The sequence below is a fragment of the Vibrio sp. 10N.247.310.24 genome (genome assembly GCF_041467175.1).
GTDB lineage: Bacteria > Pseudomonadota > Gammaproteobacteria > Enterobacterales > Vibrionaceae > Vibrio > Vibrio tasmaniensis_A.
In genome coordinates this window covers 1-57,671 of the sequence record NZ_JBFSUD010000019.1, presented here as the reverse complement: position 1 = coordinate 57,671, position 57,671 = coordinate 1, and the positions used below count along the sequence as shown (strand labels likewise).

Genomic DNA, 57,671 nt, shown 5'->3' with positions numbered 1-57,671 from the left:
CAAATTCGTTGGTCTTCACCAAGAATGGCATACGCGGGAGCAGGATCGGAGAAAGTATGCAGTTGACCGAGCGCGACCACTTCTTCACGAGTGTCGCGTGACTGCCAGTAGAACTTTGGAAAGAGCGGTTGAGCATGAAGCCATTCTATAAATGCAAACGATGGTTTTTGCGTTAGAACTTCAACACAACGAACTTCACTTGCTTGGGCATTTTGTACTCGCTCAATCAAAGCGGAGATAGTTTGCTGGAAATGTGACAAATCGACCTCGTTCACATCTAAATTATTATTATATTAGTTTGATACTTTATGGGCAGTACCCACTTAGATCAAGAATGTACTATATCTTTTGAACATTCCTGTGATTCTAAGCGATCCAACCTCTTTATTCATCTTAGCCAATAACAAAGAAAGCGATTAATTAAAATTTAGAAAAGAGTGACAACAAAAAGACCAAACGTGACACTGAAATTCGACATTCATCAGATTTTTATTCTATCAAACCCCGTTTTGCGGTACTTTAATAAAGTATTTAAATTAATTTCAGGAAATCGGCAATGCAAAATATCGGGATGTCGTCAAAACTCAACAGCGTATGCTACGAAATCAGGGGGCCTGTACTCAAACATGCTAAGCGCATGGAAGAAGAAGGGCATAAAATACTGAAGCTTAATATCGGTAACCCCGCCCCATTTGGTTTTGACGCCCCTGATGAAATCCTTGTTGATGTAATCCGTAACCTACCGACATCTCAAGGTTACTGCGACTCAAAAGGCATCTATTCAGCTCGTAAAGCGGTTGTTCAGCACTACCAGAAAAAAGGCCTCCGTAACCTTGATGTAGAAGACGTTTACATTGGTAACGGCGCATCAGAGCTTATCGTTATGTCTATGCAGGCGCTACTGGATAATGGTGATGAAATCTTAGTTCCCGCTCCGGACTACCCACTATGGACAGCGTCTGTTGCGCTTTCTGGTGGTACACCGGTTCACTACATGTGTGATGAAGATGCTGATTGGTATCCAGATCTAGACGACATGCGTGCGAAGATCTCACCAAAGACTCGCGGCATCGTTCTTATCAACCCGAACAACCCAACGGGCGCGGTATACAGCCGTGATTTCCTATTACAAGTTGTTGAGATTGCTCGTGAGCACGGTTTGATCATCTTCGCTGATGAAATCTACGACAAAGTACTTTACGACGGTGCCGTACATACTTCAGTCGCAACGCTTGCTGAAGACGTACTCATGGTGACATTCAACGGTCTGTCTAAGGCTTACCGTGTATGTGGTTTCCGTGGTGGCTGGATGTTCTTAACGGGCCCGAAACACATTGCGAAAGGCTATGTCGAAGGGCTAGAAATGCTCGCCTCGATGCGTTTGTGTGCCAACGTACCAATGCAGCACGCCATCCAAACGGCACTGGGTGGTTATCAGAGTATCAACGAACTGATTCTTCCTGGTGGTCGACTGCTTGAGCAACGTGACCGTGCATGGGAACTGATCAACAAGATCCCTGGCGTTTCTTGTGTGAAACCAAAAGGCGCGATGTACCTGTTCCCTAAGATCGACACCAACATGTACAACATCAAAGACGATCAGAAATTCGTGCTCGATTTCCTTAAGCAAGAGAAGGTGCTATTGGTTCAAGGTACTGGCTTCAACTGGCCAAAACCGGATCACTTCCGCATCGTGACTCTGCCGCACATCGAAGATCTAGAAATCGCGATTGGTCGCCTAGAACGCTTCTTACAGACTTACAGCCAAGATGAGCTCACAGGCGATTAATTAACACAAAAAGTTATGACTACAATTTGCTGTTTTAAAAGACTTTAACTTGTAATCAATCACTTCTATGCTTAAAAGGCTCCTGTTTGGGAGCCTTTTTTGTATCCGCTGTCTCGTGTCCCTGTGCAAACACAAGATACGAGTGGAGCATTGCTTATACCAATCACAGTAAGTAAGTGTTCAGAAATAGCGCAGGGAAAAAACTTGAGAACAAGGCAGAATTTTTTGGTAAGTAGTTATTCTACAATCAAAAATTCTAACAAAGTTATCGAGTTTTTTAACAAGCTAGGATGACCAGTTATTTACTACGATTGGTACTAAAAGGACTCTTATGAAACAAAGCCATTTCTTTGCCCATCTTGCCCGTATGAAGCTGATTCAACGCTGGCCCCTGATGCGTTCAATCTCAAGCGAGAACATTTCAGAGCATAGCCTACAGGTCGCTTTCGTCGCCCACGCCTTGGCGCTTATCAAAAACAAGAAGTTTGATGGCAAACTCAACCCAGAACACATTGCTCTGCTTGGCATGTACCACGATACCAGTGAAGTGCTAACAGGTGATTTGCCGACGCCAGTTAAATACTACAATCCAGACATCGCACAAGAGTATAAGAAGATAGAAGCGGCAGCAGAGCAAAGACTGCTTTCAATGCTGCCAGAAGAGTTCCGAGACGACTTCTCCCCGTTTTTGATATCTGGAACAGCAAACAAAGAAGAGCAAAGCATCGTTAAGCAAGCCGACACTATCTGCGCTTACCTCAAGTGTTTGGAGGAACTCAGTGCGGGCAACCATGAGTACGAACAAGCGAAACGCCGACTAGAAGAGACTCTCGAACAGCGTAAAAGCCCGGAAATGGACTACTTTCTCACCACATTTGCGCCGAGCTTTGAATTATCACTAGACGAGATAAGCTAGCTGGGTATAAGTTGAGTGTAATTAGCTAAATAAATCAATTTGATAGGTGCTATTTTGAATTCTCCACTCGAACCACCCTTTGAACTCGAACAAGAATGGCAACATCGAAATGACGATGAACATAAAATAAGGCGTGATGACCACCGTAGCCCGTATCAACGCGATCGTGCGCGGGTGCTTCACTCTGCCGCTTTTCGCCGTCTCCAAGCAAAAACCCAAGTTCATGGCACCACGGTAAACGATTTCCACCGAACTCGCCTGACTCATTCGCTAGAAGCCGCTCAGCTAGGTACCGGTATCGTTGCCCAGCTGAAAAAAAAGCAGCCCGAGTTTCGAGATTTGTTGCCTTCAGACAGTTTGATTGATTCATTGTGTCTTGCTCACGACATTGGCCACCCACCCTATGGGCACGGTGGCGAAGTCGCGTTGAACTATATGATGCGCGATCATGGTGGCTTTGAGGGCAATGCTCAAACATTTCGCATTGTCACGCAGCTAGAACCTTACACTGAACATCACGGGATGAACCTATCTCGACGCACTTTGTTAGGTCTGATTAAGTACCCTTCTCTGCTGAGTGAGGTTCAAGCTAAATTACAATCTGAGCCTGTTAAGCATCAACGACAGCTCCGAGCCAAAGATTGGATGCCAGCAAAAGGCATCTACGATCATGATGAAGAACTTTTTAACTGGGTACTGGAGCCGCTTTCAAGCAGCGACCAACAGCTTCTAAAACAGAAAAGAAAAAAACACACCGAACCTCTTGAACATAATAAGACAAAATATAAGTCACTTGATTGTTCGATTATGGAGCTTGCTGATGACATCGCGTATGGCGTCCACGATTTAGAAGATGCGATTGTGCTTGGCTCTGTCACCAAATCTCAATGGGTCGAGTCGGCTTACCCTCAACTTAAAGAGATGGCAGACCCTTGGGTTTGTGAACACCTAGATTCAATCACAGAGATGCTTTTCTCTGGTGAGCAATATCGTCGAAAGGATGCGATTGGTGGGATAGTCAACGCACTGTTGACCAGTATTTCGATTGAACGAGTAGATGCTAGATTTGAGAATGTACTGCTTGCTTACAATGCGGTGCTTGAACCGAGCATGGACGCCACACTCGACAAACTGAAACACTTTGTCAGCGAGTTCGTGATTCAAGTGCCACAGGTTCAAGTGATCGAATATAAAGGTCAGCAAATTATCATGGATATGTTTGAAGCATTCAGCGCAGATCCTGAACGCTTGCTGCCACTACCTATCAAGAAGCAATGGCTACAACATCAAGATGAGTCTCGAAAAATGCGCGTGATTGCGGATTACATTTCATCAATGACCGATGATCTTGCGCAGAAAATGCATCAGCAATTGTTCTCAGCTCATACCGAGTTTTAATTCCTGACTCACTTTACTGAAACAGCTTAATCTAAGTAGTTTTTCTCAAACACGCCCGGCGGCATTTGATTGATTTGAAACTGAATCATTTGGTCAAATGCCGTTAGCAAAGGGCTAAAGTCGCCATCACTCTCTAACAAGCTCAACAGATGATAACCCGCCTCTACTGTCGAAAGGCTGTTTTCACTTGGCGCTTTGCGAATTCGGTAATTACCCTTGAGATCTTTCGGCAAGTGAACCGTATTCAGCGCATGCAAGTTACTCGATACTTGCCACATTTTGAACGCCTTCTTCCACGTACCATCCAATAAAATCACACGCAGCTTCTTATTTGGAGATGTTGCCGGCTCAACTGAAACAGAGTTTTCACTTGGGTATAAAATCACATGTTGATACTGCCCATCAGCCAGCAACTCGTTAAGTTGTGTATTCTCTGAGAAGTCTTCACCCACAAGCGTCACACTGTTTTTTAGAGACAAAGAGAGAATACGCGCAGTTCCCATTGGGCGATGCTCTTCTGATGGATGCTGAAGAATGATAAGCTCAACGTTCGATTCTAGTGGCGTAACCCACTGACATATACAAGCTTTCAAAGCCTTGCTGCATTGGCGGCAATAACGAGACATGGATTTAATGTGTACCCTGTTTTAATTTTCACTTCACTTTTATGCGTCTTATTCCAACTAGAGCCTGTGCAGGCTTGGGTAGTTTGGGATAAAAATGCGATCGCCGATGGGCAATGGTGGCGGATCCTAACAGGAAACTTTTCACATACCAACTACTCGCACCTTCTGATGAATCTAGCCAGCTTATGGATCATCAGTTATCTGTTTCAACCGAGTAAAAAACAGCTTGCTCTTGCTCTGCTTGTGATTAGTTTAGTGACTGGGGTCGCTTTGTTGTTTTCGAGTATTCAGATCTATGTTGGCCTATCTGGCTCTTTACATGGGTTATTTGGCTTATTCGCGCTCAGTGAGGCTTTAAACGGTAGGAGATCAAGTTGGCTGTTAGTGTTGGGATTAATCGCTAAAATCGCTTGGGAGCAGCTTGTTGGCCCTTCTAGCACGACTGGCGAACTAATTAATGCTCGTGTCGCGATTGAAGCCCACCTAGCAGGTGCACTGGCCGGAGGCTTCATATCTATCGCTTCATTTCTAACAAGTAGACAAACGGATTAAAGTTGAATTCTTTCGCGGTTCTTTTTAACCGTGGCTTCACCTATCCCTTTCACACTCACCAAATCATCAGCAGTCGTAAACACTCCGTTTTGGTCTCTGTAATCGACGATCTCTTGAGCTTTCTTATCCCCAACACCAACCAATAGTGCTGATAGTTCTTCTGCTGTCGCGGTATTGATATTGACCGTAATCTCAATGCCATCGTAAAGCTCTGCCTTAGTTGGGCTGTCTGCATACGCTGCAGGGCTTAACAGAATCAGAAATGTAAGAAATAGTGTTGAATATATCGTGCGCATAAATCGTTCCTTTGTTCAAAAAACGTAACTTATGCATTTGCTGCGCTAGATAAAACACTCACCAGACAAAAATAAAGCGGGTCACCTAAGTGACCCGCTTCGTTATACATCTAATTTTCATCAACTTGTTAGCTGGCTCGCAAACCGAGTTGCTGCACTACTTTCAAGTTGCATTCTCAAGTTGCATTACTCGGCAGAAGACTACCGAGTAAATTCAAAGCTTATTGAGCTTGACCAACGATGTAGTATTCAACGTCTGCATTTTTACGCAGTACGTTTAGTACATTAGTAAGGTCTTGTTGATTACCAACGCGCTCTAACTGTGCACCAAGTTGTGTGCTGTAAGCAGGGTTGATTTCAGCCGTTACTTTAGAAAGCTCAACAACAACGATGTTACCGTCTTGATCTTTAGATTGACCGAACACAGCTTGGCCGGCTTCTGGTTTCACTAGAGCAAATACAGATGCAGCTAATGGAGAATTACGGTCAATGGTTTCAAGCTCAGTAAACTCAAGGCTGTTATCCGCCAGTACCGCTTCATTACCTTGCTTAAGTTCGTTCACTAGAGAAACACCTAGCTCTACCGCTTGTTGCTCTGCTTTTACAGCAGACAATGCAGCTACAACTTGATCTTTCACTTCTACTAAAGGAAGGACTGTTTCGTCACGAGTCTCTTCTACACGTACAACAATAACGTGCTCAGGAGCCACTTCGATAACTTCAGAGTTCAAACCGTCTTCTTTCACTTCAGGGCTCAAGATAGCTTGCATTACTGCAGGCGTCATCAGAACTTCTGGAGCGTCAGCTTGAGAGATGAAATCAGTCGTCGTGATCTTCGCGTTGATAGCTTCAGCAGAGTCGTCTAGAGAATCTGGGAATTCAAACGCTACTTTTTCAAGTTCAGTTTGTTGCTCGTAGAACTGATCAACTGCGTGTTGGTCTAGAAGCTCTGTCTTAATCTCTGCCGCTACTTCAGTGTAAGGCTGAGCTTGAGATGCTTTTACTTCGTCTAGCTTGATGATGTGGTAGCCAAAATCAGATTTAACTAAGCCAGTCGTATCGCCAATATTCTCAAGAGCGAAAGCCGCGTCTTCGAATGCTGGGTCCATAACATCACGTTCAATCCAACCTAGGTCACCGCCAACATCTGCACTACCGAAGTCGTCAGATTTCTCTTCTGCTAGCGTAGCAAAATCAGCACCTGCATTTAGCTCGTCTAAGATTGACTGTGCTTTCGCTTCGTCATCACCTTGAACTAGGATGTGGCTAACTTTACGTTGCTCTTCAGTAGAGTACTTGTCTAGATGCTCTTGGTAATATTTCTGTGCTTCCTCATCGCTAACTTCAAGTTGCGATTTAAGTGCTTCAGCAGAAAGTTCGATGTAAGACACCTTAGCCTGCTCTGGACGAGTGTAAGCCGCAGGGTTCTCTTGGTAATACTGTTCGATTTGCTCGTCAGTTAACTCGATGGTTTTCGCTAGGTCAGCAACAGACAGTGTCACTGTGCGAATGTCACGAGTTTGAGCAATAAGCTTGCTCTGAATATCAATTTCGCCTTGAAGAACAAATTCACTGCCTTGAAGCGCAGTGACAAGCTGGTTACGCATTAGGTCACGACGCATGTATTCTGCGAAGCTTTCTGCGCTGAAACCTGCACGACGTAATGCTGATTGGTAAACTTCTTGGTCGAATTGACCTGCAGTTTGGAACTGAGGCATTTCTAGAATCATGGTACGGATTTGAGAATCACTGATTCGTAGGCCTAGAGATTCTGCTTGCTGCTCAAGTAGAACATCGTTGATCATGCGATCAAGTACTGACTTACGGAAAGACTCCACGTATGCAGGGTCTGCAAGCATTTGAGCGAAGTAATCGCCAAGTTGAGATTGCATGCGATTACGTTCGTTTTGGTAAGCTTGTTCGAACTCACCACGAGCAATTTCTGTGTTGCCAACTTTAGCTGCTGCGTTGTTACCGCCACCGGTGATGTAGCTGCCTACACCTGCGAATACGAATGACAGGATAATCAACCCAAGGATAATTTTTACCGCGATGCTATTCACGCCTTCGCGTAATCGATCCATCATAATTTAAGTGCTCTCCGGATATGAAGCATTGGCTTCAAAATAAAAATCTATTCACGCGATATTATCAGAAAAAGAAATGCGCATCAGTAGGATGCGCATAATTTAAATAAGTTCAATGTGCTTTGCACATATACTGTTTGAAAATGAAACATCATTGTTCAAACAGTAAACGCATATTACTGCCTTCCCCTCACAAAAACTTGAGGTTTCAGCAACAAAAATTAGTTACATGCGTCTTTAAGTGCTTTACCCGCTTTGAAGCCAGGTACTTTAGCTTCTGCGATTTGGATCTCTTCACCAGTTTTTGGGTTACGACCTGTACGAGCAGCACGAGTACGAACACTGAAAGTACCAAAGCCAACAAGTGCAACTTGGTCGCCTGATTGTAGCGTTGTGCCAACTGCTTCGATGAAAGCGTCTAGAGCGCGACCAGCTGAAGCTTTAGAGATGTCTGCGTTTTCTGCGATTGATTCTACTAGTTGTGTTTTATTCACTGTTTTTCCCCTATGTGTCATCTGTGACTACTTCTCGATGACTGTACGTTCCATTTTGGTTTTAATTTAGCCGCAAGCCTTATTACAAAAGGGCTGCCGCTTTAGTCGAATAACTTAGCGTCCAAAAAAAACGCTGACAAGCCTTTTCGGGTCTATCAGCGTAATTCTTTACTTATTTTTGCTATGCATCACTATTTTTTCACGTCGAACTCGACCCCTGACGGATCTCGTTCTAGTGCGACTTTCAGTACTTCATCAATCCATTGAACCGGAATCACCTTCAAGTCAGCGATTACGTTGTCTGGAATCTCTTCCAAATCACGTTCATTGTCTTTTGGAATCAAGACTGTTTTAATGCCACCACGGTGCGCTGCAAGCAGCTTTTCTTTCAAGCCACCGATAGGTAAAACTTCACCACGAAGGGTAATTTCACCGGTCATACCAACCTCTGCTTTTACAGGGTTACCCGTTAAGCTAGAGACCAATGCAGTACACATTGCGATACCCGCACTCGGGCCATCTTTTGGCGTTGCACCTTCCGGTACGTGAACATGAATGTCACGTTTCTCGTAGAAATCGGTGTTAATACCCAGATTTTCTGCACGAGAACGAACCACTGTCATTGCCGCTTGAATCGACTCTTTCATCACATCGCCTAGTGAACCGGTTTGCGTTAGCTTACCTTTACCTGGCATTGATTCAGTTTCGATGGTCAGTAGATCGCCACCTACTTGCGTCCATGCTAAGCCAGTTACTTGGCCGATACGGTTGCTTTCATCCGCTTTACCGAAGTCATGACGTTGCACACCTAAGTACTCTTTCAGGTTATCAATGTTAACCGTTACAGATTTAAGGCTGCTGTCTAACAAGATATTCTTCACTGCTTTACGACAGATCTTAGAGATTTCACGCTCTAGGCTACGCACACCCGCTTCACGCGTGTAGTAACGAATGATGCCGATGATTGCAGAGTCTTCAATCTCAATCTCATTAGGCTTAAGACCGTTGCGTTGAACTTGCTTGTCCAATAGGTGGCTCTTAGCAATGTTCAGCTTCTCATCTTCTGTGTAACCCGACAGACGAATCACTTCCATACGGTCCAATAGTGGGCCCGGAATATCCATCGAGTTAGACGTTGCAACAAACATCACATCAGATAAATCGTAATCGACTTCTAGGTAGTGATCGTTAAATGCGTTGTTTTGCTCAGGGTCTAGTACTTCTAGAAGCGCAGAAGATGGGTCGCCACGCATATCAGAAGACATCTTATCGATTTCATCTAATAGGAACAGTGGGTTCTTAACACCAACTTTAGACATCTTCTGGATTAATTTACCCGGAAGTGAACCGATGTACGTACGACGGTGACCACGAATCTCAGCTTCATCACGAACGCCGCCTAGCGCCATACGTGTGTACTTACGACCCGTTGCCGCGGCAATCGAACGGCCTAGTGAAGTTTTACCAACACCAGGAGGACCAACAAGACAAAGGATTGGACCTTTTAGTTTGTTGATACGGTTTTGTACTGCCAAGTATTCGAGAATACGTTCTTTAACACGTTCTAAGCCGTAGTGATCTTCGTTTAAGATCTCTTCCGCTTTCGCTAAATTCTTTTTAACTTTTGAACGCTTAGCCCAAGGAACGCCTACCATCCAATCAATGTAACTACGTACTACTGTTGCTTCAGCAGACATTGGCGACATCATTTTCAGTTTTTGCAGTTCTTGCTCAGTTTTTTCACGAGCTTCTTGAGGCATCTTAGAATCTTCGATCTTCTTCTTCAGAGTTTCGAATTCATCAGGCGCGTCGTCCATCTCGCCCAGTTCTTTCTGAATCGCTTTCATTTGCTCATTCAGATAGTACTCACGCTGAGACTTTTCCATCTGTTTCTTAACGCGGCCACGGATGCGTTTTTCAACTTGCAGGATATCAATTTCTGACTCCATTTGGCCCATCAAGAATTCCAGGCGTTCCGTCACATCTGAAATTTCTAGAACGTGCTGCTTATCTACCAGTTTAAGTGGCATGTGCGCAGCAATCGTATCAGCAAGGCGAGCAGCCTCATCAATACCGTTCAGCGAGGTTAGAACCTCTGGTGGAATCTTTTTGTTCAGCTTAATAAAGCCTTCGAATTGATTGATCGCACTGCGAACAACCACTTCTTGTTCTTTTTCGTCAAGTTCTGAGGTTACAACGTATTCGGCATCCGCTAAGAAAAACTCACTCTCTTTGAACTGGTGAATTTTTGCACGCTGCTGACCTTCGACAAGTACTTTTACGGTACCATCTGGCAGCTTTAGCAACTGAAGAATAGTAGCGACTGTACCTACGTTAAATAGGTCGTCGATTGAAGGCTCATCAGTGTCCGCTTCTTTCTGCGCTACAAGTAGTACTTGTTTGTTAGCTTCCATTGCCGATTCAAGGCAAGTAATCGATTTTTCACGACCAACAAACAATGGAATAACCATGTGTGGGTAAACCACTACATCACGTAGAGGTAGCACGGGGATTTCGATACGCTCGGAACGTTCCAAGTTCATATATTTCTCTCTTCCGCTTTAACTTATAAAGCAGTATATGGGGCTTAAACGACTGGATTCAATGGAAGAATAAAAAAAAGGAGGTAATTGCTTACCTCCTTTTTCAATTTGAGTGTGTAGTCTTAAAAAGACCTACTCTGCAACAGCTGCTTGGTTATCTGAGTTACTGTAAATCACTAGTGGTTCTGACTCACCATTAATTACCGACTCATCAATCACAACCTTGCTTACATCAGTTGAAGATGGCAGTTCGTACATAGTTTCTAGTAGAACACCTTCCAAGATAGAGCGTAGACCACGAGCACCCGTTTTACGGTTCATTGCTTTCTTCGCAATTGCGCGTAGGGCGTCTTCACGGAATTCTAACTCTGTATCCTCAAGCTCAAATAATGCAGCGTACTGTTTTGTCAGTGCATTCTTTGGCTCACAAAGAATTTGGATTAGCGCTTCTTCATCAAGCTCTGTCAGTGTTGTTGTAACAGGTAGACGACCAATGAATTCTGGAATCAAACCATACTTCACTAGATCTTCAGGTTCTACTTGAGTGAACAGTTCACCGATAGTTTTGGTTTCGTCTTTTGAACGCACTTCTGCGCCAAAGCCGATACCTGAACCTGTTTCTACACGTTGCTCAATCACTTTATCTAGGCCGGCAAACGCACCACCACAGATAAATAGGATCTTAGACGTGTCCACTTGCAAGAACTCTTGCTGTGGATGCTTACGACCACCTTGAGGTGGAACTGAAGCCACTGTACCTTCAACAAGTTTTAATAGAGCTTGCTGTACACCTTCACCAGACACGTCACGCGTGATCGATGGGTTTTCAGCTTTACGAGAAATCTTATCGATTTCATCGATGTAAACAATGCCGCGTTCCGCTTTCGCTACGTCGTAATCACATTTCTGAAGCAACTTCTGGATGATGTTTTCAACATCTTCGCCCACATAACCCGCTTCGGTTAGTGTTGTTGCATCTGCCATTGTGAAAGGAACGTCTAGGAAACGAGCCAGTGTTTCAGCCAGTAGTGTTTTACCACTACCAGTAGGACCGATAAGAAGAATGTTACTCTTACCTAGCTCTACGCCTTCAGCCGTCGTATCACCATTACGTAAACGCTTGTAGTGGTTATATACTGCAACTGCTAGCACTTTTTTCGCGTATTCTTGACCGATTACATAGTCGTCAAGATGCTCACGAATCTCACGCGGCGTTGGCAGCGATTCCGATTCTTTCTTTGGAAGAACATCTTTAATTTCTTCACGAATAATGTCGTTACAAAGATCGACACATTCATCACAAATGTAAACAGAAGGACCTGCGATTAACTTGCGAACTTCGTGCTGGCTTTTGCCACAGAAAGAGCAGTAAAGCAATTTACCGCTACCACCCTCTTTGCTTTTATCTGTCATTCGCTAACCTCTTAGCCTTTACTCTCTATGTTTGAGTGTATATCAATTTGAATCACTTTGCGTTAAACAATTGCCCTGCAATTATTGACCGCGGTGATTAAGAACTGAATCCACCAAACCGTATTCTACAGCCTGATCAGCAGACATGAAATTGTCACGATCTGTATCACGCTCAACAACCTCTAGAGGCTGACCTGTGTGCTCTGCCAATAGTTTGTTTAGCTTTTGCTTGATCGTTAGGATCTCTTGCGCGTGAATTTGAATATCAGACGCTTGGCCTTGGAAGCCGCCAAGTGGCTGGTGAATCATTACACGTGAGTTTGGAAGCACGTGACGCTTACCCGGAGTACCACCCGCTAGTAAGAATGCACCCATAGAGCAAGCTTGACCCATACATACTGTGCTCACGTTTGGCTTGATGAACTGCATTGTGTCATAGATAGACATGCCCGCTGTTACGCTACCGCCAGGTGAGTTGATGTAAAGATAGATATCTTTGTCTGGGTTTTCTGATTCCAAGAAAAGCAGTTGAGCCACGACAAGATTTGCCATGTGGTCTTCCACTTGACCTGTTAAGAAAATGATACGTTCTTTTAATAGACGAGAATAAATATCGTAAGAACGTTCACCACGGGAAGTCTGTTCAACCACCATAGGAACTAGTGCGTCCATAATCGATGGCATTGTATTTTTTTCTTGGTAGCTCATATTCTTATGTCCCTAAAATAAATGGCCCGAATGATTAAATCATACGGACCATTGTTAGCAGAATTGTTGACCGTACGTCAACCTTCTACGTCAGATATTACTATATTAAGCAGGTTGCTGATTCATTAGCTCGTTGAAGCTAACTTCTTTATCAGAAACTTGAGCTTTAGCGATGATTGCATCAATAGCTTGCTCTTCTAGAGCAACATTGCGCATGTTGTTCATCATTTGCTCGTTTTGCTCGTAGTAAGCAATAACTTCTGTTGGATCTTCGTATGCTGTAGCCATCTCTTCGATGATAGCTTTAACTTTCTCGTCATCAGCTTTTAGCTCTTCAGTCTTGATTACTTCACCAAGAAGAAGACCTACAACTACGCGACGTTTAGCTTGCTCTTCGAACAGCTCACGTGGAAGTTGGTCAGCAGCTTCAGTGTTACCACCGAAACGTTGAGCAGCTTGTTGACGTAGAACACCGATCTCTTGATCGATTAGAGCAGAAGGTACGTCGATGTTGTTTTCGTTAACTAGACCGTCGATTGCTTGCTCTTTGATGCGGTTCTTAACTGCTTGCTTAAGCTCACGCTCCATGTTCTTACGAACTTCAGCTTTAAGGCCTTCAACACCTTCAGCTGCGCCGAACTTAGAAACGAATTCTTCGTTTAGTTCTGGAAGCTCACGAGCTTCAACTTTGTTCAGCTTGATAGAGAACTTAGCAGCTTTACCTTTTAGGTTTTCAGCGTGGTAATCTTCTGGGAAGTTTACTTCGATTTCGAATTCCATACCTGCTGTTTTACCAACGATACCGTCTTCAAAACCAGGGATCATGCGACCAGCGCCCATCTCTAGTGGGAAGTTCTCAGCTTTGCCGCCTTCAAACTCTTCACCGTCGATAGAACCAACGAAGTCGATAGTTGCACGAGAACCAGCGTCAGCAGCAGCTTCAACTTCAGTCCAAGTCGCTTGTTGCTTACGTAGAGTTTCGATCATCTCTTCAACGTCAGCTTCTTTAACTTCTACTGCTGGTTTCTCAACAGTGATGTTTTCTAGACCTTTCAGCTCAACTTCTGGGTAAACTTCAAAAGTTGCGTTGAATACTAGGTCAGCGCCTTCGTTGTTTTCAACTGGTGCGAAAGTAGGTGCGCCAGCTGGGTTGATTTTCTCTTTAACGATCGCTTCGATGAAGTGACGTTGCATTACTTCGCCCATCACGTCTTGACGTACTGCTTTGCCGTACATTTTAGCAACCATCTTCATTGGCACTTTGCCTTTACGGAAGCCATCGAAACGACGGTTTTTCGCGATGTTGCGTAGTTCAGCTGTAACTGCATCTTCGATGTTAGCAGCAGGAACAGTAATATTAAGACGGCGCTCTAGGCCTTCTAGCGTTTCAACAGTAACTTGCATTATATAAACCTCAAAACTGGCTCAGTAATCTGAGCATATGAGCCGTAACTTAGCTTTAATTCAAAAGCCGACGTTGTTGGCTGCATCCTTGTGTAGTGCTCTATCCGAACACCTAATTTAAAATCGAGCATTGATGTCTGAATTGATTATTCAACCAAACACCAGACTAATCAGCGATATCTTCGTTCTTCACGCGTCGATTAAAACGCAATAAAGCTTGTTTTCGAAAACAAGAAAGGTATCTCCGATTAGCCTCAGGACAGAAATTTTAGACGCGACATTCTAGCGATCTGTTTAATCTCTGTCGAGCCGTTCACCTCTGCATGATGATGAATGCTCTAAATTCGTCCAACTAAATGATACAAAAACGATCAAATCATCACTTAGCACAACAGAAATGGGGACAATAGCGACTTTTTCAAGGGAATCGAGGGCTTTTTTTGCTAAAAACCTTAAAAAGAGATCTTGCTCTTGTTTTACCCCTCAGAGTCGATAACTTTTTCAACAATCCCCGTTACAAACCCTTAACCTACATCCATCTGGCGACTGTCTACTTTCAGCAAACACTACCGCTATTTGCTACCATAAACGAGAGAAGACAGGCTTGATTATTTACCAAAGAAATGAGCGGAGAGCCTTCATGTTTCAAGCTTTGAGAATCCCAATACTATTAATGGCCACATACAGTTTACTAATGGTGTTCGGCGGTCATTGGGTGTGGAACACAAGCCATGAAAGTTTGTTAAATGATCATCAATCTAAGCTAGACCGATTTTCGATTCATATTTCAAGCCAACTCGACAAGTTCGCGCACATTCCCGAGCTGCTTTCAAAAGACAAAGAGTTGGTCGATGCTCTTCACTCTCCAAGTAACTCTGCGCAAATCGAACTCACCAATCGCTACCTAGAACACGTAAACTCGGTGATTCAAGCATCGGACACCTATCTGTTAGATAGCATTGGCACCACCATAGCAGCCAGTAACTGGAATCTACCGCGTTCTTTTATTCGGCGAAATTTCGCTTTCCGTCCCTACTTTCAAGAAGCGATTCTTGGCAATGAAAATCAATATTTTGCGCTAGGTTCAACCTCTGGGAAACGAGGCTATTATTATTCTTACCCCGTCGCCTATGCCGCCGAGATTATTGGCGTCATTGTCGTAAAGATGGATTTATCGCTGATTGAAGCAAGTTGGAAAGGCAAACAGAGTTTTTTTGTTGCTGACGATAAAGACCAGATCGTATTTATGTCGAGCAATCCTGAGTGGCTGTTCAAAAGCCTTCAACCATTAAGCGAAGAACAACACACTCGAATTCAAGAAAGCAGGCAGTATCTCGATACAAAAATAGAAAGCCTGCACTTCTCCGGTGACTTAGAGAGTGCTACTAGCAATATTGAGTCTCCCCACAAGCTCGTCCAAGAGCAGTTCTTTAACTCCTCACGCTTCCTAGCCGAGCCAAAACTCACCATACGAGTATTTTCTCCGACCCACTTAGTTTGGTGGGACTTGGTTGCTTACCTTGTGGTTTTGAGCCTTATTTTTGCGATTATTTATCTAACGATGCAACTCAATCACCATCGACAACAAAGACGAGCTCAGATAGACAGACTGCAATCCGAAGCCAAGCAAAAGCTAGAATTTCAAGTGCTTGAACGAACATCAGAGTTGCATGTCGAGATTAAGCACCGAATCGAAACTGAACATGTACTGAGGCAGACACAAGACGAACTCATCCAAGCCGCCAAACTGGCAGTGTTGGGGCAAATGTCAGCAAGCATCAGCCATGAACTGAATAACCCGCTTGCTGCGATTCGCAGTTATGCCGACAACGGCCGACTGTTTCTTGCCAAAGAAAAAACCGAGCGTGTCGATGACAACCTATCGCGAATCTCGGCGCTCACTGACCGTATGGCTAAGATAAGCCACCAGCTTCGTTCCTTTGCAAAGAAATCCACTGCGGAAGAGCTGCACACGTTACAGATACTGCCAGTATTGCACTCGTCAAAAGAACTGATGAAACCACAACTCAAGAGTGAACGAGTAAAGGTCAACGAACTTCCTGAAACCTTTGATGCTTGCGTGCTCGCCAACGCCATTCAATTGGAACAAGTGATCATTAATTTGCTGACTAACGCGATTCAGGCGATGGAACAACAAGACGACAAACAATTAGCTATTCTGTTAGAGATTAGGAAGCCCGACCATCAACAAGCCAAGACCTTGCTGATTCATGTCGATGACAATGGCCCAGGCTTCACCTCCCCTTCTAACGGAAATTTTTTTGAACCCTTCCATACCACCAAGAAAAATGGACTTGGACTTGGGCTATCGATTTCTCAACAAATAATCAGCGGAATAAATGGCAAGCTAGTTACCGATCACAGCCCACAAGGTGGTGCTCGATTTAGTATCGAGTTACCCATAGTTCCAACAAAAGAATCAGATTAGTCGCTAAGCAAACCAGTACACCTTCACCAACAATAAAAATAAAAAATTAAAGGAATAACTATGTGTCACGTCTATTTCATTGATGATGAATCCGATCTGAGAATGGCTATTGAACAGAGCTTTGAGCTCGCCGATATTGATGCCGAATTCTTTCCCGATGCGGAGTCTGCTCTGCTCGCGATTCAAGAAAACGGCTTACCTCACGTCATCATCACTGATATCTGTCTACCGGGCCTTTCCGGGCATGATCTGCTCAACACCGTGATGCACAAAGACAAAGAAATCCCCGTGATTATGATTACTGGTCACGGCGATATTTCGATGGCGGTACAAGCGATCCAAGATGGCGCCTATGACTTCATCGAAAAGCCGTTCGCCAATGAACGTCTAATCGAAACCACCAAACGAGCAATAGAAAAACGTCAACTCACACTCGAGAATCTTGAATTGAAGCGCTCTTTAAAGGCCAGTAAAGCGCTTGGGCCGAGAATCATTGGTGACACGCAATCAATGACCGACCTGCGTTCTATCATCACTCATGTGGCAGATACTAACGCTGATATTTTACTCTTTGGTGAAACTGGCACAGGCAAAGAGTTGGTCGCACGCTCTCTACATGAACAAAGCAGCCGGCGAGAACAAAACTTCGTCGCCGTCAATTGCGGTGCGGTACCTGAAAACCTGATAGAGAGTGAACTGTATGGTCATGAGAAAGGTGCGTTCACTGGCGCAGAAAGCAAGCGAGTGGGTAAATTTGAATTTGCTCAAGGCGGAACTCTATTCTTAGATGAAATTGAGTCCATGCCAATGCAGGCACAAATTCGCCTGTTGCGCGTCTTACAAGAGCGCGTTATTGAAAGGGTTGGCTCAAACGGTTTAGTGCCTCTCGATATTCGAGTAATCGCCGCAACCAAAGTCGACCTAAAGAAGGCGGCTGAAGAAGGCGTTTTCCGCCAAGACCTCTATTATCGACTCAACGTTGTGACCCTAGATTTACCGCCGTTAAGAAGCCGTCAAGAAGACATCCCTGCACTCTTCCACCACTTCTTACTGGTCGCTGCTGCACGTTATGGCAAGACAGCACCAGCACTTCCCCAAAAGGAGCTGCACGCGCTTTTAGCCCATGATTGGCCGGGAAATGTACGAGAATTGCGTAATACAGCTGAGCGGTTTGTACTTTTAGGTAAGCTTTCTCACTTATCAGACAACACCAATCAAGTCACTCAAGAACTGTCTTTGGCAGAAATGGTGTCTGACTTTGAGAAAAACACGTTAAAACAAGCGCTTATTGAATGTAATGGCAGTATTAAACAGACTATGGATAGACTGCAACTTCCACGTAAAACCCTCTACGATAAAATGCAAAAACACCAACTAGTTAAAGAGTCATACCGACAGAGCGAAAACTAAATTAAATTTGGGAGCAAGATCACCTATACTTATTTCACAACAGGATGTTATGCAACCAAGGTGGTAAGGAGGTCATTATGGGTGAGAAAACAAAAGTTCCCTCGATCACCGATACGTTTGAAATTGACGGTATTTTTTACACTGACAATCATGTCAACTTAGACACGCCAGAATTAGAGGCAAAAAGAGCGCTGTATGAGCCGATTGATTCTGGCTCTCGATATGGAAAAATCATTGATGAGGAGGTTTAGCCCTCCCCATCACTTCGCTATGATTTCACTCTCTATTTCGTGATGATCTCCGGCCCCATCAAGGTAGTCGGTAACCATGTTGATACCCAAGGTACGTAGGTTACGATAATCAGGAATAAGAACATCACGCCAACCCATGGCAGTGCGGCTTTTACTACGTTCATCATCGACATCTTCGCGACCCCTGCGGTCACAAACAAGTTGAGCCCCACAGGCGGTGTTATCATCCCTATCTCCATGTTCACCACCATCATAATACCTAGGTGAATTGGGTCGATGCCCAGTGCAATTGCAATTGGGAATACCAACGGAGCAACGATGATCAGCAAACCTGATGGCTCCATGAACTGCCCACCAATCAAGAGTAGAACGTTCACCACAATCAAGAAGGTGATTGGACCTAAACCTGCAGACAACATAGATTCCGTGATCATCTGAGGAATACGTTCTTCTGTCAGTACATGCTTAAGAATCAGAGCATTGGCAATGATAAACAACAACATGATGGTCAGCTTACCCGCATCATAGAGCGTGTCTTTGGTGTCTTTATGGAAAAACGTTTGGAACACTTTCACCAAAGCAGGCTTTGTATTTTTCTTGTCCGCAAACGGCCCCATATCTTTATAGATAAAGTTGGCAATGAAGAACGCATAAACCGCTGCAACAGCAGCCGCTTCTGTCGGAGTAAAGATACCGCCGTAGATACCACCTAAAATGATAACAATCAGCAACAAGCCCCAGCTCGCATCCTTCGCGGCTGCGAACATCTCACCCCAGCCCACAAATGGCTGTGCAGGAATTTTCTTGATACGTGCTGCAATGTAGATCGCTATCATCAACATCACACCCGCCAACAGGCCAGGAATCACGCCGCCTAAGAACATACGACCGACAGATACATCCGTCGCCGCAGCGTAAACCACCATAACGATGGATGGTGGAATCAAGATACCCAAAGTACCCGCGTTACAGATAACCCCTGCCGCGAACTCTTTTGTGTAGCCGTTTTTGATCATACCCGCGATAACAATACTACCGATTGCCACTACCGTTGCTGGAGACGACCCAGATAACGCTGCGAACATCATACACGCCACAACCGATGCCATTGCTAAACCGCCGCGGAACCAACCCACCATTGCAATAGCAAAACGGATAATACGTTTCGCCACACCACCAGTAGACATAAAACTAGAGGCCAAAATAAAGAAAGGAATCGCTAAGAGTGTGTAGTGACCTGCAAATGCATTAAACAGCGTTTGTGCAACGGATGCCAAAGAAGCATCTGAATGCATCAATAAGAATATGACGCTTGATAAACCGAGGGAAATCGCAATTGGCACACCGACCAACATGAAAGCAATTACCATCAAAAATAGAAATAACATTGCCATGATTAGTCTTCCTTACCGTTAGATTTTGTACCCGACTCGTTCGCCTTGTTTTGCTTAGTCGAATCCAATACCGCTGTCGCGTCTTCATCAGAACCCGCTAACACATCAGCTTTCAATGCATCCAGCTCTTCTTCGGCTTCATGCCCCGCTATCATGCGGTCAAGCTTGCCTGTGACTACTTGGTAAGCAACTTGGGCAAAACGGAACGTCAGCATTGCCATACCAATAGGCAGTGCCATGTAAGGAATAAAACGTGGCAGTTTCTCGTATCGCTCGCCTTCATTCATCCAGTCGGCAAGGAACTGAAGCATCTCTGGCATTGGAATATCATCGGTCTCGTACCAAGCGCGCTCAGTCGCGAACGGGTACCAGTAATTCCAAGAACCTATAAGAAGTAAGATTGAGAATGCTAGGCAGCTTGTGACGGCGATTAACGCATACACTTTGCGTAGCTTTTCTGGGGCAAGGTTGATGATCACATCAACACCAATGTGGAAGTGTTTTTTAACGCCATAAGATGCGCCCACTAACACCATCCAAGCGAACATGAACACCGTCAGTTCTAGTGCCCATAAGATATTGCCATTGAATGCGTATCGAAATACCACATTGGCAAAAGTAAGTAGCGTCATTGCGCCAAGGAAAAATGCGATTAATGACTCTTCAATCACATCCGTAACTCTTCCGACTTTGGAAAAAAAAGAGGTTTCCAGTGCTGATTCGCTAGAATTTGGCTGTTCCATTTGAGGATTATCCATAATTGACTCCGCTTATAGTTATTTTAATGAGGAGTGGCGAAATTCACGCCACTCCCTTAGCGGTGTTATTGGTTTGAAGCTAACGCTGCATCGATAAGATCTGAACCGATGTCTTTTTCAAACTTCTTCCATACTGGTTGAAGCGCAGTTACCCATGCTTCACGCTGTTCAGGCGTAAGCGTACGAACTTCACCACCCGCTTCGATGATGTTGTTTTTGTTCGCTAGGTTAACTTTTGAAGATTCTGCGTTACGAGTCTCAGACACTTCTTGAACGATTGTGCCAAGTTGCGTACGTACATCTTCAGGTAGGTCTTTCCAGAAGTCGTTCGACGTTACTACGAGGTAATCAAGAATACCGTGGTTAGTTTCTGTCACGCCGTCTTGTACTTCAAAGAACTTCTTACCGTAGATGTTTGACCATGTGTTCTCTTGGCCATCGATAACCTTAGTCTGTAGGCCACCGTATACTTCTTTGAAAGACATCTTCTGTGGGTTAGCACCTAGCTGTTCAAACTGAGCAACCAATACGTCTGATGCTTGAACACGGAATTTCAAGCCTTCCGCGTCTTCAGGATTGATAAGAGGTTTGTTTGCTGACATCTGTTTCATGCCATTGTGCCAAAACGCTAGGCCTTGAAGGCCACGACGCTTCATCGCGTTCTTCAGCTTTTCGCCAGACTCTGAGTTTTGGAAACGGTCAACAGCTTCTACGTCTTCAAATAGGAAAGGAAGGTCAAAAATGCGGTATTTCTTAGTGAACTTCTCAAATTTAGACAGCGAAGGAGCCGCCATTTGAACATCACCATTTAACAGGGCTTCCAGTACTTTATTATCATCGTAGAGTGTTGAGTTAGGGAAAACTTGCATACAAGCTTTGCCATTCATTTCCGTGTTTACTCGCTCTTCCAGTAAAGAAGCGGCAATGCCTTTCGGGTGCTTATCGGTATTGGTTACATGACTGAATTTAATCACGATTTCACCTGGGTCACAGTTTGCAGCAGCATTAAAACTTGTGAGCGCCAGAGCAGATACAGACAGCAGGGTAAGAGGCTTAAACATTATTATTCTCCTTAGTAAACAAAGCAGCCCTTCAATGGGAACTGCGTGCTTTCACTAAAGCAATTAGCGTGCCACATTAACACAAATCATTAACAACCCTTTAACCGTAAGGCTTCATGATATCTGCCTGCAGCAGTCACTAACTCGCTGCAAAAATCAATGGGTGGAAAGTGACACATAGAATATTTGTAAATGGGTGGAAGCTGACCAAAGCATCAGTGATAAATGAGGTCTGACCAAAAGCTCGATTGCCGATGATACCTTGAAGTAATTTCGACCTATCCTGTAGAGTGCTGCACAACTTAGTCAGATTTACTACAACGCTACTTAATAAGAGTTGATATCAATGAGCCAGATCTACCATCACCCAGTACAAATTTACTATGAAGATACCGATCACTCAGGTGTGGTTTATCACCCTAACTTTCTAAAGTACTTTGAGCGTGCACGCGAACATGTATTGGGTAGCGATAAACTGGCAACATTGTGGAATGAACATGGGTTAGGTTTTGCGGTATATAAAGCCAACATGACTTTCCAAGATGGGGTTGAGTTCGCTGAGATCTGCGACATCCGAACCTCTTTTGAACTTGATGGCAAATACAAAACGCTATGGCGACAAGAAGTGTGGCGTAAAGATGCAACCAAACCTGCGGTGATTGGTGATATCGAAATGGTTTGCCTAGACAAAGACAAGCAACTACAGCCCGTGCCAGCTGAAGTATTAAAAGCGATGCTTGGCGAAACGAGCTAACTTCACCTCACCAAACTCGCTTAAAAGAGATGAGACGATGAAAAGGTTCTCATCTCTATCTGCATCGGTAACAAATTACCACCAAGAGTCACGGCGAAACGATACTGGTCATCTAATCGACCCAAGCAACATTGCCAATCTGTAGAACTCTCGGTTTTCTCAGTAACATCCAACCCAACTCCACTGTATATGCTGATTTCACCATGCAATCTAATTTCATCCTGCAAGTTTGGTTGAAAATCCGAAGCGTGAAGTGGCAATGTTTGCTCCGTCAGATTGGAGAAATCGAACGAAAAGCTTCGCAACGATGTGGCTAGCCCCTTGCCCGTCGCTTTGATATACGACTCCTTCAGCGCCCACAGATCGAAAAAGCGCTCTCTTTGTTCTTCTTTGCTGAGCTCAAGTAAATCCGTCAATTCCGTATCTGAAAAGTAGTGCTTCATGATCGAGTCGATATTGGTCGAGCTTCTGGCATGTTCGATATCGACGCCTAATTGAAGTGACTTCCCTTCTCTATGACAAACTGCGATTAACAAATGTTCTTTGCTATGACTGATATTGAAATTCAGGCCGGTTTCTATTTGTTGTTTCTCAATTAATCTCGGCTTCCCTTTCTCACCATATTCAAAGCGCCACGCTTCAGGCATCAAATCAGAATAGCTAGACAGCACCTTTCTCAGATAATTTCGTACATACAAAGCTTGAATCTGAGATGAGGGCATTCGATAACGCTCAACTTTGGCAATCTCATCGGCTGTCAGTCTCTTTTTGAGCTGCGATACATTGTTTGGCTGGTCATTTAAATTACTCAGAGAACATAGCCACAAATCAACAACGGGAGTTTTCATTTAACTCGAACTCACTTCTATAAATCACTCTTCAAAACACGATTGGAACAACCCAATCGAACAAATTTAACTCACCTATAAATTAAGTGGAACCTAGAGAATACGGGAGGGAAACCCCCTTCACATGAGGACTTAAAACTAATTTTTCAAATAATAACAAATTAAAACACAGATCACACTTAGCCTTACACAAGAGGCATCCATTAAATGTTACTTGCAAAAATATGACATAGATCTCACCAAGTCAACATATAGAGTAAAAACACTAGAAAACAACACATAACCGTTAATTATCAATAAGTTAATTAAATTAAAAATACAAAAATTAAAACCATGCCAAATTCATCTGGTCTGAACAGATCATAGTGGCCTCTGGGAGCATTGTATCGACCACTCACCTCGGGTAGCCTGCTCAACCATTAAACAAATTCACACGTTTTCTTTGCGGATACCGACTTGTCGTTTAGTCAGACTTTGAACAGGATTTTAATGGACATCGCCTCAACATTTGAATGCCACCGTCGCGCATGAAACACCTCCCCCACACTCGTAAGTCAACGCACTTCGAAAAACTAATTTCTATCTGGTTGCCGCCACTCAGCAACCTGAATTTTCAGCTGCGCTTCCCTAAGTCTGTTTCAGATTTTCTTTCTATAGCTTTAAAAGCGCAGCCTCAAAACACGACATCACTTTCTGTGATTTCTAGTGGAGACTCATAATGAGCCAACCCGAGACAAATACACCGGAATCAGTCGACGATTCTCGACTGAATAAACGCCTTAAAGATATGCCTGTCGCTATCGTTGGTATGGCGAGCATGTTTGCAAACTCTCGCTACCTGAATAAATTTTGGGATCTTATCAGCGAAAAGATCGATGCGATTACTGAAGTACCAGATACGCACTGGCGTCCAGAAGATTACTACGATTCAGATCGTACTACGCCAGACAAGTCTTACTGTAAGCGCGGTGGTTTCATCCCAGAAGTAGACTTCAACCCTATGGAGTTCGGTCTTCCGCCAAATATCCTAGAACTGACTGATACTTCACAGCTGCTTTCTTTGATCGTTGCAAAAGAAGTACTTGAAGATGCCAAGCTGCCTGAAGGCTACGATCGCGATAAGATCGGTATCACGCTCGGTGTTGGTGGTGGTCAAAAGATCGCTCAAAGCCTAAATGCTCGTCTTCAATACCCTGTTTTGAAAAAAGTCTTCAAGAGCAGTGGTATCAGCGACGACGACAGCGAAATGCTGATCAAAAAATTCCAAGACCAATACATCCACTGGGAAGAGAACTCATTCCCTGGTTCATTGGGTAACGTAATTTCAGGTCGTATTGCTAACCGCTTTGACCTTGGTGGCATCAACTGTGTAGTAGATGCTGCGTGTGCAGGCTCTCTAGCCGCAATGCGTATGGCTCTAAGTGAGCTGGTTGAAGGCCGCAGTGAAATGATGATCACAGGTGGTGTGTGTACTGATAACTCACCAACCATGTACATGAGCTTCTCTAAAACACCTGCGTTTACCACCAATGAAACCATTCAACCTTTCGACATCGACTCAAAAGGCATGATGATTGGTGAAGGCATCGGTATGGTTGCTCTTAAGCGTCTTGAAGATGCAGAGCGCGACGGCGACAGAATCTACTCTGTGATTAAAGGTGTCGGTTCTTCTTCGGACGGTAAGTTCAAGAGTATTTACGCACCTCGCCCTGAAGGACAAGCAAAAGCTCTAAAACGTGCTTACGATGATGCTGGTTTCGCACCGCACACGCTTGGCCTTTTAGAAGCGCACGGCACAGGTACTGCAGCGGGCGATGTGGCTGAATTTGGTGGCTTAAACTCGGTATTCAGTGAGAACAATGAAGAGAAGCAACACATTGCGTTAGGCTCGGTGAAATCTCAAATTGGTCACACTAAATCAACTGCGGGTACTGCTGGCTTAATCAAAGCTGCATTAGCACTGCACCACAAAGTACTGCCGCCAACGATCAACGTGTCGGCTCCGAATCCTAAGTTGGATATCGAAAACTCACCGTTCTACCTAAACACACAAACGCGTCCTTGGATGAAACGTGTCGACGGCACACCACGCCGTGCAGGTATCAGCTCATTCGGTTTTGGTGGCACTAACTTCCACGTTGTATTGGAAGAGTACACACCAGAGCACGCTCGCGGTGATAAATACCGTCAGCGCCAAGTGCCGCAAACTCTGTTATTCAGCGCGGAATCTCGTCAAGCATTGATCAATGAGCTCAAGCAGGTTTCAACTCAAGCTGCAGACGCTGCGTTCAAACTGGAAGCGCTTGCTGAACAACACGCTCTGCGCAAAATTGACGCTAAGCACGCTCGTCTTGGTTTAGTTGTAACTGACCAAGCAGACCTTCAAGCGCAACTGACTCAAGCGGTTTCTATGCTTGAGAGCCAAACCAAAACACATTGGCAGATGCCAAACGGTACTAGCTACCGTGAGTCGGCACTGATTGCTGAAAACGGTGCTGGTAAAGTGGCTGCATTATTTGCTGGTCAAGGTTCGCAATACCTAAACATGGGTCGCGAGCTTGCTTGTCATTACCCTGAAATGCGCCAACAGCTTGCTCAAGCGGATCAGGTATTTGGTCAACACAAGAAAACGGCTCTGTCGCAAATTCTGTTCCCAATTCCAACTTTCACACCAGAAGCAACCAAAGCTCAAGAAGCGGTGTTAACCAACACGGCCAATGCGCAAAGTGCGATTGGTACTGTGTCTATGGGTCAGTTCGACATCATGACTCAAGCTGGCTTCAAAGCAGACATGGTCGCAGGCCACAGCTTTGGTGAGCTAAGCGCACTATGTGCATCGGGTGTTATCTCGCAAGACGATTACTACCAGCTAGCTTTCGCTCGTGGCGATGCGATGGCTGCAACACCAGAACAAGGTGACAGCGGTACGATGTTTGCGGTCATCCTAGACGCAGACAAACTTCCAGCCGTTGAAAGCTGCATCAGCCAATTCGAAGGCGTGAGCATTGCCAACTACAACGCTCCGACTCAACTGGTTATTGCAGGTCCAACTGCAACGGTTCAACAAGCAGCACAAGCGCTAACAGAACAAGGCTTCAAAGCGATTGCTCTGCCAGTGTCTGGTGCTTTCCACACACCGCTTGTTGCTCACGCTCAAAAACCATTTGCTTCTGCAATTGATAAAGCTTCATTCAGCGCTCCAACGCTGCCGCTTTACTCGAACGCAACGGGCAAACTGCACAGCAAAGACGCTAAAGCGATCAAGAAAGCGTTCAAGCAACACATGCTGCAATCGGTTCGTTTCAGCGAGCAAATTGAAGCGATGTATGAAGCAGGCGCGCGCGTATTCGTTGAGTTCGGTCCGAAAAACATTCTTCAAAAGCTGGTTGAGAAAACATTGGCTGATAAGAACGAAGAGCTTTACGCAATCAGCATCAACCCAAGCCCTAAAGGCGACAGTGACCAACAGCTTCGCTTAGCTGCGGTTCAACTGTGCGTGGCAGGTATTTCATTAGACAACATTGACCCTTACCAAGCTGACATTGCTGAACCTGCGAAGGCATCACCAATGAACATCAAGCTGAATGCAACCAACTACATCAGCCCTGCTACTCGTAAGAAAATGGATCAATCATTGGCTTCGGGCAACGTCACCGAAAAGACTGAGATTGTTGAAGTGAAAGTTGAAGTCGAGAAAATCGTGGAAAAAGAAGTGATTAAAACAGAAATCGTTGAAGTACCTGTGGCTGCTCCTCAAGCTTCAAATGTACAACAGTCAGCTGCTCCAGCACCAAGCGCACAAGTAGCAACAACAGCTCAGCAGCCTCAAGTGGTTCAAACAGCCCCGTCTAACGTAACGGTTGATGAATCTTCACTGCAGTCGTTCTTCAATGCTCAACAACAAGCAGCAGAAGTCCATCAGCAGTTCCTTGCGATTCCTCAGCAATACGGTGACACGTTCAACACCTTAATGTCTGAGCAAGCGAAAATGGCAACAGCAGGCGTAGCAATTCCTGAGAACCTGCAACGTTCTATGGAAATGTTCCACCAGCACCAAGCTGAAACGCTAAAAGCACACGCTCATTACCTAGAAATGCAAGCGCACAGCAACAACTCAGCACTTAATATGCTAACGCAAGGTTCAGCACAAACGGCACAACAAACCTTCGTTGCGCCAGTAAATGTTCAGCCAGTGATTCAAGCTACAGCTACTCCAACGACTCCAGCAGCTACCGTCCAACAGCCTGTAGCTCAAGTACAAGCGACTCCTGTACAAGCCGCGCCAGTTCAAGCTCAGTCTGTTCAAGTTACGCCAGTACAGAAAGCCGTTCCTGCACCACAAGTAGCGGCTCAAGCGGCAGCGCCTGTTGCAGCTCAACCTGTGCCAGTTAAAGCGCAACCGGCTCCTGTGGCTACACCAGTAGCAGTACAAACAGCCGATGCTGAAAAAGTGATGCTAGAAGTCGTTGCCGAGAAAACGGGCTACCCAACGGAAATGCTTGATCTAGAAATGGACATGGAAGCAGACCTTGGCATCGACTCAATCAAGCGCGTAGAGATCCTTGGTACCGTTCAAGACGAAATGCCAAACCTACCTGAGCTGAACCCTGAAGATTTGGCTGAGTGTCGTACTCTTGGTGAAATCGTTACTTACATGAACAGCAAGATGCCAGCATCAGCGCCTGTGGCAGCACAGCCAAGCGCAACCGCTCCTGTTCAAGCCGCTAACGGTCTTGATGCAAAAGTCGTTCAACAAACCATGCTAGAAGTGGTTGCTGAGAAGACAGGTTACCCAACGGAAATGCTTGATCTAGAAATGGATATGGAAGCAGACCTTGGCATCGACTCAATCAAGCGTGTTGAGATTCTTGGTACGGTTCAAGATGAACTGCCTACTCTTCCAGAGCTAAACCCTGAAGACTTAGCTGAGTGTCGTACTCTTGGCGAAATCGTTGCTTACATGAACAGTAAACTTCCGGCTTCTGCACCAGTTGCAGCACAAACGGAAGTAGTTGCTCCAGTAGCAGCTAACAATGGACTAGATGCAGCTGTTGTTCAGAATACGATGTTAGAAGTTGTAGCAGAGAAAACGGGCTACCCGACTGAAATGCTAGACCTAGCAATGGATATGGAAGCTGACCTTGGTATCGACTCAATCAAGCGTGTTGAAATCCTAGGTACGGTTCAAGACGAACTACCGACTCTTCCAGAGCTAAACCCTGAAGATCTCGCTGAGTGTCGTACTCTAGGCGAGATCGTCGACTATATGAACAGTAAGCTTCCGGTGTCTGCTCCAGTAGCAACTCAAGCATCTGCACCAGTACAAGCAGTATCAAACGGTTTAAACGCAGAACAAGTTCAAAGCACAATGTTGAGCGTAGTCGCGGATAAAACGGGCTACCCAACAGAGATGCTAGACCTAGCAATGGACATGGAAGCAGACCTTGGCATCGACTCAATCAAACGTGTTGAGATCCTTGGAACGGTTCAAGATCAACTACCAACATTGCCAGAGCTGACCCCTGAAGACCTAGCTGAGTGTCGTACTCTAGGTGAAATCGTTGACTACATGAACAGCAAGTTAGCTCCTAGTTCGGAAGCAGCGACAGTAGCTCCTGCTACAGAAAGCACGAGCAACGACCTAAATCCTGCTCACGTTCAATCAACCATGATGGAAGTGGTTGCCGACAAAACAGGTTACCCAGCAGAAATGCTCGACCTAGCGATGGATATGGAAGCTGACCTTGGCATCGACTCTATCAAACGCGTTGAAATTCTAGGTACAGTTCAAGACCAGCTACCAACGCTGCCAGAACTAAACCCTGAAGACCTAGCTGAGTGTCGTACGCTTGGTGAAATCGTTACCTACATGCAAAGCAAGCTATCCGCAGCTGCTCCCGTAGCGACTCCAAAAGCTGAATCAGTAACGCCTATCGCAGAAACAGCGACAGCGGAACTTCCTCCACACAATGAGGTAGCGCTAAAAAAGCTACCAGCGGCAGATAAACTCGTCGATTGTTTCTCAAAAAACGCTTGTGTTGTGATCACCGATGATGGTCACAACGCCGGTGTTCTAGCAGAAAAGTTGACCGCTAACGGCATTCAAGTTGCTGTAGTGCGTAGTGCTCTTTCTGCCGCGTCACCTTTAAACAGTGAAATCGCAAACTACACACTCAACAGCGTCGATGATGCTGGTGTGACTGCAGTTATTAACGACATCGAAGCAGACCTTAAAACGTCGAACAAAGTGATTGCTGGCTTCATTCACCTACAAGCTATCGTTGATGCAAAACAAAGCAACGAGCAAGCGGTTAACTTGAATGCAGACTCAAGAGCTTCGCTAACCACAGCGTTCTTGTTCGCGAAGCACCTAAATGGCCAACTGAATGCCGTTTCTGGTCGTAGTGTGTTCTTCACACTAAGCCGTATCGATGGTGGCTTTGGTTACCTAGATACTAAGCAATTAGTGAATGCAGAACTTAACCAAGCGGCTCTATCTGGTCTAACTAAGACACTGAGCCATGAATGGTCAAACGTATTCTGCCGTGCATTGGATGCTGACGCTTCGATTGATGCTCGTCACCTAGCTGAAGCTATCACAGGCGAACTGTTCGATATCGATACCAACACGGTTGAAATCGGCCTTAGCCATGCGGAAAACGGGGAATCTGGTCGTGCAACATTGATTGCGACAACACCAGGTGATGCGCAAACCAAAAACGCAGGTGCTCAGCTCACCAAGAGCGACAAAGTTCTGGTGACGGGTGGCGCTAAAGGCGTGACGTTTGAATGTGCACTGACACTTGCTAAGCAATGTAAGTCTCACTTCATTCTTGCAGGTCGTAGTAAGCATATTACTTCAGCTGAGCTACCTCAGTGGGCACAAGGCAAGCAAGAGAAAGAGCTAAAACCAGCGGCTATCGCTCACCTACAAGCTACAGGTGACAAACCAACGCCGAAGAAAGTTGATACCTTGCTAAAACCGGTATTGAGCAGCCTTGAAATCAACGCAGCACTTGCCGCTTTCAACGAGATTGGCGCGAGCGCTGAATACCTAAGCTTAGATGTGTCGAACCATGAGTCAGTAGCGAAAACACTGGCGAATTTCGAAGGCATCACGGGTCTCATCCACGGTGCAGGCGGACTGGCTGACAAGCACATTCAAGATAAAACGCTTGATGAACTGAACATGGTTTACGGTACGAAAGTGGGCGGACTAGAAGCAGTTCTTAGTGGTCTTGATAGCAGTAAGCTAAAACTGATTGCGATGTTCTCTTCGGCGGCGGGTTTCTACGGAAACACAGGCCAAAGTGACTACTCGATGTCTAACGAAATCCTAAACAAAGCGGCTCTGCAGTTGTCTGCGCGTAACCCTCAAGCAAAAGTGATGAGCTTCAACTGGGGACCGTGGGACGGCGGCATGGTAAACGCAGCACTGAAACGTATGTTTACAGAGCGTGGTGTGTACGTAATTCCTCTTCAGGCAGGTGCAGAACTGTTTAGCTCTCAACTACTGAACGAAACTGGCATTCAACTGCTGGTTGGTACGAGCATGCAAGGTTCTGACAACAAGGAAGCTGCTGTAAAAAAGCTTAATGCGGAGTCTGTGCATCTTGCAGAGAGTCCGCTGAATACAAGCATCACTGTGACACGTCATCTTGATCCTAAGGCATTGCCTTTCATTCAAGATCACTGCATTGCCGGTAACCCAGTGTTACCGACAGTGTGTGCCATCCAATGGATGCGTGAAGTGGCTGAGCAACTGTTAGGGGTGAACGTTAGCGTTCACAACTACAAACTGCTTAAGGGTGTGATTTTTGATACTGATGAAGTGCAAGAGCTGAAGCTGGTTCTTTCCTCTGATGCTAAATCAAAAGATCAGCTAAAAGCGGTGATCAGTTGCCAAGGGCGACCACAGTATCAAGCTCAGTTGCAAGTTGCCTCTGTGCAAGTGTCTGAAGATGTTCAACAAGCGTCGACAAAACGCTTTGAAGCTAACTCTTCAACACCAGTAACAACGGCGCAAGCTCTATACAGTGATGGCACTCTGTTTCACGGACCAAGATTGCAAGGTATTACTTCAGTCGAGCGCTTTGACGACTTAGGCTTATTGGCTCAATGCCAATTGCCTCAGATTGAAAACAGCGACTGCGGATCATTTATTCCAAAGCAAGGTTTTGGTGATAGCCAGCCATTCGCGGAAGATTATTTGCTGCAAGCCATGCTGGTATGGGCTCGATTGAAATACGGCGCAGCAAGCCTACCGTCTGCAATTGGTGAGTTTATTTGTTACGCACCGATGCACAATGGTGACCAAGGTTGGCTAGAACTGAGCGTGATAAAAAGCACGGCTCGTTCACTGCAAGCTGATATCTCGCTTTACCATCAAGATGGTCGTTTAAGCGCAGTAATGAAAGGTGCCAAAGTCACCATCAGCAAGAGTTTAAATGACGCATTTTTGCCGAAGTCTAGCTCAACAGTATCGAAGAAAGAGTCTAATAAGAACGCAGAAAAGGAGCAATTGTCATAGTGACTGTTCCTACTAATAAAGCGATGCCATTGCGCATCGCTCTTTTAGCTCAGCCAGCAAACGCGGCTGAGCTTTCTGCCGACTTATCATCTTCGCTTCCAGAAATGATGACTGTTGTGGTTGATGGCAATTTTAATCAAGCACTTACTCAAGCGATTGAGGCAGTCAATCAAGGCAGTGCTGTTAAGCTTTGTTTGGATTCTCACTCACCATCATTGTTGATGTTGAGTGCGTTGACGGCTGCTCAAAACAAGATTCATCCACACGCTTATCTAGCGGGTTTTGTAGATACAACTACCGGAGATAGCGTTCAGCTTGCTCTGGATATTGCTCGCCGCCCCGCTACAGATCTAAGCCATCAACAGCAATACTCTTCACTATCTGTTTCGCAGCAGTTTGGTCAATTGTTGAATATGGTTAATGCGATATCGAGCCGTTCATTACCTAACCATTACTGGTTCACTGAGCCAAACAAAGCTCGTATTGCGTCATTGACCTTCAATGACGATAGCCAACAATCCACTAGCCTGATATTGACTCAAGCGACCGGTTTGCAAGAGCCAAAGCCCCTGCTATCCAGCGAGCGTTTGATGTTTGTGCTTTCTGGCAATGACCAAGCTGAATTGGTTTCTCAGCTAACCTCATTAAGAGAAGAGCTTAAATGCATTAGCGATTCAGCGGACAGCGAAATTGCTATCGCCACCTTAATGCATTCAAACCTAAGTCACTTCCAAAGTGTTCAGCACAATGTTGGCGCTGGTGCGAACATCGTGATTCAAGCGGCTTCAATTGATGCTGCGATACAAGAGATCACAGCGCTAGAAAATGCGTTGCCAAAAGTAATGGCTGACAGTAGCCAATACAAAACCCCAGCGGGAAGTTGTTTCTCACCGATTCCTCAAAGCAAAGGTGGCGTTGCATTTGTTTACCCTGGTGTTGGCACGGTTTATCCCGGCATGTTGCGCGAATTTCACCACCATTTCCCACAGTTATTTGCTCGGTTAGAGCGCGAAGGTAACTTGAAAGAGATGCTGCAGGCTGAGAAAACCTACGCTGACGACTCGCAAGAAATGTCGCTTAGTGAATTGGCCATTGCTGGTGTAGGCAGTAGTTATCTGTTAACACAACTGCTATGTGATGAATTCAAAGTGCAGCCAGATTTCGCCTTGGGTTACTCCAAGGGTGAAGCCTCGATGTGGGCCAGCTTAAATGTTTGGAAAAATCCGCATGCGTTGATTGAGATGACTCAAACCAGTCCTATCTTCACCACGGCTATTTCGGGTGAACTCACCGCAGTGCGTCAAGATTGGCAGTTAAACAGCGACGAAAGCATCCAATGGAATAGCTTTGTGGTTCGCAGTGATGCACAAGCGATTGAGGCTCTATTACCTGAGTTCCCACGCGCTTATCTCGCTATCATCCAAGGTGATACTTGCGTGCTAGCAGGTTGTGAAAGCACATGTCGTGCACTACTCAAAAAACTAGGTAAACGTGGCATTGCCGCTAACCGCGTGACTGCCATGCACACCACGCCAGCGTTGAGCCAACACAGCCAAGTGCAAGAGTTTTACACGCAACCACTGTTCAACGAGTTACCACAGCATATCCGCTTTATCAGCGCAGCTGGCTTGCCAACTGGCGCCCCAATCAATATCGACAGCGACAGTATCGCTCTTTCGATTGCCGACACCTTCTGTTCAACGCTGGATTTCACCGCGTTGATCCAGAGTGCACGTCAGCAAGGTGCGCGTCTGTTTGTTGAAGTGGGTGCCGATCGTCAAACCAGCACATTGATCGACAAGATCAATCGTAGCGACAACGTAGCAGACCAATACTGCACAATCGCTTCCAATGCCAAAGGCGGTGACGATATTGTCACGCTCATCAAATGCATTGGTCAGCTCATTACTCATCAAATTCCACTGTCTGTCGAGCCCCTTATTCAAGGGCTAGAACAACAGATCACCACCGCTAAGCAATTAAGTGGTGTGTCTCAAGACAACACAGTGAATCATCAAGGAGAGCTAGTATGAGTTCTCAATCGAAGCCATCTCAATATCAAGCTCAAGCTCAAACTAAGAATAAGCAGCAAGTAAAGTGCAATAAGATCGCGATTGTCGGTATTGCTAACCAATACCCAGAAGCTGATACGCCAAAAGACTTTTGGCAAAACTTGCTGGATAAAAAAGATTCTCGAACCACATTAAGCGCTGAAAAATTAGGTGCTGAACCTGAAAGCTATCAGGGCGTGCAAGGTGAGTCAGACCGCTTTTACTGTGATAAAGGCGGCTACATCGAAAATTTCAATTTCGATAGCAATGGCTACCGCTTAACAGCAGAATCGTTCAACGGTGTTGACCAAAGTTTCCTATGGGCTTTGGATACCAGCCGCAAGGCGCTAGTCGACGCCGGCATTGATTTAAATGCAGATGTTTTAGAGCGCACAGGCGTGATCATGGGTGCCCTTTCGTTCCCAACAACACGCTCAAACGACTTGTTTCTGCCGATGTATCACTCGGTCGTCGAAAAGGCACTACAAGCTAAATTGGCTAATGACCAGTTTTCACTGCTACCAACCAATGAAACCGCGCAAGACCTTAATCCGATCAATGGTGCTGCAGCACACAACGCCTCGAAGTTAGTGGCTGATGCGCTAGGTTTAGGCAACGTGCAACTTAGCCTAGATGCGGCATGTGCAAGCTCAGTGTATTCATTGAAGTTAGCGTGTGATTACTTGAACACGGGCAAAGCCGACATGATGTTGGCAGGCGCGGTATCCGGTGCTGACCCATTCTTTATCAACATGGGTTTCTCCATCTTCCACGCTTACCCTGACCACGGTGTTTCGGTTCCGTTTGATAGCAATAGTAAAGGTCTGTTTGCTGGCGAAGGTGCGGGGGTTTTAGTCCTAAAACGCTTAGCTGATGCAGAGCGTGATGGCGACAATATTTACGCAGTCGTCAGCGGTATTGGCTTGTCGAACGATGGCCGAGGCCAGTTCGTATTAAGCCCAAACAGCAAAGGACAAGTCCAAGCCTTTGAACGCGCTTACGAGGCTTCGAACTTATCACCAGACAGCATTGAAGTGATTGAGTGTCACGCAACCGGTACACCATTAGGTGACAAGGTTGAGTTAACCTCAATGGAGCGTTTCTTTGCTGACAAATTGAATGGTTCGAACCCGCCATTGATTGGCTCTGCTAAGTCCAACCTCGGTCACTTGCTGACTGCGGCGGGTATGCCAGGGATCATGAAAATGATCTTTGCGATGAAAGAAGGTGTGCTTCCGCCAAGTATTAACTTGGATAAGCCACTATCGTCGCCAGAAGGTTTATTTGGCTCACAGACTCTGCCAACGCAGGTTCAATCTTGGCCAAGTAAAGCGGGCAACTCAGAGCGCTGTGCGGGTGTTTCTGTCTTTGGTTTCGGTGGCTGTAACGCTCACTTACTGCTTGAAGCGTATTCAGACACCAGTCATGTAAACCCGACGTCTCCAAGCCTACAACCATCTAATTTAAGCATTACTGGTCTAGCGTCTCACTTTGGTTCTCTGCAGAGCATCAACGCGCTAAGCACTGCGATTGAGACCAACAACGATGCTTTCATTGCCTTGCCTAAGAAGCGCTGGAAAGGCTTAGACCAACATCCAGAACTACTGAATCAGTTTGGTTTACACGGTATTCCAAATGGCGCGTACATCGATCAATTCGATCTCGATTTCCTGCGCTTCAAAGTGCCGCCAAATGAAGATGACCGTTTGATCTCTCAGCAGTTGCTACTGATGAAAGTTGCAGACGAAGCCATCAAAGATGCCAAGCTTGTTGCAGGCCAAAAGGTTGCGGTTTTAGTTGCGATGGAAACAGAGCTTGAGATGCACCAATTCCGTGGACGCGTAAACCTGCATAGCCAATTGGCTGACAGCTTTGCCAACATGGGTATCGAACTAACTCAAGACGAATACCAAGCGCTAGAAACCATCGCGATGGACAGTGTGATGGACGCAGCCAAGCTGAACCAATACACCAGTTTCATCGGCAATATCATGGCTTCGCGTATCTCTTCATTGTGGGACTTTAATGGCCCTGCCTTTACGATTTCAGCTGCTGAACAGTCGGTTGCTCGTTGTATTGATGTTGCACAAAACTTGATGTCACAAGAATCGATGGATGCCGTTGTGATTGCAGCCGTCGACCTAAGCGGCAGTGCAGAACATGTGATTCTGAAGAACAGCGTGAGCCCAGTGACGCTAGCTCCAAAATTCGGACAGCTGCAAGATGGCAGTTGGAATGTCGGTGAAGGTGCAGGTGCGATTGTTCTTGTTGAAGAAAACCAAGTAGCGAGCAACCAAGATGCGGCTTACGGCAGCATCAACGCCTTAGCTTTTGGTTCAAGCGAGAATAACAACGCCGTTGTTGATGAGTTACTGACTCAAGTCGGTATGAGCTCGAACGATGTTTCTCTGCTTGAGCTTAACCATGCACCAGAATCTTCATCTCATCAGTTTTCGTCTCTCAGTTTAGGGAACACAAAGACTACTCAAGCAAGTCAACGTGTGGGTCATTGCTCTGCTGCTTCTGGTATGGCAAGCCTGCTACACGGTCTGCTCAACCTGAACCTTGCACCTCTGAATCCGAATGTCAGTTCTAAGAGCGCGATTGTTGCCAACATCAGCGAAGGACAATGTTCACAGCTGCTACTAAGCCAATCGAGTGTTGAATCTCAATCACTTTCCGTTCGTTTAAGCAATGAACTGGCGAGCGATGCTAAACGTCAATTAGTTAAGCAAGTGACTCTTGGTGGTCGTGATATCTATCAACATATTGCCCAAACCCCAGTGACCAACTTGGCAACGATTCAACAGAAAGCTTCTGGTAAACAAGCAGCAAGAGTGGCGTCGGTTCCAACGACAGCAAGCATTCAAGCAGCCCTTGCACAAAAAGAGTTAGAGAAGAATGCATTAGCGCAAAACGCGATAGAGCCAGTCATCGAAATTCCTACATCAGTATCCCCTACTCTGGCGCCAACGCGCCACAGTCAGCTAACAGGTAACCACAGCAATATGACTCATGTCCTATCCGCTAAAAATGGCGCGTCTCAAATCGACGCAGCTTCACAGCAGCCGCAAAATCTAAGCCAAAACCAAGCTTTTGCTCAAAACCAGCAAGCGGCTCAACAGGTACACAAAGCATTCCTGCACACACGTGCCCAAGGCATGCAGATGGCTGATGCGTTATTAAAAGCACAGCTAAACGCAGTGACATCTGGTTTAGATAGCAATGCCCTGATTCAACAAACGACCAGCCAACAAACAAATAGTCAACAAACGACTGGTCAGCAAACATCAGCTCAGCCTGTGCAAGCTCAACCGGTTCAGGTTCAGTCAGTGCCAGTAAACGTACTTGCGACGCCAGCACCAGTAAAACCTATCCGTAAGCCATGTATCTGGGATTATGATGATCTGGTTGAATACGCAGAAGGCGATATCGCCAATGTATTTGGCCCTGACTACGCGATCATCGATAGCTACTCGCGCCGCGTTCGTTTGCCAACTACCGATTACCTATTGGTATCTCGTGTGACTAAGCTCAACGCGACAGTCAACGAGTACAAGCCAAGCACCATGACCACCGAATACGACATCCCAGTTGATGCGCCGTATCTTGTTGATGGTCAGATCCCTTGGGCAGTGGCGGTAGAATCTGGTCAATGCGACCTAATGCTGATCAGCTACTTAGGTATCGATTTTGAAAACAAAGGCGAGCGAGTTTATCGCCTGCTTGATTGTACGCTGACTTTCCTTGGTGACTTGCCTCGTGGTGGCGATACGCTGCGTTACGATATCTCAATCAACAGCTTTGCTCGTAATGGCGACACGCTGCTGTTCTTCTTCTCGTACGAATGTTTCGTTGGCGACAAGATGATCCTGAAAATGGATAACGGTTGTGCAGGCTTCTTCACTGATGAAGAGCTAGCAGACGGCAAAGGTGTGATTCACACTGAAGATGAAATCAAGGCTCGTAAGCTTGCAACTAAGCAACGCTTCGACCCTATGTTGCACTGCCCTAAAACGCAGTTTAACCACCAAGAATTGCGTCATCTACTGACTGCCAACATTGCAGAGTGTTTTGGCCCAACTCACCAATCCAATAGCCACCAGCCTTCTCTATGCTTCAGCTCAGAGAAGTTCATGATGATCGAAAAGGTTAGCCGTGTTGAACCGCAAGGCGGCACATGGGGACTTGGTCTGATTGAAGGTCATAAACAACTAGAGCCTGAACACTGGTACTTCCCTTGTCACTTCAAAGATGACTCAGTAATGGCTGGTTCTTTGATGGCAGAGGGTTGTGGTCAACTGCTGCAATTCTTTATGATGCACCTTGGCATGCATACGCTTGTTCAAAATGGTCGTTTCCAACCGCTTGAAAATGCGCCTCAACAAGTACGTTGTCGTGGACAAGTGCTACCACAATCGGCAGAGCTGACTTACCGCATGGAAGTGACTGAGATTGGTCTAAGCCCTCGCCCATACGCGAAAGCTAACATCGATATTTTACTGAACGGCAAAGTGATTGTTGATTTCCAAAACTTGGGTGTGATGATCAAAGAAGACGACGAATGTACTCGTTATCTGCCTTCTTTAGAAACAGCTGTCGCGACCCCTGCTATCGAAAACTTGGGCCATACGCCAGCAGTGAACCAACAAGCTTCAGCAAATGCGCCATTGATGGCTCAAATTGAAGACCTAGAAACTGCACCAAACAAAGGTGTGGTTCCTCTTCAACACGTTGAAGCGCCGGTGACTCCTGATTACCCGAACCGCACACCCGATACGGTTCCATTCACGCCTTATCACATGTTCGAATTCGCGACTGGCGATATCGAGAAATGTTTCGGTCCTGATTTCTCTATCTACCGTGGCATGATTCCACCACGTACTCCGTGTGGCGACCTACAGCTCACTACTCGTGTTGTTGAGATCGACGGTAAGCGTGGCGACTTCAAGAAGCCTTCATCGTGTATCGCTGAATACGAAGTGCCAGAAAATGCATGGTACTTTGATGAAAACAGCCACCACACCTTAATGCCTTACTCGGTGTTGATGGAGATTTCACTGCAGCCAAACGGCTTTATCTCTGGCTACATGGGCACAACACTGGGCTTCCCAGGTGAAGAACTGTTTTTCCGCAACCTAGATGGCAGCGGCAAAATGCTGCGTAACGTCGACTTGCGTGGCAAAACAATTACCAACGATTCTCGTCTGCTTTCAACAGTAATGATGGGCACCAACATCGTACAGAGCTTCAGCTTTGAACTGAGCACCGACGGCGTGCCGTTCTACCAAGGTACAGCGGTATTTGGTTACTTCAAGGGCGCAGCACTGAAAGATCAGCTTGGTTTGGACAACGGTAAAGTAACTCACCCTTGGCACGTTGATAACAACCGCACGCCGGATGTAAACATCAACCTACTAGACAAAACGGCGCGTTACTTCAATGCACCCGTTTCAGCTACTGGTGAAGTGCAAGAGCATTACCAACTGGCTGGCGGTCGCTTGAACTTTATCGATACGGTGCAGATCACCAGCGATGGTGGTAAAGACGGTCTGGGTTACCTATACGCTGAGCGTACGATTGACCCAAGCGATTGGTTCTTCCAGTTCCACTTCCATCAAGATCCGGTAATGCCAGGTTCTCTGGGTGTCGAAGCGATCATCGAGCTGATGCAAACCTACGCGCTAAACAAAGATCTTGGTGCTGGCTTCCGCAATCCGAAGTTTGGTCAAATCCAATCTGAAGTGAAGTGGAAATACCGTGGTCAGATTAACCCTCTAAACAAACAGATGTCTCTGGATGTACATATCACTGCGATTAAAGACGAAGACGGTAAACGTATCATCGTTGGCGACGCAAACCTGAGCAAAGATGGTCTGCGTATTTACGAAGTGAAAGACATCGCAATTTGTATCGAAGAAGCATAAGCCTGACACGGGACTAGGAAAGAAATAATTATGACAACTCAAACCACTATCAATAACGAAAAGCTATCTCCGTGGCCTTGGCAGATTAAAGAGAGCACAACTCACTTTGATAACGCAGCAATGTCGACAATTTTGAAAGATTTAAGCCTTGCTTGTTACGTAGTGAACCACCCAGAAAAAGGCTTAGGCGTTAGCCAACAAGCAGAGATTACATCGGGCGATTCAGCAAGTTCAGCGAACAACCAACCTGTTAGCGCATTTGCTCCTGCTCTTGGTACACAAAGCCTAGGCGACGAAGATTTTCGTCGCTGCCACGGCGTGAAATACGCTTACTATGCAGGCGCAATGGCAAACGGCATTTCATCTGAAGAGTTGGTGATTGCGCTTGGTCAAGCAGGCATTCTTTGTTCATTTGGCGCAGCGGGCTTAATCCCGTCTCGCGTTGAACAAGCGATCAACCGTATTCAAGCAGCACTGCCAAACGGCCCTTATGCGTTTAACCTGATTCACAGTCCAAGCGAACCCGCACTAGAGCGCGGCAGTGTTGAACTATTTTTGAAGCACAAAGTGAAAACCGTTGAGGCTTCAGCATTCTTAGGTTTAACACCGCAAATCGTTCACTACCGTGCCGCTGGCCTTAGCCGCGATGCACAAGGTGAGATTCAGATTGGCAACAAGGTTATTGCTAAGGTAAGCCGTACTGAAGTCGCGAGTAAGTTCATGCAACCAGCTCCAGCTAAAATGCTGCAAGCTTTGGTTGATGAAGGTCGAATCACAGCAGAACAGATGGAACTAGCACAGCTAGTTCCTATGGCTGATGACATTACTGCAGAAGCTGACTCTGGTGGTCACACGGATAACCGTCCGCTAGTAACACTGCTACCAACGATTCTAGCGCTGAAAGAGCAAATCCAAGCACAGTACCAATTCAAAACTCCGCTACGTGTCGGTTGTGGTGGTGGCGTAGGTACGCCTGACGCTGCTCTAGCGACGTTTAACATGGGTGCGGCATACATTGTTACCGGCTCTATCAACCAAGCGTGTGTTGAGGCTGGCGCGAGCGAACACACTCGTAAGCTGCTTTCGACAACCGAAATGGCTGACGTGACTATGGCTCCCGCGGCAGACATGTTCGAAATGGGCGTGAAACTGCAAGTGGTTAAGCGCGGCACTTTATTCCCAATGCGTGCGAACAAGTTGTATGAACTTTACACTCGCTACGACTCAATTGAAGCGATTCCAGTAGAAGAGCGTCTGAAGCTTGAGAAGCAAGTATTCCGTTCAACACTGGATGACATTTGGGCGGGGACTGTGGCGCACTTTAACGAGCGCGATCCTAAACAGATCGAGCGTGCTGAAGGTAACCCGAAACGTAAAATGGCGTTGATTTTCCGTTGGTACTTGGGTCTTTCAAGTCGTTGGTCAAACACAGGTGAACAAGGCCGTGAGATGGATTACCAAGTATGGGCAGGTCCTGCACTTGGCGCATTCAACGCATGGGCAAAAGACAGCTATCTAGATGATTACCAGCAGCGTAATGCCGTTGATCTTGCTAAGCATCTGATGCACGGTGCAGCTTACTTAGCTCGTGTTAACCTGCTGACCTCACAAGGTATCAAGCTTGATCCGGAACTAGCACGCTGGAAGCCGACGCAAAGAATGGCTTAAGTGCCGAGTAGCTAGCTAAATTTTACCAAATAAAAAAGCGACCTTAATTAGGTCGCTTTTCTTTGAATCATCGAAATGTCATTGCAGTCGTTGGTTATTTGATCGCTTTATTTAGCTTCTCGCCAACCACATCTAAACGCCAACCTTGCATAACATCTGGCAGTTTTTCAGGATTACGATCGTGCTTCCATATCCAGCTTAACACTTGGTTAAGTTGCTTCTTCGACGCCAAAAATTCAGTCGCTAAACCACTGTGTTGCGAAGCTGTTTTCACTTCATCTTTCAACACTTTGAAGAGTTGTTTGTAACCTGGGTAGTCCATTAGACGTTCTACTGGCGCTGGGTATTCTTCTTCTGGCGTATGCTCAGCTAACTTAACGATTGAACTGATTTTAGCGCCATGGCGACGTACAGAGCGGTAATCAAAACCTTCTTGCTCCATATGTTTAGGATCTTTCATCGCGAAACGCGCTACTGCCCATAAGTCTTGCTCTTTAAAGACAAAGTTCAGCGCTAAATCGCGCTTGATTGCTTCTTTTAGACGCCAAGTTGCTAAAGGTCGTAAGATCGCTAACTGTTGAGGCTTTAGCTGCCACGCGCCTTTAATATCAAGGTAAGCGTTATCTGGGTTTGCTTTACGGATGCGCTTAGCCACTTGTAAATCAGACTCTTGCTGCGCCGCTTCCCACCAGCCCGCTTCCATCACTTTTTCTAGAAGCTTGTTGTACATTGGCATCAAGTAGTGAACGTCTGCTGCTGCGTAGTCGAGTTGCTTTTGAGAAAGCGGACGCGCTAGCCAGTCGGTGCGAGATTCACTCTTATCTAGGTCAACGCCTACAAACTCTGAAACGAGAGCTGCAAAGCCAGTTGAAAGACCATGACCTAAGAAGGCTGCCATGATCTGCGTATCAACCATTGGCGTTGGCGTACAGCCAAATGCGTTCTGGAACACTTCTAGATCTTCGCCACACGCGTGCAAAACTTTCAGTACTGAAGTGTCTTTCAATAACCCAACAAACGGGGTCATTTCATCAAGAGCAATAGGATCAATCAGTGACAGCGTTTCACCATCAAATAACTGAATTAAGCCTAATTGAGGGTAATAGGTTCTTGTACGAACGAACTCTGTATCAAGCATAACAACATCGGCTTCACGTGCTTGTTGGCAAACTCGCTCAAGGTCTTTCACTTGGGTAATGATTTGATAATCCACAAAAACTCTCACTGATTTTACTTTGATCGCCGGATACAAAAATGCCGACATTAACTGTCGGCATTCTAACACCATTTTTCAGCGCTCGCTTAGATTAAGCGCTGCTATGGCTTATGGTGCATCATCTTCTCGTAAATGAGCTCGTTACTCGCTTGCGCGTTTAGCAAGCTCAGCATCGTTCTCTTCACGAAGCACTCGGCGCAAGATTTTACCTACATTGGTTTTTGGTAGTTCTTCACGGAACTCAATCAATTTAGGGATCTTGTAGCCAGTTAGGTGTTCACGGCAGTGCGCGATAATGTCTTCTTTGGTTAGGCTAGGGTCACGTTTCACCACGTAAATCTTAACCAGCTCACCAGACACCTCATGAGGTTGGCCGATAGCCGCAACTTCTAACACTTTGCCGTGTAGAGCCACTACATCTTCAATCTCGTTCGGGTAAACGTTGAAGCCCGACACTAGAATCATGTCTTTCTTACGGTCAACGATGTACAACAAGCCTTCGTCATCAAACTTAACGATGTCACCTGTCGATAGCCAACCGTCTTGATCGATCACTTCTTTGGTCGCTTCTGGACGCTGCCAGTAACCTTGCATCACTTGAGGACCACGGACCTGCAATTCACCCACTTGGTCATTGCCCACCACTTTACCTTCATCATCAACAATACGAACTTCTGTTGATGGTACTGGTAGGCCGATTGCACCTGTGTAGTCTTTCAGATCGTATGGGTTACCTGTGACCAAAGGAGCACATTCAGTTAAACCATAGCCTTCAAGTAGGTGGACACCTGTCGCTTTCTTCCATTGCTCAGCAACAGCGCGCTGAACCGCCATACCACCGCCAACAGACAGACGCATGTTACTGAAATCCAACTCGTGGAAATCTTCGTTATTCACTAGCGCATTGAACAAGGTGTTTACGCCAGTAATCGCGGTAAACGGAACTTTTTGTAGTTCTTTAATAAAGCCAGGAATGTCACGAGGGTTAGTAATCAAAAGGTTACGACCACCCATCTCAACAAACAGTAAGCAGTTCACTGTCAATGCAAATACATGGTAAAGCGGCAATGCCGTTACCACCAATTCACGGCCTTCTTGTAGCACAGGGCTGTATGCCCCTTTAGCTTGAAGTACGTTCGCAATCATATTGCGGTGCGTTAGAATTGCGCCCTTCGCTACACCCGTTGTACCACCTGTGTACTGTAGGAATGCGATGTCATCACCCGCCATAAACGGCTTCACATATTGAAGACGACGGCCTTTGTAAAGTGCCTTTCTGAATGAAATGGCACCCGGTAGATCGTACTTAGGCACCATACCTTTTACGTATTTCACTACGAAGTCGACAATCGTACCTTTCGCTCGTGGCAACATTTGCCCAAGGCTAGTGAGTACAACGTGTTTAACCGGAGTTTTATCAACGACTTTCTCTAGTGTGCTCGCAAAGTTAGAAACGATAACAATCGCCTTTGCGCCAGAGTCATTCAGTTGGTGTTCAAGTTCGCGAGGCGTGTACAGTGGGTTGACGTTCACAGCAATCATACCTGCACGCAGTACACCAAACAGTGCAATTGGGTATTGCAGCAAGTTTGGCATCATCAGCGCGACACGATCGCCTTTCTTCAGTTTTAGATCATTCTGCAAGTAAGCAGCAAAAGCACGACTGCGCTCTTCAAGCTTACGGAATGTCATAATCGATCCCATGTTCTCGAATGCAGGTTGGTCGGCGAACTTCTGTACCGACTGTTCAAACATTTCAATGAGAGATTGGTACTGATCTGGGTTGATCGTTTCTGGTACGTCACTTGGATAACGTGAAAGCCAAGGTTTATCCACGATGTTACTCCTCGTTTATCAGCTGACGACTGCTTCGCCGCTTTTTATCATTGCGGTATTACAGCACAGCTTTAGTGCATGAGCACTAAAAGGCTCAAACACTTGTTTAAATTTTGTTAACTACACCAAGAATTAGCTCTGAAACTAGCTCTGGGCTCTCTAAATGACAATGATGTCCGCCAGGAATCGTCTCTATATTCAGAGGACTATGCGCTGATTTGTAGCGATTATGCTGCAAATGTCGGTATCCATCATCCCCTAGGATTATTAATTGAGGGCATTCAATAGCCGCCATAATCGCTTCAGCGTGCGCCTGTGACATTCGATATAACGAGTCACATTTTAGATTAGGGTCGTATCGCCATTGCCAAGAGTTCTCAAACTCGACAATACCTCGCTCAACAATAGGAGCGATTAATTCAGCATTAATTTGGTTGGCGTGAGCTCTCAGCTTAATAGCATCCTCAAGGCTTGCCAGAGGACGTGAAGGCTTTCTTCGCTGTCGAAGACGACTAAGTACCCCATCCCTCAAGCGAGAGACTGTTTCGTGGGGAGCTTCAGAAAGAGGTCCGTGACCTTCAATTTGAATTAATCCTGACACCTTTTCAGGAAAGGCGGCACTATAGCAACTTGCTATCAATGCACCAAGTGAATGTCCTACCAGTACCAGTCCGTTTGGCGATAATTTGGTCACTAGCTGGTGTAAATCATCAATATAGTCGTGAAATGGGTAGTAACTCCCCGACTTATGCGACGAGTAACCGTGCCCAAAAAGATCGATCGCAACTAAGTGAGTATCTGAAGAAAGCTTAGAGACTTGCTGCATGACCTGAGTAAAACTTGCGGAATTGTCTAGCCAGCCATGAATAAAAACGACCGTCGTTACGGTCGTTTGTGGGTTGCCAATCTGTTGTGTTGCAAGTGTCCCGCTCGCAAGGGAATATGACTGTTCAATCATTGATAGTATGGTGTCCCTGTCATTGGGTATGTCGAGTTAAGGTTCGACTATTGCACATCTTGAATCACACGCCCTGACTTAGGCATGGTTTGAAAACTGCGACAATGTAAACTGCGGCAAGAGTAGTAAGTTGGCGCAAAGTCATTAATAACCACTCTTTCAGTGATCTGCCATAAACGTTGATTGTAGACATTCATGACTGGGAAAGTGTAAGGGTATTCACCAACCATACCGTCTTCAGTGCTATTTGATGTGCCAACTAAAGTAACTAAACGACCCTCAGCAAAGCTCAATGGTTCAACATAGCCGTCAATGTAACCAACAAAACGTCCTTTTGGTTCGGCATCAATATCAGGCTTACCACTACTAGAGATAGGTAAGTTCACCACTTCAACACGCGTTTTATCTTTCAGATTAGTGACTTTAGCAATCACGCCACCCAAACGAACATCACCGGCATCCGGTAGTGTGTTTACCCACTCTTGGTAGTCAGTTACCACCTGTTCTGAGTTTGCATTAAGTTCTTTAGGTAAAGAGGAGCACCCCATCACCATCGTAGAGAAAGCGACAAGGAAAAATAAGCGAGATTTAGATATGAGAGAATACATAATGCAGCTCCTTAGAGCAGGATAAATGAAAACACAAAGCTAGATATAAATATCGACCCCAATTAGCTTTGCAAGTTCCTCTTTTTTAGCTTGATTCATCACATCCATATACTCCTCCATCGCACGTCGTCCGCGCCCTTCTGGAAGATCATATTGAATCTGAGCCTTGTGAATCTCAGACTCTTTGACCTGGCGAATAGAATGCGAGACAGCATTCGCAACCTTAGTTGGCTGACCAACAGAGGTCTTTGCATCGCCTTTTTTTACCTCATTCTTTTTGTTGGTTCGATTGGTTTTAGATGTATTGCCTATCGAAGAAGGAGGTAAGCCGTTGATTGAAACCATGCTTAAAGAGTTTATTACCTGACTTTAATGATTGTGTATCTAATTTTAATAACGGCTCTACAAAATAAACTGCAGAGCCAAAGTAATACGTATTTACTCGCGACCAGGCAGTTTTTTCCAAGTCACTTTATCACGTAGGTAAACCGGCTCAGACTCTTCAGCAGCAACCGCTTTGCCTTCAGCATAAGCAAATTGAGCAAGGAACGCCATGTCTTGAGCTTCTGGGAATAGCACTTCACACGCTTTGGTGTTGATCGCTAGTGTGTCCATGTGCTCTGCATATGCTTCCCAACCTGTGCCTACTTTCGCCCATGTGTTGGAGTCCGCTTCAAGCTGTTCAGCCAATTCGCTTGGAGGCGTTACACATTCCGCATCGACCGCAGTCCAACGACCATCATCTTCACGGCTGTAACGAGCCCAGTAAACTTCACTCATGCGAGCATCAATTGCTGTTGCAACATGAGTTTCGCCAAATTTACGGTAGCTGCCTTGCGCCATCGCTGCCAGTGTAGACACACCGATCATCGGCAAATCAGCACCAAAAGCTAAGCCTTGAGCAATACCAATGCCAATACGTACACCCGTGAAACTGCCCGGGCCTTGGCCAAACGCGATCGCGTCGATATCGGTTAAAGCAACATTCGCTTCTTTCAGTACTTCATCAACCATAGGTAGAATTTTTTTCGTATGGTCTCGAGGTGCCTCTTCGCTACGTGCGAACACCTGGTCACCAATTACTAGTGCAACTGAACAGTTTTCAGTTGCGGTATCTACTGCAAGAATTTTCGCGCTCATTTGTGTCTCAAATATTCGTTATCTAATCTAAAAATAATGGCTAAGCTCAACAATGCTAATTACTCAGCAGCGGTTGAATGGTCTTTAGCTAAGAATTCTTTAATGACCCCTAAGTCACGAGTACGTGGGATAGGCGGTAAACTCGCCAAAAATATGCCACCGTAATCGCGAGTCACTAATCGGTTGTCGCAGATAATCAAAGCGCCATTATCGCGCTTATCACGTATCAATCGACCGACACCTTGTTTCAAGGTAATCACTGCGTCTGGCAATTGTACTTGTGCAAAAGGATCACCCCCTTTCAACTTACAGTCTTCAATTCGAGCCTTAAGCAAAGGGTCATCAGGGGCTGTAAAGGGCAATTTATCGATGATAACACAGCTTAATGCATCGCCCCTAACATCTATGCCTTCCCAGAAAGCACCTGTGGCCACCAGCAATGCATTACCTAATTCCATGAATTCTGCTAAGGTTTTTTGCTTACTTGTCTCACCTTGCAGCAGAACGGGAACCGAGAGCGTTTCGCGGAACCGTTCACCCAACTCTTTCATCATGCTGTGTGAGGTACATAAGAAGAAACAGCGACCTTGGTTTTGCTCAATCACAGGGGTCAGCATTCTTACTAGCTTGTCCGCTAAGCCCGGGCTATTCGGTTCTGGTAGATAGCGAGGCACACACAAACGCGCCTGATTTGGGTAATCAAACGGGCTCGGTAGTGAAAATTGTGCTGACGGTTTTAGCCCAAGCCGTGAGGTGAAATGGTCGAAATCGTCCGACACCGCCAAAGTTGCAGAGGTAAACACCCAAGCACCCGGTTTTAGCTCAATCTGCTCATGGAATTTGTCGGCGACTGAGAGTGGCGTGATGTGCAAAGCAAAGTGTCGTGGCGTGGTGTCATACCAATACGAATAACCAGTAATCGACACGTCACATACACGTTCAATGCGCGATTTGATCATAGTGGCGCGTTCAAAAGCCGTGTCTAACAACTGGCTTCGACCCAATGCTAATTTCAATACATCAACGGCCAATTGCAACGCATCTTGTAAGCGAACTAACTCTCTCGCAATCGACTCTGACTTCAATGCTTCACGCCAGTTACCGCGAAAGCCCGTATCGCCAAGCACAATGCGTAGATCGGCTGACGATTGAACGAGCCTATCCCCTACTTTCTGCAGTTGGCGCATGTCTTTGGCTTCAGTTCGGTAAGCAATTTCAATGTCCTTGGCTAGCTCTTGGATCTGTCGGCTGGAAACCGATTGTCCGAAGTATTGGCTAGCGATATCGGGAAGTTGGTGCGCTTCATCGAAGATAAACACATCGGCTTCAGGTATCAGCTCACCAAACCCGGTTTCTTTGATCGCTAAATCCGCGAGAAACAAGTGGTGGTTCACTACAACAACATCAGAATCCATCGCTTTTCTACGCGCCTTCAGCACAAAGCAATCGGTGTAGCTTGGGCACTCTTTGCCTAAGCAGTTGTCGTTAGTCGAGGTAATGGTTGGAATGACCGGGCTATCTTCAGCAATATCATCACAGTCACCTAAATCGCCAGTTTGAGTCGCTGACGACCAACTGCGCACTTTCACCAACTGAGCTAACAGCGTTGGATCGGTGTGAGTGCCATGGCTCTCGATCATTTGACGACTGAGCCTGTCCAAGCACAAATAGTTTGAACGGCCTTTGAGTAACGCAACCTGACCATAAAAACCAAGCGCATCGACCATCAATGGTAAATCTCGGTGAAACAGCTGTTCTTGAAGGTTTTTAGACCCCGTACTGATGATCGTTTTCTTACCACTCAGCAGTGCTGGCACTAGATAAGCAAACGTCTTACCTGTTCCCGTTCCCGCTTCAACGACCAATTGGCTCTGTTGTTCAATAGCCTGTGAAACCGCTTCAGCCATGTCTAGCTGAGCTTGTCGAGGTTGGAACCCAGGGATCGCTTTACCCAAAGCACCATCAGCAGAAAACGTTTTAGATATCATAGAGTACGAAGTTTAGAAAAATAGAAGGCGAATTATGGCAGGTTTAGTGAGCCGGCGCGAATCAAGAATGACTTCGCACCGGAGGTGTTTGGTTTGGGTTAAGCTACCTAGAAGGTAAGAATTGAAGAAATAAAAATCAAAGAATCGTTATTATTTTCGGCTGAGATAACGCGACAACCAAGGGGCGCCTTCAAAATGATTATCGCAAGGCTGCATGGCTTTCACTGCATCGGTTGGTGAGGTTTTACTTTCCCACATTTCATCTAGAACATTACCATCTAACTCTGTACTTCCCGCTAATGAATTCACTCGTTTGCAGTACAGTTTTTTTGCTAGTAACTCTTTATCCATAAGTATCACCTCTATTTTTGGCCAAAGCGTCAATGCCTCGGTTGAAGTTCAAATGCGTACTACGGTCAAAACTTGAAAAATGAAGCTTCTGCCTTTTTTTCTATCGAAAAACTGATATTTCTATATAAAACAATTTATCGATGCGATAAATGAGCAGCAGAATTTGTTGAAACCAACTTGATAATAGATTAATTATAACGGTGATACTGCGGCTCAGTTCACCGTTCGACGGCCTGCATTAAATTTTGAAGAATCCCGATTTCATATAATAAGTGCAACATTCATGGAAGTAAGATGCAAATGGAAAGAAAAACTTTATTAACACATTGTACTGACGCCCCAGGCCTCATCTCAAAGATCACCAACATTTGTTATAAGCACCAACTCAATATTATTCACAATAATGAGTTCGTTGATAACACAAGTGGCCACTTCTTTATGCGCACAGAGCTAGAGGGCTACTTCAATGACGAAACCTTACTCGCCGATTTAGACCAAGCCCTGCCAGAAAACACAAAACGTAAGCTGGTTGATTCATCTCGTAAGCGTGTTGTGATTCTGGTAACTAAAGAAGCACACTGCCTTGGCGATATTCTGATGAAGAACTTCGATGGCAGTTTAGATGTTGATATTGCGGCAGTAGTTGGTAACTACGATACACTGCAAAGCCTAACCGAGCGTTTTGATATCCCTTACCACCATGTTTCTCACGAAGGATTAAACCGTGAAGAGCATGAGAAGAAGATGTTGGAAGTCATTGACCAGTATGAGGCGGACTATCTAGTGCTTGCTAAATACATGCGAGTGCTGACGCCGGGGTTTGTTGAGAAGTACAACCACAAAATCATCAACATTCACCACAGTTTCTTGCCTGCATTCATTGGTGCTAAGCCATACCAGCAAGCTTACGAGCGCGGTGTGAAGATCATTGGTGCAACGGCACACTTTGTGACAAACGATCTCGATGAAGGTCCAATCATCAAGCAAGATGTTATCCCAGTGGATCACAACTTCAACGCGAAAGACATGGCACAAGCGGGTCGTGACGTAGAGAAGAACGTGTTGAGTAAGGCTTTAAACAAAGTGATCAATGATCACGTGTTTGTTTACGGCAACAAGACCGTGATTCTGTAGGTCGGAGGTTCGATTTCCGGTAAAAATTCCAGTTAAAACCCAATAAAAAACGCGCAATAGGGTTAATCCATTGTGCGTTTTTTGTATCTGATGATCTGAATAGCTTTATGAGATTTCCGACTACGGGAATGACGAACTCGGTGATGAATCTTATAACTATAGGCCCTAACATGCGCCCTCGAACACTCAGACTGTCAGCATCTAAAGATAGACCTCGCAAACACCATCAAACACCCCGTCATTCCGACGAGCCTAGGCGAGATCAGGAATCTATTCCCAGCCACTCTCGAATCAAATTAGGCCTGTTCTGACTCAACAATCTTCTTCAAAGAGTGTGGATGCAGCTTAATGCAAATCCCTTGATGCTTGAATGCAACCGTTGGATTATTCAAACGTTCCCCCTCACCTTTCGGGCTAGAGAGTTTTATCTTAATGCCTTGATCTGCCAAATTTTCAAACTTAGCAGCGAACTGCGGGTAAGTCTCTTTAAGGTCTGCTAGATACTCATCGGCCGTTTGTGCGTGAGAAGGAATCACAAACTCTACATGCTCCCAATCTTGGCTCGGGTAAATCTTGCCTTCAGCTGGGTATGGAAGCTCTAAACATTCAATCTTCCAACCAAGGCTTTGCAATGGTTTATCGAAAGCCAACACCACAATGGGACGACCATTGATCATCGCTTCTGAAATCGTAGAGCCGTATTCAGACCATGCTTGATGTGCTGATTTCGCAAGCTCAGTTTCATTGATTCTTAATGCAATATGATCCGCTTGAGCAAAGCTTAAATCCAAACCCAGCACATTTCCGAGGTTCTCAATTTTCGTCATAAACGTATCAAGGCGTGCAATCATTTGTTGTGGTTCTAGTTCAGCTTGCTTCAGGCTCATCGTCATTGTCTATGTTCTCCAAATAATGGCAGCATGGTATCAGTTTTACTTCCAGCAACAAGCGCTGCTTTGACAAAAAACACTCAAAAAGTACCGTGTCTTACTTTCCTAAATAGACAAACTTGGCTTGGTCAAAGTTGATTGTCAAAAACCCCTCAGGAAATGTTAATTTTCTATCAATTCGACCTATAAGAAAGCCCACAAAATTGGTATGATTAACGCCATTTTTGTGAACTTAAACAGAGTCTGTTGTTCATTTCAGCATTAAATCGTTAACTAGAAGCATAATTAGCCAAATTTAATGCCCACGAAATAACGGCTACTCTTATTCATCCTTGAATTGAAGGAAACGCGTGTGAATATCCAAGCACTGATTAATGACAAAGTATCTCAGGCTCTAGAAGCCGCTGGCGCACCTGCAGGCTCTCCTGCGGCTGTCCGTCAATCTGCAAAACCACAATTTGGTGACTACCAAGCAAACGGCATTATGGGTGTTGCTAAACGACTAGGCACTAACCCTCGAGAATTTGCTCAAAAAGTATTGGACGTTCTAAACCTAGACGGTATCGCTTCTAAAGTTGAAATCGCAGGTCCAGGTTTCCTAAACATCTTCCTAGATGAAACGTTCCTGGCACAACAAGCAGACGCAGCGCTTGCTGACTCTCGCCTTGGTGTTTCAGCCGCAGAAGCACAAACGATTGTTGCTGACTACTCAGCTCCAAACGTTGCAAAAGAAATGCACGTAGGCCACTTACGTTCAACGATCATCGGTGATGCTGTTGTTCGTACACTTGAGTTTTTAGGTCACAAAGTTATTCGTGCTAACCACATTGGTGACTGGGGTACTCAATTCGGTATGCTTATCGCAAACCTTGAGCGCATCCAAGCTGAAACTGGTGAAGTTTCAATGGAACTGTCAGATCTTGAACAGTTCTACCGTGAATCTAAAAAGCTTTACGACGAAGACGAAGAATTCGCAGTGAAAGCTCGTGGCTACGTAGTGAAACTGCAAGGTGGCGACGCATACTGTGCTGAAATGTGGAAAAAGCTGGTTGACGTAACCATGGTTCAAAACCAACGTAACTACGATCGCCTGAACGTATCACTGACACGTGATGATGTGATGGGTGAAAGTATGTACAACCATATGCTTTCAAACATCGTTTCTGACCTACAAACACAAGGTCTAGCAAAAGAGTCTGACGGCGCACAAGTTGTATTCCTAGACGAATACAAAAACAAAGATGGCGACCCTATGGGCGTTATCGTGCAAAAACGTGACGGTGGCTTCCTGTACACCACCACCGATATTGCATGTGCTAAATACCGTTTTGAAGAACTGGGCGCAGACCGCGTACTTTACTTCATCGACTCTCGTCAGCACCAACATCTAATGCAAGCTTGGACTATCGTTCGTAAAGCGGGTTATGTTCCTGAGTCTGTATCTCTTGAGCACCACGCGTTCGGCATGATGCTAGGTAAAGATGGCAAGCCATTTAAAACTCGTGCTGGCGGTACAGTGCGTCTTGCTGACCTTCTGGACGAAGCAGAAGTACGTGCAACTCAGCTGATTGAATCTAAAAACCCTGAGCTAGCAGAAGACGAGAAGAAAACCATCGCGAACACAGTTGCAATGGCGGCTGTTAAATACGCAGACCTTTCTAAGCACCGTACCACTGATTACGTGTTCGACTGGGAAAACATGCTGGCATTTGAAGGCAACACAGCACCGTACATGCAGTACGCATACACTCGTGTCGCTTCAATCTTTGCTAAAGCAGGCATTTCTATGGACTCTCTAGAAGGTGAAATCAAAATCACTGAAGAGAAAGAGAAAGCCCTTATCGCGAAACTTCTACAATTTGAAGAAGCGGTACAGTCTGTTGCTCGTGAAGGTCAACCACACATCATGTGTAGCTACCTGTTCGAACTTGCTGGTCAATTCTCTAGCTTCTACGAAGCATGCCCTATCCTTGTGGCTGAAGATGAAACCGTTAAACAGAGCCGCCTGAAGCTTGCTGCACTGACAGCTAAGACTATCAAGCAAGGCCTGTCGCTTCTAGGTATCGAAACTCTAGAGCGCATGTAAGCGATTCGAGATTCGAGATTCGAGATTCGAGATTCGAGATTCGAGATTCGAGATTCGAGAAAATTAAAAAGGTTGATGTGAAAGCATCAACCTTTTGTTTTATCTAACGTATACTGATACCAATCGTAGTAAATAACTAATCATCCTAGCTGGTTAAAACGCTCGATGACTGCGTTAGAATTTTTGATTGTAGAGTAACTACTTATCAAAAAAATCTGCCTTGTTCTCAAACCTTTTTCCTGCGCTATTTCTGATCATTTACTTACTGTGATTGGTATGACTTCAAGAAATCGAAATGGATAATAATAATGAGCTTTGAACTTCACCCACAGTTAGCAAAAGACACCACGATTATCGGCGAATTTCCACTAAGCTTGGCGCTGCTAAGCAAAGACAGTGCAGTGCCTTGGGTTATCTTGGTGCCAAAACGCGCCAACCTAAAAGAGTTGCATCATCTACCAATGAAAGAACAACAGCAGTTCTTACTTGAGTCTCAAGCGGTAAGCCAAGCACTAGAAGCTACGTTCCAACCAGACAAGTTAAACCTTGGTGCGCTAGGTAACATGGTGCCACAGCTACACATTCACCATATTGCGCGTTTCAAAAATGACATCGCATGGCCAGGACCAGTATGGGGAAACACTAAAGGTGAGCAGCGTACGGAAGAAGAACAAGCTGCAATCCATACTCGTATCCAGAACGTTTTGTCGCTGAGTTCTATCTTCAAGAAGGCGTAATTTAAGTTGGTCTCATTGAGCTTTAAAACAAGACAGTTCAGAAAAGACACATAACAAAAAGCCGCTCACCTAAAATAGGTAAGCGGCTTTTTTATTGCCTAATCTCGTCGCTTTCAACGAGAGTATGAGACCTGAACTACATCATCACATTCAGTGACAAACCATCTTGTTTGCTGATGGTGTAGCGAATACGTGTTGTATGGCCATGTTTATTGGTGTCGACCAAGCGAGATATCTTGCCTTTCTTGACCCACACTCCCAGCATCGCATCGATACCGTCTTCACTTACCCCAAACTTAGATGCAAGCTCACTACGAGCAGCAACACCTTCGTTATCAATGTATTGATGAAGTTCAGTTAAAATCATACTACTTGCACCTCAAGTGCTTTTTGCTTACTGCCGATTTTCTTGAAGATGCGATACGTCACCACAAAACCACCAGCAATTGCAACCATCCATACCGCACTGCTGATTGGATGAGCAGCGAAGTTTGCTGCTTGATAATAGAAGGTCGCACCGAAGTAGCCAAGTGCCATTGTCCAAACGGCGATGAAGCGGGCAAACGTCTGACCAAATTCACGAACATAAGCACCCATCGCTGCCACACAAGGTGTGTAAAGCAAGATTAGGATTAAGTAAGCAAACGCAGCGTGGCCTGATACAAACTTATCTTTCAAGTTACCAAAGATCGAAGTATCAACCTCTTGATCAGCAGCCACAGAACTAGAGTCAGACAAGTCACCAACTTCAATGCCTAATGGATCTGAATAGCTCAAACCAGCAAGGTTTTCAGGAATGGTCATTACGGCTTCTTCTAAACTTGCCGCTAGATCAAACTCAGCCGCTTCTTCATCAGAAGGTGTAGTGTATAAGCTATTTAGCGTACCAACCACGGCTTCTTTCGCAAAAATACCGGTAATGATACCAACCGTTGCAGGCCAGTTCTCTTCAGTAATACCAATCGGTTGGAACACTGGAGTTACAACTTGAGCCGCTTTAGATAGCACAGAACTTTCACTGTCTTCGTTACCAAAACTGCCGTCCATACCTAATGAATTAAAGAAACTCAGAATTGCCACAACCATTACAATGGTTTTACCTGCGCCAAGCACGAAACGTTTCAGCTTCTGCCAAGTTTTCAGCATCACGTTTTGCACGGTCGGCAATTCGTAATCCGGCATTTCCATAACCAAGCTATCGCTGCTACCAGGATAGATAGTATTTTTAAGGAACAAGCCCGTAAATACAGAAGCCAGAATACCCATGATGTACAGAGCGAACACAACGTTTTGTCCAGCACCAGGAAAGAATGCAGCAGCAAACAGTGCGTATACAGGTAGACGAGCACCACATGACATAAAGGGTGCCATTGATGCGGCGAGTTTACGTTCGCGCTCTTGGTCAAGAGTACGCGTTGCCATGATAGAAGGTACGTTACAGCCAAAACCCAGAACAAGTGGTACAAATGCTTTGCCCGGTAAGCCAATTTTCTGCATCACTTTATCCAGTACAAATGCAGCGCGGGCCATGTAGCCTGAACTTTCTAGTACCGCTAAGAACAAGTAAAGCGCGGCAATAACCGGAATAAAGGTCGCAACCGTTTGGATACCACCACCAATACCATCAGCAAGAACGGTGACTAGCCAAACCGGTAAGTGACCATCTAATAAGTGATGTCCGCCATCAACTAATATTGCGCCAACACCAATATCGAAGAAGTCGATAAACGCGCTACCGATATTGATAGAGAACATAAACATTAGGTACATGATGACGAAGAAGAAAGGAATCCCGACCCATTTATTCAAAATGAATTGATCGGCTTTCTCTGTGAAATTACGGCTCAGTTTGCCTTCGCTGCGACGAACTCGTTTACAAAGTTCATGTAAGAAAGTGTATTTAGCGTCAGCAACAGCAAGATCAATATCCAAATCGGCACCAAGACGCACACTATCAATTTGAGTGCGAGTTTGTGGGGCCAAACCATTCAATACCAAGTAATCATTTTCTAAAGCACGAATCGCTAGTGCTCGGTGAGATACGTCAGCATCATCAAATTGTGACTCAACAGAAGGAATAAGAGCTTCTAACGCGACATCGTAATCAATAGAGATAGGATCAAGACTCACACCTTGAACCAGAAGCTTATGCAAACGCTCTTTAAAACGAACCACTTGTCCTTTATCGTTTGCTGACAAGCTTAGAACCGGGCAACCTAGCTCTTTTTCTAGAGCCTTAAGATTAATCACCTGACGCTCACGCTTTAATACATCCATTTTGTTCAATACAACGATCATTGGGCGACCCAACTCTCGCAATTGTAATGTCATGTATAAGCTTCTTTCCAAACAGCTAGCATCAACAACATTGATGATCACGTCCGCTGGGTGAGTAAGCACGGCGCGTGATGCAATAGACTCATCGATACTGTTTGCATCATTACCACTGTCTAGTGCATAAATGCCTGGTAAATCCGTTAACTGAAATTGATCCCCAGCGTGCGAATATAAACCGGTTTTCTTTTCTACGGTCACACCAACCCAGTTACCAACGTGCTGTTTTGCGCCAGTTAATGCGTTAAATAATGTTGTTTTACCACTATTAGGGTTACCAACAGTAAGAACTTGATAATCCATTTAGATAACCTCGATTTGTTCTGCAATGCTTTCACGAATGGCTATAGAAACACCTCTCACTTCAACTTGAAGCGGATCACCCATAGGTGCACGACGGATAAGTGTCACCTCGGTTTTTGGCAACATGCCCATAACCATTAGTTTTTTTCTAACGTCTGGTGTTAAACCTGTAAGTGCAACAATAGAAGCCGCTTTTCCTTGCTCTAGTTGTGAGAGTTTCATAAGTACCCAGTTCGAGATTGATAATGAGAAAGATTGTTATTACCGACATAATACACGCACATACCCACAATTCTATTGTGTGAAATCAATGTTTTCGAAAATACACTCTCGTAAATTTCGTTAAAAACGTTTACGTCAAAAACGTCACTTTCAACAATTAGTGGGGACTACCTTACTAGTACGCGTCAACCAGAAAACAATAAGGCAATAATAATCAACAACTTATAATAATGTCGGTTTTCTCACAGTCATCTGTCGTTAATTTTATAAGCAAAACAAGTCGCTACCCGTATAGTTACTCCATCGAAGAGAAACTCTTTCTCTTTAATTTTATTCCAGAGGTGATGTGGCTTGCCATATCACTCCGGCAGCAAGCGAAGGTGTCATTGGCACCCGTGGTATAGTCCCCCCGGCTATACCACGATATTTTTTTTCTTCCTTTTGTTTTAACCCAAAAACCTTTTTAAACTCCCCCAACTATCGTTATATCTCGTATCTCGTATCTCGTATCTCGTATCTCGTATCTCGTATCTCGTATCTC

The 57,671-nt window shown here is 45.4% G+C and carries 41 protein-coding genes and 1 pseudogene (1 of these 42 running past the window's edge); 16 read left to right on the top strand and 26 right to left on the bottom strand.

The window, feature by feature from the left end:
* Positions 1-260, bottom strand: partial view of an isochorismate synthase MenF gene (locus tag AB6E08_RS08590; RefSeq protein ID WP_029222962.1) — the 5' portion only. It extends 1,048 nt beyond the left edge of the window; 260 of the gene's 1,308 nt are visible here — the first part of the coding sequence; its start codon is at positions 258-260; its stop codon lies off the left edge, out of view.
* Between the two features lie 296 nt (positions 261-556).
* Between AB6E08_RS08590 and AB6E08_RS08585 the strand changes: the two genes are divergently transcribed.
* From AB6E08_RS08585 to AB6E08_RS08575, 3 genes are all read left to right on the top strand, one after another.
* Positions 557-1,789, top strand: a complete 1,233-nt coding sequence (locus AB6E08_RS08585; protein ID WP_372063536.1) for a pyridoxal phosphate-dependent aminotransferase — start codon at positions 557-559, stop codon at positions 1,787-1,789.
* A gap of 331 nt (positions 1,790-2,120) precedes the next feature.
* Positions 2,121-2,705: a 5'-deoxynucleotidase gene (yfbR, locus tag AB6E08_RS08580; RefSeq protein WP_372063534.1), complete on the top strand. Its 585-nt coding sequence runs from the start codon at positions 2,121-2,123 to the stop codon at positions 2,703-2,705.
* A gap of 54 nt (positions 2,706-2,759) precedes the next feature.
* Complete coding sequence (locus tag AB6E08_RS08575; RefSeq protein WP_122046063.1) at positions 2,760-4,103, top strand: anti-phage deoxyguanosine triphosphatase; 1,344 nt, start codon at positions 2,760-2,762, stop codon at positions 4,101-4,103.
* A 26-nt stretch (positions 4,104-4,129) separates the two neighbouring features.
* On the opposite strand, the gene AB6E08_RS08570 is transcribed toward AB6E08_RS08575, so the two are convergent.
* Complete coding sequence (locus tag AB6E08_RS08570; RefSeq protein WP_372063532.1) at positions 4,130-4,729, bottom strand: tRNA-uridine aminocarboxypropyltransferase; 600 nt, start codon at positions 4,727-4,729, stop codon at positions 4,130-4,132.
* A 9-nt stretch (positions 4,730-4,738) separates the two neighbouring features.
* Between AB6E08_RS08570 and rrtA the strand changes: the two genes are divergently transcribed.
* Positions 4,739-5,281 (top strand): rhombosortase, encoded by a 543-nt coding sequence (gene rrtA / locus AB6E08_RS08565; protein ID WP_371728526.1) that lies wholly within the window; start codon positions 4,739-4,741, stop codon positions 5,279-5,281.
* On the opposite strand, the gene AB6E08_RS08560 is transcribed toward rrtA, so the two are convergent.
* From AB6E08_RS08560 to AB6E08_RS08525, 8 genes and pseudogenes are all read right to left on the bottom strand, one after another.
* Positions 5,278-5,577 (bottom strand): ComEA family DNA-binding protein, encoded by a 300-nt coding sequence (locus AB6E08_RS08560; protein ID WP_135384069.1) that lies wholly within the window; start codon positions 5,575-5,577, stop codon positions 5,278-5,280. The two genes, rrtA and AB6E08_RS08560, sit on opposite strands and share 4 nt — an antisense overlap.
* A gap of 221 nt (positions 5,578-5,798) precedes the next feature.
* Entirely contained in the window at positions 5,799-7,664 is a 1,866-nt protein-coding gene (ppiD, locus tag AB6E08_RS08555) for a peptidylprolyl isomerase (RefSeq protein ID WP_372063529.1), read from the bottom strand.
* A 221-nt stretch (positions 7,665-7,885) separates the two neighbouring features.
* A complete protein-coding gene (locus AB6E08_RS08550) occupies positions 7,886-8,179 on the bottom strand; it encodes an HU family DNA-binding protein (protein WP_012604504.1) in 294 nt (97 codons plus the stop codon).
* A 170-nt stretch (positions 8,180-8,349) separates the two neighbouring features.
* Positions 8,350-10,701: an endopeptidase La gene (gene lon / locus AB6E08_RS08545; protein ID WP_372063527.1), complete on the bottom strand. Its 2,352-nt coding sequence runs from the start codon at positions 10,699-10,701 to the stop codon at positions 8,350-8,352.
* A gap of 132 nt (positions 10,702-10,833) precedes the next feature.
* Entirely contained in the window at positions 10,834-12,114 is a 1,281-nt protein-coding gene (clpX, locus tag AB6E08_RS08540) for an ATP-dependent protease ATP-binding subunit ClpX (RefSeq protein ID WP_372063525.1), read from the bottom strand.
* 81 nt (positions 12,115-12,195) lie between these two features.
* Positions 12,196-12,822 carry an ATP-dependent Clp endopeptidase proteolytic subunit ClpP gene (clpP, locus tag AB6E08_RS08535; protein ID WP_004736080.1) on the bottom strand — a complete coding sequence of 209 codons (627 nt, stop codon included), beginning with the start codon at positions 12,820-12,822 and terminating at the stop codon, positions 12,196-12,198.
* 105 nt (positions 12,823-12,927) lie between these two features.
* The gene (gene tig / locus AB6E08_RS08530) at positions 12,928-14,226 is read right to left on the bottom strand and encodes a trigger factor (protein WP_004736079.1); all 1,299 of its coding nucleotides are present in this window, start codon (positions 14,224-14,226) and stop codon (positions 12,928-12,930) included.
* Positions 14,227-14,520: 294 nt separating this feature from the next.
* A pseudogene (locus AB6E08_RS08525) lies at positions 14,521-14,703 on the bottom strand (hypothetical protein); the annotation flags it as partial.
* Positions 14,704-14,866: 163 nt separating this feature from the next.
* On the opposite strand from AB6E08_RS08525, the gene AB6E08_RS08520 reads away from it, so the two are divergent.
* From AB6E08_RS08520 to AB6E08_RS08510, 3 genes are all read left to right on the top strand, one after another.
* Positions 14,867-16,675 carry an ATP-binding protein gene (locus AB6E08_RS08520; protein ID WP_372063523.1) on the top strand — a complete coding sequence of 603 codons (1,809 nt, stop codon included), beginning with the start codon at positions 14,867-14,869 and terminating at the stop codon, positions 16,673-16,675.
* Positions 16,676-16,735: 60 nt separating this feature from the next.
* The gene (locus AB6E08_RS08515) at positions 16,736-18,085 is read left to right on the top strand and encodes a sigma-54-dependent transcriptional regulator (RefSeq protein ID WP_372063521.1); all 1,350 of its coding nucleotides are present in this window, start codon (positions 16,736-16,738) and stop codon (positions 18,083-18,085) included.
* Positions 18,086-18,162: 77 nt separating this feature from the next.
* Positions 18,163-18,336 carry a hypothetical protein gene (locus AB6E08_RS08510; protein WP_017101579.1) on the top strand — a complete coding sequence of 58 codons (174 nt, stop codon included), beginning with the start codon at positions 18,163-18,165 and terminating at the stop codon, positions 18,334-18,336.
* 32 nt (positions 18,337-18,368) lie between these two features.
* Here AB6E08_RS08510 and AB6E08_RS08505 read toward each other — a convergent pair whose 3' ends face one another.
* From AB6E08_RS08505 to AB6E08_RS08495, 3 genes are all read right to left on the bottom strand, one after another.
* The gene (locus tag AB6E08_RS08505; RefSeq protein WP_004736074.1) at positions 18,369-19,730 is read right to left on the bottom strand and encodes a TRAP transporter large permease; all 1,362 of its coding nucleotides are present in this window, start codon (positions 19,728-19,730) and stop codon (positions 18,369-18,371) included.
* A gap of 2 nt (positions 19,731-19,732) precedes the next feature.
* Positions 19,733-20,488, bottom strand: a complete 756-nt coding sequence (locus AB6E08_RS08500) for a TRAP transporter small permease (protein WP_009847290.1) — start codon at positions 20,486-20,488, stop codon at positions 19,733-19,735.
* A 65-nt stretch (positions 20,489-20,553) separates the two neighbouring features.
* Positions 20,554-21,549: a TRAP transporter substrate-binding protein gene (locus tag AB6E08_RS08495; protein ID WP_012604509.1), complete on the bottom strand. Its 996-nt coding sequence runs from the start codon at positions 21,547-21,549 to the stop codon at positions 20,554-20,556.
* Positions 21,550-21,895: 346 nt separating this feature from the next.
* Here AB6E08_RS08495 and AB6E08_RS08490 point away from each other — a divergent pair, with 346 nt between their 5' ends.
* Positions 21,896-22,303, top strand: coding sequence for a thioesterase family protein (locus AB6E08_RS08490; RefSeq protein WP_009847292.1), 408 nt, complete (start codon positions 21,896-21,898; stop codon positions 22,301-22,303).
* Between the two features lie 20 nt (positions 22,304-22,323).
* Here the strand turns inward: AB6E08_RS08490 and AB6E08_RS08485 are convergent, their stop codons facing one another.
* A complete protein-coding gene (locus AB6E08_RS08485) occupies positions 22,324-23,151 on the bottom strand; it encodes a 4'-phosphopantetheinyl transferase superfamily protein (RefSeq protein ID WP_372063518.1) in 828 nt (275 codons plus the stop codon).
* A gap of 527 nt (positions 23,152-23,678) precedes the next feature.
* Between AB6E08_RS08485 and AB6E08_RS08480 the strand changes: the two genes are divergently transcribed.
* Genes AB6E08_RS08480 through pfaD form a run of 5 tightly spaced genes read left to right on the top strand, consistent with a single transcriptional unit; the run spans position 23,679 to position 41,327 of the window.
* Positions 23,679-23,870 carry a hypothetical protein gene (locus tag AB6E08_RS08480; RefSeq protein WP_081324588.1) on the top strand — a complete coding sequence of 64 codons (192 nt, stop codon included), beginning with the start codon at positions 23,679-23,681 and terminating at the stop codon, positions 23,868-23,870.
* Positions 23,870-31,681 (top strand): phosphopantetheine-binding protein, encoded by a 7,812-nt coding sequence (locus AB6E08_RS08475; RefSeq protein ID WP_372063516.1) that lies wholly within the window; start codon positions 23,870-23,872, stop codon positions 31,679-31,681. The genes AB6E08_RS08480 and AB6E08_RS08475 overlap by 1 nt, the downstream gene beginning before the upstream one ends.
* Positions 31,681-33,714: a PfaB family protein gene (locus tag AB6E08_RS08470; protein ID WP_372063514.1), complete on the top strand. Its 2,034-nt coding sequence runs from the start codon at positions 31,681-31,683 to the stop codon at positions 33,712-33,714. The genes AB6E08_RS08475 and AB6E08_RS08470 overlap by 1 nt, the downstream gene beginning before the upstream one ends.
* On the top strand, positions 33,711-39,659 hold the full coding sequence (locus AB6E08_RS08465; protein ID WP_372063512.1) for a beta-ketoacyl synthase N-terminal-like domain-containing protein: 5,949 nt from the start codon (positions 33,711-33,713) through the stop codon (positions 39,657-39,659). Before AB6E08_RS08470 ends, AB6E08_RS08465 begins: the two co-directional genes overlap by 4 nt.
* A 30-nt stretch (positions 39,660-39,689) precedes the next feature.
* Entirely contained in the window at positions 39,690-41,327 is a 1,638-nt protein-coding gene (gene pfaD, locus AB6E08_RS08460) for an eicosapentaenoate synthase subunit PfaD (protein ID WP_372063510.1), read from the top strand.
* A 94-nt stretch (positions 41,328-41,421) separates the two neighbouring features.
* Here the strand turns inward: pfaD and rnd are convergent, their stop codons facing one another.
* From rnd to AB6E08_RS08420, 8 genes are all read right to left on the bottom strand, one after another.
* On the bottom strand, positions 41,422-42,540 hold the full coding sequence (gene rnd / locus AB6E08_RS08455; RefSeq protein WP_069591626.1) for a ribonuclease D: 1,119 nt from the start codon (positions 42,538-42,540) through the stop codon (positions 41,422-41,424).
* A 144-nt stretch (positions 42,541-42,684) separates the two neighbouring features.
* Positions 42,685-44,379 carry a long-chain-fatty-acid--CoA ligase FadD gene (fadD, locus tag AB6E08_RS08450; RefSeq protein ID WP_009847299.1) on the bottom strand — a complete coding sequence of 565 codons (1,695 nt, stop codon included), beginning with the start codon at positions 44,377-44,379 and terminating at the stop codon, positions 42,685-42,687.
* A 106-nt stretch (positions 44,380-44,485) separates the two neighbouring features.
* Positions 44,486-45,337, bottom strand: a complete 852-nt coding sequence (locus AB6E08_RS08445; RefSeq protein ID WP_372063507.1) for an alpha/beta fold hydrolase — start codon at positions 45,335-45,337, stop codon at positions 44,486-44,488.
* Between the two features lie 47 nt (positions 45,338-45,384).
* Positions 45,385-45,945 (bottom strand): Slp family lipoprotein, encoded by a 561-nt coding sequence (locus AB6E08_RS08440; protein WP_009847301.1) that lies wholly within the window; start codon positions 45,943-45,945, stop codon positions 45,385-45,387.
* 39 nt (positions 45,946-45,984) lie between these two features.
* Positions 45,985-46,290 (bottom strand): hypothetical protein, encoded by a 306-nt coding sequence (locus AB6E08_RS08435; RefSeq protein ID WP_009847302.1) that lies wholly within the window; start codon positions 46,288-46,290, stop codon positions 45,985-45,987.
* Between the two features lie 93 nt (positions 46,291-46,383).
* On the bottom strand, positions 46,384-47,085 hold the full coding sequence (tsaB, locus tag AB6E08_RS08430) for a tRNA (adenosine(37)-N6)-threonylcarbamoyltransferase complex dimerization subunit type 1 TsaB (protein ID WP_012604519.1): 702 nt from the start codon (positions 47,083-47,085) through the stop codon (positions 46,384-46,386).
* Between the two features lie 59 nt (positions 47,086-47,144).
* The gene (locus AB6E08_RS08425; protein WP_372063505.1) at positions 47,145-49,073 is read right to left on the bottom strand and encodes an ATP-dependent DNA helicase; all 1,929 of its coding nucleotides are present in this window, start codon (positions 49,071-49,073) and stop codon (positions 47,145-47,147) included.
* 150 nt (positions 49,074-49,223) lie between these two features.
* Positions 49,224-49,424: a hypothetical protein gene (locus AB6E08_RS08420; protein WP_009847305.1), complete on the bottom strand. Its 201-nt coding sequence runs from the start codon at positions 49,422-49,424 to the stop codon at positions 49,224-49,226.
* A 300-nt stretch (positions 49,425-49,724) separates the two neighbouring features.
* Here AB6E08_RS08420 and purU point away from each other — a divergent pair, with 300 nt between their 5' ends.
* Positions 49,725-50,558 carry a formyltetrahydrofolate deformylase gene (gene purU, locus AB6E08_RS08415; protein ID WP_372063503.1) on the top strand — a complete coding sequence of 278 codons (834 nt, stop codon included), beginning with the start codon at positions 49,725-49,727 and terminating at the stop codon, positions 50,556-50,558.
* A 296-nt stretch (positions 50,559-50,854) separates the two neighbouring features.
* Here purU and AB6E08_RS08410 read toward each other — a convergent pair whose 3' ends face one another.
* Positions 50,855-51,451 (bottom strand): VOC family protein, encoded by a 597-nt coding sequence (locus AB6E08_RS08410; RefSeq protein ID WP_009847307.1) that lies wholly within the window; start codon positions 51,449-51,451, stop codon positions 50,855-50,857.
* Between the two features lie 349 nt (positions 51,452-51,800).
* Here AB6E08_RS08410 and argS point away from each other — a divergent pair, with 349 nt between their 5' ends.
* The gene (gene argS / locus AB6E08_RS08405) at positions 51,801-53,534 is read left to right on the top strand and encodes an arginine--tRNA ligase (RefSeq protein ID WP_009847308.1); all 1,734 of its coding nucleotides are present in this window, start codon (positions 51,801-51,803) and stop codon (positions 53,532-53,534) included.
* Positions 53,535-53,842: 308 nt separating this feature from the next.
* Entirely contained in the window at positions 53,843-54,271 is a 429-nt protein-coding gene (locus AB6E08_RS08400) for an HIT domain-containing protein (protein ID WP_122046050.1), read from the top strand.
* Positions 54,272-54,407: 136 nt separating this feature from the next.
* Here AB6E08_RS08400 and AB6E08_RS08395 read toward each other — a convergent pair whose 3' ends face one another.
* From AB6E08_RS08395 to AB6E08_RS08385, 3 genes are read right to left on the bottom strand one after another with little or no spacing between them, the layout of a single operon-like run.
* A complete protein-coding gene (locus tag AB6E08_RS08395; RefSeq protein ID WP_009847310.1) occupies positions 54,408-54,638 on the bottom strand; it encodes a FeoC-like transcriptional regulator in 231 nt (76 codons plus the stop codon).
* Positions 54,635-56,908 carry a Fe(2+) transporter permease subunit FeoB gene (gene feoB, locus AB6E08_RS08390; protein WP_372063500.1) on the bottom strand — a complete coding sequence of 758 codons (2,274 nt, stop codon included), beginning with the start codon at positions 56,906-56,908 and terminating at the stop codon, positions 54,635-54,637. The genes AB6E08_RS08395 and feoB overlap by 4 nt, the downstream gene beginning before the upstream one ends.
* Positions 56,909-57,130, bottom strand: coding sequence for a FeoA family protein (locus tag AB6E08_RS08385; RefSeq protein ID WP_004734203.1), 222 nt, complete (start codon positions 57,128-57,130; stop codon positions 56,909-56,911).
* Positions 57,131-57,671 lie beyond the last annotated feature (541 nt).

What these genes read in the sequence shown, in the direction of transcription:
- AB6E08_RS08585 (WP_372063536.1), top strand. Translation starts at nt 557, where the DNA reads ATGCAAAATATCGGGATGTCGTCAAAACTCAACAGCGTATGCTACGAA.
- yfbR (WP_372063534.1), top strand. Translation starts at nt 2,121, where the DNA reads ATGAAACAAAGCCATTTCTTTGCCCATCTTGCCCGTATGAAGCTGATT.
- AB6E08_RS08570 (WP_372063532.1), bottom strand. Translation starts at nt 4,729, where the DNA reads ATGTCTCGTTATTGCCGCCAATGCAGCAAGGCTTTGAAAGCTTGTATA.
- AB6E08_RS08560 (WP_135384069.1), bottom strand. Translation starts at nt 5,577, where the DNA reads ATGCGCACGATATATTCAACACTATTTCTTACATTTCTGATTCTGTTA.
- ppiD (WP_372063529.1), bottom strand. Translation starts at nt 7,664, where the DNA reads ATGATGGATCGATTACGCGAAGGCGTGAATAGCATCGCGGTAAAAATT.
- AB6E08_RS08550 (WP_012604504.1), bottom strand. Translation starts at nt 8,179, where the DNA reads ATGACACATAGGGGAAAAACAGTGAATAAAACACAACTAGTAGAATCA.
- lon (WP_372063527.1), bottom strand. Translation starts at nt 10,701, where the DNA reads ATGAACTTGGAACGTTCCGAGCGTATCGAAATCCCCGTGCTACCTCTA.
- clpX (WP_372063525.1), bottom strand. Translation starts at nt 12,114, where the DNA reads ATGACAGATAAAAGCAAAGAGGGTGGTAGCGGTAAATTGCTTTACTGC.
- clpP (WP_004736080.1), bottom strand. Translation starts at nt 12,822, where the DNA reads ATGAGCTACCAAGAAAAAAATACAATGCCATCGATTATGGACGCACTA.
- tig (WP_004736079.1), bottom strand. Translation starts at nt 14,226, where the DNA reads ATGCAAGTTACTGTTGAAACGCTAGAAGGCCTAGAGCGCCGTCTTAAT.
- AB6E08_RS08520 (WP_372063523.1), top strand. Translation starts at nt 14,867, where the DNA reads ATGTTTCAAGCTTTGAGAATCCCAATACTATTAATGGCCACATACAGT.
- AB6E08_RS08515 (WP_372063521.1), top strand. Translation starts at nt 16,736, where the DNA reads ATGTGTCACGTCTATTTCATTGATGATGAATCCGATCTGAGAATGGCT.
- AB6E08_RS08510 (WP_017101579.1), top strand. Translation starts at nt 18,163, where the DNA reads ATGGGTGAGAAAACAAAAGTTCCCTCGATCACCGATACGTTTGAAATT.
- AB6E08_RS08505 (WP_004736074.1), bottom strand. Translation starts at nt 19,730, where the DNA reads ATGGCAATGTTATTTCTATTTTTGATGGTAATTGCTTTCATGTTGGTC.
- AB6E08_RS08500 (WP_009847290.1), bottom strand. Translation starts at nt 20,488, where the DNA reads ATGGATAATCCTCAAATGGAACAGCCAAATTCTAGCGAATCAGCACTG.
- AB6E08_RS08495 (WP_012604509.1), bottom strand. Translation starts at nt 21,549, where the DNA reads ATGTTTAAGCCTCTTACCCTGCTGTCTGTATCTGCTCTGGCGCTCACA.
- AB6E08_RS08490 (WP_009847292.1), top strand. Translation starts at nt 21,896, where the DNA reads ATGAGCCAGATCTACCATCACCCAGTACAAATTTACTATGAAGATACC.
- AB6E08_RS08485 (WP_372063518.1), bottom strand. Translation starts at nt 23,151, where the DNA reads ATGAAAACTCCCGTTGTTGATTTGTGGCTATGTTCTCTGAGTAATTTA.
- AB6E08_RS08480 (WP_081324588.1), top strand. Translation starts at nt 23,679, where the DNA reads ATGAAACACCTCCCCCACACTCGTAAGTCAACGCACTTCGAAAAACTA.
- AB6E08_RS08475 (WP_372063516.1), top strand. Translation starts at nt 23,870, where the DNA reads ATGAGCCAACCCGAGACAAATACACCGGAATCAGTCGACGATTCTCGA.
- AB6E08_RS08465 (WP_372063512.1), top strand. Translation starts at nt 33,711, where the DNA reads ATGAGTTCTCAATCGAAGCCATCTCAATATCAAGCTCAAGCTCAAACT.
- pfaD (WP_372063510.1), top strand. Translation starts at nt 39,690, where the DNA reads ATGACAACTCAAACCACTATCAATAACGAAAAGCTATCTCCGTGGCCT.
- AB6E08_RS08445 (WP_372063507.1), bottom strand. Translation starts at nt 45,337, where the DNA reads ATGATTGAACAGTCATATTCCCTTGCGAGCGGGACACTTGCAACACAA.
- AB6E08_RS08440 (WP_009847301.1), bottom strand. Translation starts at nt 45,945, where the DNA reads ATGTATTCTCTCATATCTAAATCTCGCTTATTTTTCCTTGTCGCTTTC.
- AB6E08_RS08435 (WP_009847302.1), bottom strand. Translation starts at nt 46,290, where the DNA reads ATGGTTTCAATCAACGGCTTACCTCCTTCTTCGATAGGCAATACATCT.
- tsaB (WP_012604519.1), bottom strand. Translation starts at nt 47,085, where the DNA reads ATGAGCGCGAAAATTCTTGCAGTAGATACCGCAACTGAAAACTGTTCA.
- AB6E08_RS08425 (WP_372063505.1), bottom strand. Translation starts at nt 49,073, where the DNA reads ATGATATCTAAAACGTTTTCTGCTGATGGTGCTTTGGGTAAAGCGATC.
- AB6E08_RS08420 (WP_009847305.1), bottom strand. Translation starts at nt 49,424, where the DNA reads ATGGATAAAGAGTTACTAGCAAAAAAACTGTACTGCAAACGAGTGAAT.
- purU (WP_372063503.1), top strand. Translation starts at nt 49,725, where the DNA reads ATGGAAAGAAAAACTTTATTAACACATTGTACTGACGCCCCAGGCCTC.
- AB6E08_RS08410 (WP_009847307.1), bottom strand. Translation starts at nt 51,451, where the DNA reads ATGACGATGAGCCTGAAGCAAGCTGAACTAGAACCACAACAAATGATT.
- AB6E08_RS08400 (WP_122046050.1), top strand. Translation starts at nt 53,843, where the DNA reads ATGAGCTTTGAACTTCACCCACAGTTAGCAAAAGACACCACGATTATC.
- AB6E08_RS08395 (WP_009847310.1), bottom strand. Translation starts at nt 54,638, where the DNA reads ATGATTTTAACTGAACTTCATCAATACATTGATAACGAAGGTGTTGCT.
- feoB (WP_372063500.1), bottom strand. Translation starts at nt 56,908, where the DNA reads ATGGATTATCAAGTTCTTACTGTTGGTAACCCTAATAGTGGTAAAACA.
- AB6E08_RS08385 (WP_004734203.1), bottom strand. Translation starts at nt 57,130, where the DNA reads ATGAAACTCTCACAACTAGAGCAAGGAAAAGCGGCTTCTATTGTTGCA.